This window comes from Streptomyces sp. NPDC014801, from assembly GCF_043082085.1.
Lineage (GTDB): Bacteria > Actinomycetota > Actinomycetes > Streptomycetales > Streptomycetaceae > Streptomyces.
Map to the genome: position 1 here is coordinate 1 of NZ_JBIBXG010000008.1, position 57,064 is coordinate 57,064.

At 72.3% G+C, this 57,064-nt stretch carries 48 protein-coding genes (1 of these 48 cut by a window edge); 34 read left to right on the forward strand and 14 right to left on the reverse strand.

The window, feature by feature from the left end:
- From ACF1AL_RS19890 to ACF1AL_RS19900, 3 genes are all read right to left on the reverse strand, one after another.
- Positions 1–1,364 (reverse strand): FUSC family protein (locus tag ACF1AL_RS19890; protein WP_391826992.1); only part of this gene is annotated, 1,364 nt, incomplete at its 3' end.
- Positions 1,365–1,675: 311 nt separating this feature from the next.
- Positions 1,676–2,851 (reverse strand): glutathione-independent formaldehyde dehydrogenase, encoded by a 1,176-nt coding sequence (locus tag ACF1AL_RS19895; RefSeq protein ID WP_391826706.1) that lies wholly within the window; start codon positions 2,849–2,851, stop codon positions 1,676–1,678.
- A gap of 309 nt (positions 2,852–3,160) precedes the next feature.
- Positions 3,161–4,282 carry a hypothetical protein gene (locus ACF1AL_RS19900; protein WP_391826708.1) on the reverse strand — a complete coding sequence of 374 codons (1,122 nt, stop codon included), beginning with the start codon at positions 4,280–4,282 and terminating at the stop codon, positions 3,161–3,163.
- 178 nt (positions 4,283–4,460) lie between these two features.
- Here ACF1AL_RS19900 and uvrA point away from each other — a divergent pair, with 178 nt between their 5' ends.
- Complete coding sequence (gene uvrA / locus ACF1AL_RS19905; RefSeq protein ID WP_391659720.1) at positions 4,461–6,929, forward strand: excinuclease ABC subunit UvrA; 2,469 nt, start codon at positions 4,461–4,463, stop codon at positions 6,927–6,929.
- Positions 6,930–7,106: 177 nt separating this feature from the next.
- Complete coding sequence (locus ACF1AL_RS19910) at positions 7,107–7,769, forward strand: SDR family oxidoreductase (protein ID WP_391659721.1); 663 nt, start codon at positions 7,107–7,109, stop codon at positions 7,767–7,769.
- Between the two features lie 459 nt (positions 7,770–8,228).
- Here the strand turns inward: ACF1AL_RS19910 and ACF1AL_RS19915 are convergent, their stop codons facing one another.
- The gene (locus ACF1AL_RS19915; RefSeq protein WP_391826710.1) at positions 8,229–8,591 is read right to left on the reverse strand and encodes a hypothetical protein; all 363 of its coding nucleotides are present in this window, start codon (positions 8,589–8,591) and stop codon (positions 8,229–8,231) included.
- A 302-nt stretch (positions 8,592–8,893) separates the two neighbouring features.
- Here ACF1AL_RS19915 and ACF1AL_RS19920 point away from each other — a divergent pair, with 302 nt between their 5' ends.
- From ACF1AL_RS19920 to ACF1AL_RS19935, 4 genes are all read left to right on the forward strand, one after another.
- On the forward strand, positions 8,894–10,678 hold the full coding sequence (locus tag ACF1AL_RS19920) for a PucR family transcriptional regulator (protein WP_391826712.1): 1,785 nt from the start codon (positions 8,894–8,896) through the stop codon (positions 10,676–10,678).
- A 230-nt stretch (positions 10,679–10,908) separates the two neighbouring features.
- A complete protein-coding gene (locus ACF1AL_RS19925) occupies positions 10,909–11,229 on the forward strand; it encodes a DUF2795 domain-containing protein (protein WP_391659724.1) in 321 nt (106 codons plus the stop codon).
- Between the two features lie 898 nt (positions 11,230–12,127).
- Complete coding sequence (locus ACF1AL_RS19930; RefSeq protein ID WP_391659725.1) at positions 12,128–13,543, forward strand: cytochrome ubiquinol oxidase subunit I; 1,416 nt, start codon at positions 12,128–12,130, stop codon at positions 13,541–13,543.
- Positions 13,540–14,529, forward strand: coding sequence for a cytochrome d ubiquinol oxidase subunit II (locus ACF1AL_RS19935; RefSeq protein ID WP_391699774.1), 990 nt, complete (start codon positions 13,540–13,542; stop codon positions 14,527–14,529). Before ACF1AL_RS19930 ends, ACF1AL_RS19935 begins: the two co-directional genes overlap by 4 nt.
- Positions 14,530–14,586: 57 nt before the next feature.
- On the opposite strand, the gene ACF1AL_RS19940 is transcribed toward ACF1AL_RS19935, so the two are convergent.
- Positions 14,587–16,011, reverse strand: coding sequence for an NAD-dependent succinate-semialdehyde dehydrogenase (locus ACF1AL_RS19940; RefSeq protein ID WP_391699776.1), 1,425 nt, complete (start codon positions 16,009–16,011; stop codon positions 14,587–14,589).
- Positions 16,012–16,209: 198 nt separating this feature from the next.
- On the opposite strand from ACF1AL_RS19940, the gene ACF1AL_RS19945 reads away from it, so the two are divergent.
- Complete coding sequence (locus tag ACF1AL_RS19945; RefSeq protein ID WP_391699778.1) at positions 16,210–16,590, forward strand: DUF2267 domain-containing protein; 381 nt, start codon at positions 16,210–16,212, stop codon at positions 16,588–16,590.
- 63 nt (positions 16,591–16,653) lie between these two features.
- On the opposite strand, the gene ACF1AL_RS19950 is transcribed toward ACF1AL_RS19945, so the two are convergent.
- On the reverse strand, positions 16,654–17,544 hold the full coding sequence (locus tag ACF1AL_RS19950) for a LysR family transcriptional regulator (protein ID WP_391699780.1): 891 nt from the start codon (positions 17,542–17,544) through the stop codon (positions 16,654–16,656).
- A 266-nt stretch (positions 17,545–17,810) separates the two neighbouring features.
- Here ACF1AL_RS19950 and ACF1AL_RS19955 point away from each other — a divergent pair, with 266 nt between their 5' ends.
- Both ACF1AL_RS19955 and ACF1AL_RS19960 read left to right on the forward strand, forming a co-directional pair.
- On the forward strand, positions 17,811–18,998 hold the full coding sequence (locus ACF1AL_RS19955; RefSeq protein WP_391826714.1) for an MFS transporter: 1,188 nt from the start codon (positions 17,811–17,813) through the stop codon (positions 18,996–18,998).
- 103 nt (positions 18,999–19,101) lie between these two features.
- A complete protein-coding gene (locus ACF1AL_RS19960; protein ID WP_391659730.1) occupies positions 19,102–19,947 on the forward strand; it encodes an aldo/keto reductase in 846 nt (281 codons plus the stop codon).
- Positions 19,948–20,174: 227 nt separating this feature from the next.
- Here ACF1AL_RS19960 and ACF1AL_RS19965 read toward each other — a convergent pair whose 3' ends face one another.
- Complete coding sequence (locus tag ACF1AL_RS19965; protein ID WP_391699786.1) at positions 20,175–20,552, reverse strand: DUF2267 domain-containing protein; 378 nt, start codon at positions 20,550–20,552, stop codon at positions 20,175–20,177.
- Between the two features lie 581 nt (positions 20,553–21,133).
- Here ACF1AL_RS19965 and ACF1AL_RS19970 point away from each other — a divergent pair.
- From ACF1AL_RS19970 to ACF1AL_RS20035, 14 genes are all read left to right on the forward strand, one after another.
- Positions 21,134–21,583 (forward strand): DUF1931 family protein, encoded by a 450-nt coding sequence (locus ACF1AL_RS19970; RefSeq protein ID WP_391699788.1) that lies wholly within the window; start codon positions 21,134–21,136, stop codon positions 21,581–21,583.
- Positions 21,584–21,873: 290 nt separating this feature from the next.
- Positions 21,874–22,440: a type 1 glutamine amidotransferase domain-containing protein gene (locus tag ACF1AL_RS19975; protein ID WP_391659733.1), complete on the forward strand. Its 567-nt coding sequence runs from the start codon at positions 21,874–21,876 to the stop codon at positions 22,438–22,440.
- A gap of 808 nt (positions 22,441–23,248) precedes the next feature.
- Positions 23,249–25,153, forward strand: coding sequence for a molecular chaperone DnaK (dnaK, locus tag ACF1AL_RS19980; RefSeq protein WP_391659734.1), 1,905 nt, complete (start codon positions 23,249–23,251; stop codon positions 25,151–25,153).
- Positions 25,154–25,163: 10 nt separating this feature from the next.
- Positions 25,164–25,748, forward strand: coding sequence for a nucleotide exchange factor GrpE (locus tag ACF1AL_RS19985; RefSeq protein WP_391659735.1), 585 nt, complete (start codon positions 25,164–25,166; stop codon positions 25,746–25,748).
- A 6-nt stretch (positions 25,749–25,754) separates the two neighbouring features.
- Positions 25,755–26,693 carry a DnaJ C-terminal domain-containing protein gene (locus tag ACF1AL_RS19990; RefSeq protein WP_391826716.1) on the forward strand — a complete coding sequence of 313 codons (939 nt, stop codon included), beginning with the start codon at positions 25,755–25,757 and terminating at the stop codon, positions 26,691–26,693.
- A complete protein-coding gene (locus tag ACF1AL_RS19995) occupies positions 26,690–27,064 on the forward strand; it encodes a chaperone modulator CbpM (RefSeq protein WP_391659737.1) in 375 nt (124 codons plus the stop codon). Before ACF1AL_RS19990 ends, ACF1AL_RS19995 begins: the two co-directional genes overlap by 4 nt.
- A complete protein-coding gene (gene clpB, locus ACF1AL_RS20000) occupies positions 27,055–29,694 on the forward strand; it encodes an ATP-dependent chaperone ClpB (protein ID WP_391659738.1) in 2,640 nt (879 codons plus the stop codon). Before ACF1AL_RS19995 ends, clpB begins: the two co-directional genes overlap by 10 nt.
- Positions 29,691–30,137, forward strand: coding sequence for a thioredoxin (gene trxA, locus ACF1AL_RS20005; protein WP_391826718.1), 447 nt, complete (start codon positions 29,691–29,693; stop codon positions 30,135–30,137). The genes clpB and trxA overlap by 4 nt, the downstream gene beginning before the upstream one ends.
- 5 nt (positions 30,138–30,142) lie before the next feature.
- Complete coding sequence (locus ACF1AL_RS20010; protein WP_391659740.1) at positions 30,143–30,406, forward strand: UBP-type zinc finger domain-containing protein; 264 nt, start codon at positions 30,143–30,145, stop codon at positions 30,404–30,406.
- Positions 30,406–32,220, forward strand: a complete 1,815-nt coding sequence (locus tag ACF1AL_RS20015) for an FAD-dependent oxidoreductase (protein WP_391659741.1) — start codon at positions 30,406–30,408, stop codon at positions 32,218–32,220. The genes ACF1AL_RS20010 and ACF1AL_RS20015 overlap by 1 nt, the downstream gene beginning before the upstream one ends.
- A 26-nt stretch (positions 32,221–32,246) precedes the next feature.
- A complete protein-coding gene (locus ACF1AL_RS20020; RefSeq protein WP_384207467.1) occupies positions 32,247–32,639 on the forward strand; it encodes a DUF2267 domain-containing protein in 393 nt (130 codons plus the stop codon).
- Positions 32,640–32,766: 127 nt separating this feature from the next.
- Entirely contained in the window at positions 32,767–33,186 is a 420-nt protein-coding gene (panD, locus tag ACF1AL_RS20025; protein ID WP_366834998.1) for an aspartate 1-decarboxylase, read from the forward strand.
- 63 nt (positions 33,187–33,249) lie between these two features.
- Complete coding sequence (locus ACF1AL_RS20030; protein ID WP_391777444.1) at positions 33,250–33,594, forward strand: GNAT family N-acetyltransferase; 345 nt, start codon at positions 33,250–33,252, stop codon at positions 33,592–33,594.
- Between the two features lie 111 nt (positions 33,595–33,705).
- Positions 33,706–34,176: a carboxymuconolactone decarboxylase family protein gene (locus tag ACF1AL_RS20035; RefSeq protein ID WP_384207472.1), complete on the forward strand. Its 471-nt coding sequence runs from the start codon at positions 33,706–33,708 to the stop codon at positions 34,174–34,176.
- 940 nt (positions 34,177–35,116) lie between these two features.
- Here ACF1AL_RS20035 and gndA read toward each other — a convergent pair.
- Positions 35,117–36,556: an NADP-dependent phosphogluconate dehydrogenase gene (gndA, locus tag ACF1AL_RS20040; protein WP_391826720.1), complete on the reverse strand. Its 1,440-nt coding sequence runs from the start codon at positions 36,554–36,556 to the stop codon at positions 35,117–35,119.
- Between the two features lie 325 nt (positions 36,557–36,881).
- Here gndA and ACF1AL_RS20045 point away from each other — a divergent pair, with 325 nt between their 5' ends.
- Complete coding sequence (locus tag ACF1AL_RS20045) at positions 36,882–38,132, forward strand: transglycosylase family protein (protein ID WP_391826722.1); 1,251 nt, start codon at positions 36,882–36,884, stop codon at positions 38,130–38,132.
- Here the strand turns inward: ACF1AL_RS20045 and ACF1AL_RS20050 are convergent.
- Entirely contained in the window at positions 38,122–39,351 is a 1,230-nt protein-coding gene (locus ACF1AL_RS20050; RefSeq protein ID WP_391818362.1) for a DMT family transporter, read from the reverse strand. The genes ACF1AL_RS20045 and ACF1AL_RS20050 overlap by 11 nt on opposite strands.
- Positions 39,352–39,560: 209 nt before the next feature.
- On the opposite strand from ACF1AL_RS20050, the gene ACF1AL_RS20055 reads away from it, so the two are divergent.
- From ACF1AL_RS20055 to ACF1AL_RS20080, 6 genes are all read left to right on the forward strand, one after another.
- Entirely contained in the window at positions 39,561–40,307 is a 747-nt protein-coding gene (locus ACF1AL_RS20055) for a (2Fe-2S)-binding protein (protein WP_391818360.1), read from the forward strand.
- A 41-nt stretch (positions 40,308–40,348) separates the two neighbouring features.
- Positions 40,349–41,521: a glycogen synthase gene (gene glgA / locus ACF1AL_RS20060; protein ID WP_391818358.1), complete on the forward strand. Its 1,173-nt coding sequence runs from the start codon at positions 40,349–40,351 to the stop codon at positions 41,519–41,521.
- A 50-nt stretch (positions 41,522–41,571) separates the two neighbouring features.
- Positions 41,572–42,792 (forward strand): glucose-1-phosphate adenylyltransferase, encoded by a 1,221-nt coding sequence (gene glgC / locus ACF1AL_RS20065; protein WP_366835007.1) that lies wholly within the window; start codon positions 41,572–41,574, stop codon positions 42,790–42,792.
- Positions 42,793–43,154: 362 nt separating this feature from the next.
- Positions 43,155–45,776, forward strand: coding sequence for a PA14 domain-containing protein (locus ACF1AL_RS20070; protein WP_391818356.1), 2,622 nt, complete (start codon positions 43,155–43,157; stop codon positions 45,774–45,776).
- A 316-nt stretch (positions 45,777–46,092) separates the two neighbouring features.
- Entirely contained in the window at positions 46,093–47,442 is a 1,350-nt protein-coding gene (locus ACF1AL_RS20075; RefSeq protein ID WP_384207489.1) for a wax ester/triacylglycerol synthase family O-acyltransferase, read from the forward strand.
- Positions 47,443–47,545: 103 nt separating this feature from the next.
- The gene (locus ACF1AL_RS20080) at positions 47,546–49,039 is read left to right on the forward strand and encodes an SDR family NAD(P)-dependent oxidoreductase (RefSeq protein ID WP_391826724.1); all 1,494 of its coding nucleotides are present in this window, start codon (positions 47,546–47,548) and stop codon (positions 49,037–49,039) included.
- A 183-nt stretch (positions 49,040–49,222) separates the two neighbouring features.
- Here the strand turns inward: ACF1AL_RS20080 and ACF1AL_RS20085 are convergent, their stop codons facing one another.
- Positions 49,223–49,678: a hypothetical protein gene (locus ACF1AL_RS20085; RefSeq protein ID WP_391826726.1), complete on the reverse strand. Its 456-nt coding sequence runs from the start codon at positions 49,676–49,678 to the stop codon at positions 49,223–49,225.
- A gap of 456 nt (positions 49,679–50,134) precedes the next feature.
- Between ACF1AL_RS20085 and ACF1AL_RS20090 the strand changes: the two genes are divergently transcribed.
- Both ACF1AL_RS20090 and ACF1AL_RS20095 read left to right on the forward strand, forming a co-directional pair.
- Entirely contained in the window at positions 50,135–50,308 is a 174-nt protein-coding gene (locus ACF1AL_RS20090) for a hypothetical protein (RefSeq protein WP_107082809.1), read from the forward strand.
- A 59-nt stretch (positions 50,309–50,367) separates the two neighbouring features.
- A complete protein-coding gene (locus tag ACF1AL_RS20095; protein WP_391826728.1) occupies positions 50,368–50,853 on the forward strand; it encodes a GNAT family N-acetyltransferase in 486 nt (161 codons plus the stop codon).
- Positions 50,854–50,933: 80 nt separating this feature from the next.
- Here ACF1AL_RS20095 and ACF1AL_RS20100 read toward each other — a convergent pair whose 3' ends face one another.
- On the reverse strand, positions 50,934–52,220 hold the full coding sequence (locus tag ACF1AL_RS20100) for an MFS transporter (protein WP_384207494.1): 1,287 nt from the start codon (positions 52,218–52,220) through the stop codon (positions 50,934–50,936).
- Between the two features lie 57 nt (positions 52,221–52,277).
- Between ACF1AL_RS20100 and ACF1AL_RS20105 the strand changes: the two genes are divergently transcribed.
- Positions 52,278–53,264: a helix-turn-helix domain-containing protein gene (locus ACF1AL_RS20105; protein WP_391818354.1), complete on the forward strand. Its 987-nt coding sequence runs from the start codon at positions 52,278–52,280 to the stop codon at positions 53,262–53,264.
- A gap of 176 nt (positions 53,265–53,440) precedes the next feature.
- Here ACF1AL_RS20105 and ACF1AL_RS20110 read toward each other — a convergent pair whose 3' ends face one another.
- A complete protein-coding gene (locus tag ACF1AL_RS20110) occupies positions 53,441–54,232 on the reverse strand; it encodes a response regulator transcription factor (RefSeq protein ID WP_386584518.1) in 792 nt (263 codons plus the stop codon).
- Between the two features lie 60 nt (positions 54,233–54,292).
- Between ACF1AL_RS20110 and ACF1AL_RS20115 the strand changes: the two genes are divergently transcribed.
- Positions 54,293–55,366, forward strand: a complete 1,074-nt coding sequence (locus ACF1AL_RS20115; RefSeq protein ID WP_391826730.1) for an ArsR/SmtB family transcription factor — start codon at positions 54,293–54,295, stop codon at positions 55,364–55,366.
- Between the two features lie 55 nt (positions 55,367–55,421).
- On the opposite strand, the gene ACF1AL_RS20120 is transcribed toward ACF1AL_RS20115, so the two are convergent.
- Together ACF1AL_RS20120 and ACF1AL_RS20125 are read right to left on the reverse strand one after the other, a co-directional pair.
- Positions 55,422–56,513: a hypothetical protein gene (locus tag ACF1AL_RS20120; RefSeq protein ID WP_391826732.1), complete on the reverse strand. Its 1,092-nt coding sequence runs from the start codon at positions 56,511–56,513 to the stop codon at positions 55,422–55,424.
- A gap of 414 nt (positions 56,514–56,927) precedes the next feature.
- Positions 56,928–57,064, reverse strand: partial view of a winged helix-turn-helix transcriptional regulator gene (locus ACF1AL_RS20125; protein WP_391699887.1) — the end only. Its footprint extends 148 nt past the window's final position; the window shows 137 of its 285 coding nt (coding positions 149–285); its start codon lies off the right edge, out of view — the gene reads right to left on this strand; it ends in the stop codon at positions 56,928–56,930.

Genomic DNA, 57,064 nt, shown 5'->3' on the forward strand with positions numbered 1-57,064 from the left:
GAGACCACCGCCAGCGCGCCGAACACATGGGCGTCCGGGCCCAGGGCCCGCACCATCGCGGTGGCGAGCGCGACCCCCGCCAGGGTCCCGGCGAGACGGGCCACCGCACGCGCGTACGTCCGGTGGAAGTCCGGCCGCATCACCATCACCGAGGCGATGGGCACCCAGTAGCCGTGGCCCAGGGGCAGCCGGGCGGCGATCAGATAGCCGAGCGTGGCCACCGCCGCCAAGCGAACGGCGTGCCGGAACACGGGCGAGTCCCGGCGGAGCTCACGGCGGACCGCCCGGACGACGACCGGGACCAGCCGGAACATTGTCGGGCGCACCAGGAACTGGGCGCCGGCGAGGCCGGGTGGCGTGGGTGTCTTCCCGCGGGCGCAGCCGCTCTGGGCGATCTCCAACGCCTCGCCGAGCAGTTCCACGAGCCGCTCGGCGGCTTGCCGCGCGGGGCCCTCCAGCACCTCGTGCTCCTCGTCGACGCGCAGGACGTCCGTGCTCTCGGGCCGCACCTCGGCGGGAGTGCCGCGGCGGATCGAACGGGCGGCCGCGTCCAGGACGACGGCGGCGGCGTCGAGCAACTCCCGCGCGCGGTCCCGCCCGGGTCCCTCCGCCGGGGCGCCCACGTCCGGGTCGGCGAGCGCCGCGACCACCGGCCGAATGCGCTCGGCGAGGCCCCGGGGGCCGTGCAGGACGGGGGGACGGGTGCGGGCCTGCGACGGCGTCACGGCCGCCGCGTCCCGGGCCGTCATCAACGGCTCCGGGTCGAACGGGGCGGTCGGGTCGTGCCGCAACCGGCGGGCGTAGTCCGCCACGGCGGCCAGGGCGTCGGCGAGCGCGTCACGGTGCGCCCCCCAACGCCGGATCGGAAACAGCAGGATCAGCACGGCCTGCGTCAGGCCCCCGAGCGCGATGACCCCGGAGTGCTCCAGGGCGCGCCCGAGGCTCGTGGGCAAGGTGATGGTCACCAGCATGCTGCCCACGGTCGTCGCTGCCACGATCCCAGCGGTCGATCCGACAGCCCACGCCATCCCCGCGGCAAAGGCCCAAACGGCAAGCAGCGGCAGGAACGTCACGAGTCGCCCCGCCGCCAGGTAGCCCACGAAGGTGCTGAGCGCCAGGCCCGCGCCCGCGCCGAGCGCGACCACCTTGCGTGGACGCCAGCTGCGCTGGAAGGTGGCCCCACCCGCCGAGTAGGCGCCGAGGGCGGCGGACGCCGCATACGCGGGGGAGACCAGCCACAGCGTCGGCCCGATGACGATCGCCACCCCAGCGGCCGTGCGCAGCGCGAGCAGGGGCTCCAGCCGCGTCTCCTCGATTTTGAGCCCGGATCGCACGACCTCCCCGAAGGCCCGCAGCCACGTCAAGGATGGCCGCGTGGCCGGGATGCCCTGCCGGTTCGCGTCGGCCTGGTTGAGGGTGCGGCAGCCGTCGGGCAAGGAAGCCTCCCACACGGCCCGCTGACTGGCCGACGGCCGCAGCCGCTGGACGGGGCGCTGCCACTGCGGACACTGCTGAGCGTCCGCCAGTGCGTCCTCCGGGCCGGAGCGCGGGCAATCGCTGTTGGTTCAGGCCGGCCGGAGCGCGGCGATGGGCCCCAGCCCCGGCCGGAGGGCCGGCAGCGCCACCCGTCCCCCGGACCGGTCCGGGGGACGGGTGGCACGGCGACCAGAGTCTCTTACCCCTTGTGGCCGTTGCCGTGGCCGTCGGGGTGCAGGACGACCTTGGTCCAGCCCTCGTCACGGGCGTCGAAGTGCTCGTAGGCGGTGGGGGCCTCGTCGAGGCCGAGTTCGTGGGAGACGACGAAGCTCGGCTTCGCTTTCCCGCCGGCGATCAGGTCCCGCAGCGCCCGGTTGTACTTCTTCACCGGAGCCTGCCCGGTCCCCATCTGCTGGCCCTTGAACCACATCATCCCGAAGTCGATCGGAACCTTGCCCTGGGCCTCCAGCTCCCCCTGGGCGTCCGCGCCGCCGGGGTCCTGGGGCATGAAAACGCCCACCACGCCGATGTGGCCCGTGAACCTGACCGAGTCGATCAGTCCGTTGAGCGTGAGGCTGGCGTCCTCGTGTCCCTGGGGGTCGTGCGCCTGGTAGCCGACGCACTCACAGCCGTTGTCGGCACCCAGACCAAGGGTGGCCTCCTTGACGACCTCCGCCGGGTTCTGCTCGGCGGTATTGATCGGGATGGCCCCGATCTCCTCCGCCTTGCGCAGCCGGTCCGGCTGGTGGTCGGCCACCCAGACGCGGCCGGCGCCCTTGAGGAGGGCGGAGTACGTCGCCATCAGCCCGACGGGACCGGCCCCGAAGACGATGGTCTGGTCGCCCGGTTTGACGTGGGCCATCTCGGTGGCGTGGTAGCCGGTGGGGAAGATGTCGGCGAGCATGACGTAGTCGGTCTGCCGCTCGGCGGCGTCCTCGCCCAGGCGCAGCGCGTTGAAGTCGCCGTAGGGCACGCGCAGCAGTTCGGCCTGTCCGCCCTGGTAGGGGCCCATCTCGGCGAATCCGTAGGCCGCTCCGGCGAGGGACGGCTCCGGCTGCATGGTCAGGCAGTAGTTGGTCAGGCCCTGCTCGCACTGCTTGCAGAAGCCGCAGGCGATGTTGAAGGGCAGGACCACGTACTCGCCGACCTGGACCTTGCGGACGGCCGAGCCGACCTCGACCACCTGGCCCATGTTCTCGTGTCCCAGGGTGCGGCCGGACTCGAAGGAGGTGCGGCCCTCGTACATGTGCAGGTCCGAACCACAGATGTTGGTGGAGGTGATCTTGACGATGATGTCGCAGGGATGCTCGATCTTCGCGTCCGGTACGTCCTTCACTGTGACCGTTCGCGGTCCTTCGTATACCGCTGCTTTCATGATGGCTTCCCTCGGTGTCACGGCATGACCGCGGCACAGCGATGATGAGACGGCGCAGAGAGCCTGACTTCCGAAAGTGCTGCGACGGAGTCCGTGGCTCCGGCAGGCCTCTGCGGGCCGTTCACCCGGATGAGGTGGAACGGTGGTTTGGGCCGTCGGCCCACCAGGCGGAGCTTCGGCGCTCCGGCGGCGTGCGGTGCGGGTCCCCGTCGGCCCCGACACGAAACAACCACGCACCGACCGATCAGGTGAATATGCGGACCCGGACCACCACCGAACCGACGGCACGTCTCCGACCGAGGTCACCCGCTAGTCACCGTGGACCTCCTGCAGCACGCTGCGACGCTCCTGTTCGCGCTTGGAGTAGGCGGCTGCCCGGATCGCCTCGTCGCTCTCCAGGCCCGATCCCAGCGCGCCACCCACCGTGGCGACCGAAGCGACGAACCAGGACAAGGTCCAGTACTCCGTGGCGTGCAGCGGGGTTCGTGTCGTGGAAGCGAACACCTGGTCGTTGAGGATGAACAGCGCCCACACCAGGTTGACGACCATCAAACCCGCGTAGCAGACGATCACCCCGATACCCACGGTCACCACCGTCGAGGCGTTGTAGAGAGCCGCCCTTTTCCTCGCCTCCGGTGAGACCTCATCCGTTCGATGCCACAGGTTCGCGTCCACGATCAGCCAGCCGACCATGAGCGCGACGGACCCGACCGTGGCGATCACCAGCCGTGGCGTGCTCAGGGAGGTCGCGAGGGTCCAGATGGTGGAGTTCACGGTGGCGACCGCTCCCGTGGCGAGTGCGGCCGCCAGGGCTTTCGACAAGCCCGGCACCAAGCGCCACGGCCGGTTGGCGCGGACCATACCTCCGAGCACCCTCAGATAACCGCGCGGCCCACTGACGACGTACCGCAGATCGGCGATCTCCTCCTCACCGACCTGGCCCGGATGGACGGGCGCGAGAAGACCGGTGAAGGGCCCCCGCAGCGGCCGGCTTCCCGGAGGCCCCTCAGGCCCAGTGGCCTGCGGGCCCGCCAGGCTGAGCACGGCTTCTTCCACGGCCTGCCGGGCCCTGGTCTGCAGCCGGAAGCCGCCCAGCGTGGGAAGAGACAGCAGCGCCAAGCCGTGTTCGTGACTCAGATCCACCATGAGCTTGCGCCCACGTGAGTGCAGCGGAAGGTCGGTGAGGGCCACGACGATGTCCCAGTTCCCCTCACTTCCGCGGTCCATGATCCGGCGCGTCAATGTGGGCAGGTCCTCGGTCCCCGCTGTGAAGGGCTCACTGACCACCTCGACGTCGAACCGTCGGTCCTCGCCCGACCTGTCGGCGAGCCGACCAGGAAGCACCCGGGCCATGCGCTGCGCGATGTCTGTCGGCGCATCCGGATCCGCCAGAAGAGCCACGACCGTGACGTCCTGCGACGACTCCCGCATGGCGGGCCCCTTCCAGTCGGCCTACCCGGCGCTCACCAGTGCCCAGGATGTCCCCGATCCAACGCCGACACGGCGTGACACGCTGGCCCTTGCGAACACCATCGGGCCTTACCCGGGAGCGGGGCCCGGTGACGGCGCCTGTCGCGCGGTTCGCGGCCCGATCAGGTAGTCAGGAACGGTGAACAAGGACGCGACCGACTCCTTCGTGCGTGTACGGGGCGCCGGTGAGAACAACCTGCGGAACATCGATGTCGACGTTCCGCGGGACGCGATGGTCGCCTTCACCGGCGTCTCCGGTTCGGGCAAGTCCTCGCTGGCGTTCGGCACGCTCTACGCGGAGGCCCAGCGGCGCTACTTCGAGTCCGTGGCACCGTACGCCCGACGGCTGTTGCAGCAGGTCGGCGCACCGCACGTCCAGGAGATCACCGGACTGCCACCGGCCGTGGCCCTGCAGCAGCGACGCGGGGCGCCCAGCTCGCGCTCGACGGTCGGCACCCTCACCACGCTGTCCAATCTGCTGCGCATGCTGTACTCCCGCGCCGGCACCTATCCGCCCGGGGCCGTACGGCTGGAAGCCGAGTCGTTCTCACCCAACACCGCGGCCGGCGCCTGCCCGGAGTGCCACGGACTGGGCGTCGTGCACGACATCGCCGAGGATCTGGTCGTCCCGGATCCCTCGCTGAGCATCCGCGAGGGGGCGATCGCCGCCTGGCCGGGCGCCTGGCAGGGCGCCAACCTGCGCAGTGTCGTGAGCGGCCTGGGGATCGACATCGACCGGCCGTGGCGCCGGCTCAGGAAGAAGGACCGGGACTGGCTGCTGTACACGGACGAACAGCCCTCCGTGTACATCGAGCCGGAGGAGGGCCGCGTCGACTACGGCTACCAGGGCAGGTTCTGGAGCGCCCGCAAGCACGTCATGCACGTCCTCGCCGACTCCAAGAGCGAGAAGATGCGCGAACGGGCGCTCCGGTTCGTCCGGAGTGTGCCCTGCCCCGCCTGTCACGGCAGCGGACTGAGGCCCGAGGCGCTCGCCGTTACCTTCGCCGGACGTTCCATCGCCGAGATCAACGCGATGCCGCTCACCGAGGTCGCGGCGCTGCTGCGGCCCGTAGCGGGGCGGTCCGAGGCCGAGGCCACCACGTCGACCGCCCGATCCGGGGAGACGACCGAGGTCGCGGTCCGGATCTGCGGCGATGTGGTCGCGCGGATCGACGTACTGCTCGACCTGGGCCTGGGATATCTCAGCCTCGGGCGCCGTTCGACGACCCTGTCGCCGGGCGAGGCGCAGCGCCTGCGGATCGCCACCCAGCTGCGCTCGGGGCTGTTCGGGGTCGTCTACGTCCTCGACGAACCCTCCGCGGGCCTGCACCCGGCTGACGCGGAACCGCTGCTGGACGTGCTGGACCGCCTCAAGGCGGCGGGCAACTCGCTGTTCGTCGTGGAGCACGACATGGACGTCGTACGGCGGGCGGACTGGGTGGTCGACATCGGCCCCGCTGCGGGCGAGGGCGGCGGACGCGTGCTGTACAGCGGCCCGGTCGACGGCCTCGAGCGGGTCGGTGAGTCGGCCACGAGCCAGTACCTGTTCGGGCGCGCCCGGCCGCTCGATCACCGCCCGCGCACCCCGCACGGGTGGCTGCACCTGCGCGGCGTCTCCCGCCACAATCTGCACGACGTGTCCGTCGACGTGCCGCTCTGCGTCCTGACGGCGGTGACGGGCGTGTCCGGTTCGGGGAAGTCCACGCTGGTGACGCAGGTGCTCGCCGAGGTCGTCCGCGGCCACCTCGGACTGGTGCCCGACGAGCCCGAGGAGGCGCGACTGGAGGTCGACGTCCAGGACGCGTCGGGGGTCGAGTCGTTCGACCGGCTGGTCCTGGTCGACCAACGGCCCATCGGCCGCACTCCCCGGTCCAACCTGGCCACGTACACTGGGATGTTCGACGCGGTGCGCAAGCTGTACGCGGCGACGGACGAAGCCACGGCGCGCGGCTACTCGGCCGGGCGGTTCTCCTTCAACGTGCCCGAAGGGCGGTGCGAGACCTGCCAGGGCGAAGGGTTCGTCGCGGTGGAACTGCTGTTCCTGCCCGGCACCTACGCGCCGTGCCCGACCTGCGGCGGCGCCCGGTACAATGCCGAAACGCTGGAAGTCACCTACCGAGGCAGGAACATCGCGGACGTACTGGCGCTGTCCGTCGACGCCGCCGCCGAGTTCCTGTCCGCCGTCCCGGCCGCCTCCCGCAGTCTGGAGACGTTGCGCGAGGTGGGACTGGGGTACCTGCGGCTGGGCCAGCCCGCGACGGAACTCAGCGGCGGTGAGGCCCAACGCATCAAACTGGCCACCGAACTGCAGCGAGCCCGCCGCGGGCACGCGCTCTACCTGCTCGACGAGCCGACGGCGGGGCTGCACCCCTCGGACATCGCGCTGCTGCTGCGACAGCTGCACCGGCTCGTCGACGCCGGCAACACGGTCGTTCTCGTCGAGCACGACCTGGACACGGTCGCCACCGCCGACTGGGTCATCGATCTCGGTCCGGGCGGCGGCGACGCGGGCGGGCGGGTCGTCGCGGCGGGCTCACCGGCCAAGGTGGCGAGGGCCCGCCGCAGCGCCACCGCGCCCTATCTCGCGGCCCGGCTCGCGCGCTCCTGACGCCAGAACCGCGCTCGCGAATCCCCGAGCACCTGCGGCGCGACCCGATTGGCCGGGTGGTCTCGCGCACCGGCGCGGTGGCGCGAGTACGCCGACTCCGCGGCAAGCGGGGGACCCGACCTGCCGCGGCAGTCCCGCCGCCCGGCGTGAGCGGTCGCCTGTGGCAAGAATGACCCCATGCACATGGTGATCGCGGGTGGACACGGAAAGATCGCGCGCCGGCTGACCCGGCTGCTCTCGGCGCGCGGCGACAACGTCACAGGGCTGATCCGCAACCCGGACCACGCCGACGACCTGCGCGCGGACGGCGCGGAACCGGTGGTGTGCGACCTGGAGCAGGCCTCGGTGGACGAGGTGGCCGGCCACCTCGGCGGCGCCGACGCGGCACTGTTCGCCGCGGGCGCCGGACCGGGCAGCGGCGCGGCCCGCAAGCAGACGGTGGACCGGAACGCGGCCATCCTCCTCGCCGACGCGGCCGAGCGCGCCGGGGTGCGCCGATTCCTGGTGATCTCCGCGATGGGCGTGGACAGCCCGCCGCCGCCCGGCACCGACCCGGTGTTCGCCGCCTACCTGAAGGCCAAGGGCGAGGCGGACGCCGACATCGCCTCCCGTCCGGCACTGGACTGGACGATTCTGCGCCCGGGAATGCTGACCGACGACCCCGGTAGCGGCCGCGTCACGCTCGCCGAGCACACCGACCGCGGCCAGGTGCCGCGCGACGACGTGGCTGCGGTGCTCGCCGCCCTGCTCCACGAGCCCAGGACCGCCGGGCGCATCCTCGAGCTGATCAGCGGGTCCACCCCGGTCGAGGAGGCGGTGCGCGCCGTGGCCGGCGACTGACGCCGCACTCCGCCCTCGCCCGGGTGCGGGTAATGACTCGTGTGAGGGACCAGCGCCGGACAGCGTCGGCGCGGACGACCTGGCGACGGCCGACGGTGGGGGAGCTGACCGGTCGCGGATGGCCTCTCTGGACGCCGCGGATCACCGTTCGCACGGTGAGGCCGCAGGTGTTGCACCACGGCCTGAGAGGGGAGGATGGACCTGAGCGACGAAGGAGGCCCGTCATGAAATCCGGAGCCCCTGATTACGACGCCTGGTACTCGCGCACACCCTCGCAGGCCGAGGGCGAGCGGGACGAAACGGGCAGCCGAAACGGGCAGCCGTACCGCAACGGAACAGCACCCGGACGTCCCCCGGAGCGAGCCGTCCCAGGCGGAGGGCGAGCGGGGCGACGACGCCTAGCGCCACTGGACGCCCCGTCGCCGGGGGCCGGGTGAGGGTGCACCTTTGTCGGCGCTGTCACCGGTTCCCGGCCCGCCTGCCGTCCAGCAGGTCGTGAAGGTGCGCGGCGGCGTTCTTGATGTCCGCGTATTTCTGCTGTCCGGCGCGTACCCCGGCAGAGAGCACACCGCAGCGGTGGACGCGCTCGAAATCACCGTAGGGGAACTTGTACCGGCCCTTCGTCTCCTCTCCCATCTCGTCGTCGACGCCCAGGTACCACCTGGCGTACTCGTCGAATCCGTGTTTTTCGAGGTAGGCGTTCTCGTCCGCTGCCGAAGGCCGGTGCTCGCTCCACTCGTCCCGGTCGTCCAGGACGATCCGGCCCTCTTCGGTCAGTCGCTCTGCGTGGTGGAACGCCATCGCGTTCAGTTTCACCGTCATGCCGTTCACCGCCCCATCGACAGTCGTGTTCCCATGTGGGCTGCCGAGGACACGGGACCGACCGCGCGGCAGGGGCCGCACCGGGTGGCTCACGCCGGGTTCCCACCGGTGCCCACGGAGAGTCTCGAGCACTCCCCCGGATGGCGAACCGGGTGGCTCCACGCCTGCGTCTGGCGAGTCAGGAATGCACAGGTCCGCTCGCCCCACGAGTACGAGAGCACACATTCCGGGTGAGCCGGCCCGCGAGCGGGTACGCGACTGCCGCTCGGTTCTCCGAAGGCTTCGACGGACGGAGTGGTCCCATGGCCGGCAGGCGGGCGCACAGCGTGTACCACCGCTACTCCCGGCGGAAGGGCGGCGGCCTTCCGCGGGGCAGCGTCGGGTGGCATCCCACCATCGCGCACGGAGGGTCCCGCCCGCCCGCTCGGACCCCCGCCGACCATGCCCTCCACGAAGTGGTCGCGCTCTCCCGCGCCCTGTTCGGCACTCCGGACGAAGTCGAGATCCTGCGTCTGGCCATGGACCACATAGCCGCCGCGGGGCCATACAGTGCCGAGGCCGGATACCTCAATACGGGCGGCGACCTGGTCCCCAGTCCGAGGGACGGGCGGATGCCTGCCCTGGCCGTGAGCCGGAGGGTGCGGGAGCTGGCCGGGCAGGACGGCAACGTGGCCGTACCCGGCAGGCCCTGGGGCCGGGCCCTGGGGCTGCGAGGACTCGAGGGACTCCACGGCTACCTCGTGGTGACGTCCCGCTCCCGGCCCACCCAGGCCGAGCGATCTCTGCTCGCCACGCTCGTCCGGCACACCGCTGCTGCACTGTCTGTCGCTTTCGCACTTCGCCGCCGACGCGAGGACGCGCTGGAGCTGCACCGACTGAGGGACGAACGTGCAGCCCTCCAGCAGCAGCTGATCTCTGTGGTGGCCGAGCTGGGCTTCGAGCGAGCCGTTCGCGCCTTCATGGCCGGCGTCGCCGCCTCGGGTGGCGGCGAGGAAGCCGTCACCCGCGCACTGCACGGGCTCACCGGACTTCCCGCGCTGGTCGAGGACCGCTTCGGTCGGCTGAGGTCCTGGACCGGCCCCAGCCGCCCCGTCCCCTATCCCGAACCGGACCCCGTGCGCCAGGAGGAAATGCTGCACGCCGTCGCCCGTCAGGCGGGGCCGGTGCGGATAAGGGACCGGCTGATCACCCTGATCCGCCCGCACGGCGAGATCCTGGGCGTGCTGGCCCTGGTCGATGCCCGGGGCGAGGCCGACGAGCGCACCGTGCTCGCGCTGGAACACGCTGCCGCGTCACTGGCCCCCGAGCTGACGCACCTGCGCGATCTGGCCGAAGTGGAGCTGAGGCTGCACCGCGAGCTGGTGGACGACCTCCTGGCAGGGACGGACGAGGCGAGCGCCTACGCCCGGTCCGAGGCAGTCGGATACGACCTGCACCGCAGCCACTACGTCGTCGTGGTGCAGTGGTCGAACCGGACCACCGACGATTCCTTCGCACAGACCGTGGGGCGGGCGGCCTCGGCCGTGGGCATGCGCTCGCTGCTGACCCGACGCTCCGACCACGTCGTCCTGGTCGCAGACGACAGGCCGCACGCCCGCGCGCTGTACGAGGCGCTCGCCCGGGAGACCGGGACGCGGTCCGGGACGATCGGGGTGAGCGCCCCTTCCGACTCCCTGAACGACATCCCCCACCGCTACCAGGAGGCGCAGCGCGCCATGGACGTGCGCCGCCACTCCCGCGAGCCCTACGGCACGACGTTCTTCGACGAGCTCGGCCTCTACCGCATTCTGGGACCCGGCAACGATTACCGGGAACTGGAGACGTTCGTACAGGAGTGGCTCGGGCAGCTCATCGACTACGACTCCCGGCACAACGCGACCTTGGTGGAGACCCTGTCCCGGTACTTCGACTGCGGCGGCAACTACGACGAGACCGCGGAATCCCTCGCCATCCACCGCAGCACGCTGCGCTATCGGCTGCAACGCATCCGCGACATCAGCGGCAACGACCTCGCGAACGTCGAGGACCGGCTGAACCTCCAGGTGGCGACCCGCGTGTGGAAGATCGTGCTGGGCGGGCCCGGCTGACGCCTCGCCGGAAGCCCTGTGGGGGTGGTGTCAGCAGCGCTCAGGGGGGGGCGCGGGCCGGGCGGCGGAGGTGCGTCTGGGCCGCCCCTGCCGGGCAGGGTCCTGTCGGCCTGCCGGCCCGGGGCCGGCAAACCGGTGGAAATCCGGTGGGTGAAAGAGGTGAGTGAGCGGTCCCCGCCGGTTACCCGGGTCGCCCCAGAAATCCGGATTCCGAAGAGGGAGAGGGAGCCATGACTCACAGTACGAGCGCCCGGGACGTGGTGGAGGCCATCAAGGATGTCGACTTCCCCGCCGGCAAGGACACGCTGATCGAAGCGGCGAGCCGGTCGGGCGCCGCGCCGGATGTCGTCAAGGCGCTGCGTGGCATCCCGGCCGAGCAGTACACCAACCGCGAGGAGGTGGCCCGGTCGGTCCGTGTTGACCCCGACTCCGACCTGGGGCTGAGCCCGGCTCAAAGGGCCGAGCAGGCACGGCTGGGCGGCAGGCCGGGACAGTCCCAGCATCTGCGCGAGGTGCCGAAACCGCCGGTCGAGGAGGAGCTGGACAGCTGACGCCGTAACTGTGCAGCCCCGCGACGGTGCGGCCGCTGGGGTGGCGGCAGGCCCTGACGGAGGAATCACCCAGCCGGCAGCTACGACGACGGGCTGGGCGGCCGCCGGGACGCCGAGGAGCGCCGCGACGACCTCCGGCACCGCGTAGCCGAACGGCTCGGCGGACCCGGCGGGACCCTCGTCCGGCTCGGCGGACCCGGCGGGACCCTCGTCCCCGAAGACACCGGCTTCCTCGAGAAGGGCACCACCCCAGCCGGTGCGCAGCGCCCGTTGCTCCGGCACCGCCGGCCGCGGCGAGACCATGCCGGGGTGCTCGCCCCGGTCCGCTGACCGGCGCCGACGAGACGGCCCTGGAGAAGGAACCGGTGAAACCGCCATCCGCCGGGGTGCGGGCGTGACGCGGAACGGCCGTTTAGCATCGAGCGCGGAAGGCAAGGCATTCTCGGAATTACCCCGTCATCATTTCCCCCGTCGTCGATCGACCCCGGCCGCGCGGGAGGCTCTTTCTTCAGGCCGGTTCGAAGCGTCGAAAGTAAAGGCCGTGCACGATTCGAACGACACGGGAGGGATGGAAAAGGTGGCGGAGAACGCGGGGGAACGCGGCCCGCGGGCGCACGGCGACTACCACGATCCGGCGGTGCCGCGTGCCGCCGGGCTTGCGTGTCCCGGGGCCCGTCCGCGCGCTCGCCCGCGCACTCCCGCTCGCAACGCCGGGTCCACCTCCGTGCTCCGCACCCGGCGGATACGCCGTACCGGCCGTCTCTGACCTCGTCGGCGGCCGCGCCCTCGGACACGCTCCGCCGGGCGTGAGTCTCCGGCACGCGCGGGCACCGGCACCAGCAGCCTGTCCCCACGGCATGAGTATCGTCCGCCACCGTCGGAGCCAGAAAGAGAATTGATGGTGCTGTCTGCCCTGCTAACAGCCGCCGACCCGCCCCAACTCCTCCCCGCGCGTGAGCAGATGGCCTTCACACTGGGCTTCCACATCATCCTGGTGCCCTTCGGCCTCGCCTTCACCTTCATGATGTTGGTCTGCCACTACCGGGCGCTGCGCCGCGGCGACCGGCAGGCACTGGTCCTGGCCCAGCGATGGTCCAAGGTGGCCGCCGTGCTGTTCGCGGTGGGAGCCGTGTCCGGCACCGTGCTGACGTTCGAGCTGGGGCTGCTCTGGCCCGGGCTCATGGGCAAGTACGGGCCGGCCTTCGGGTTTCCGTTCGCCGTCGAGGGTCTTTTCTTCTTCCTCGAAGCAATCTTCGTGGCCATCTACATCTACGGCTGGAAGAGGCTGCCCCCGTGGCCGCACTTCTTCACCGGCGTCGTTGTCACCCTGGCGGGCGTCGGCGGCACGGCCTCCGTCATCGCGGCCAACAGCTGGATGAACCAACCCGCCGGAATCGCGGTGCGGAACGGGCGCGTGGTGGGCGTCGTCCCGTCCGAGGTCTTCTTCAACGGCGCCTTCTGGTGGGAGATGGTGCACATGCTCCTCGCGGCGTACATCGTCGCGGGGTTCATGGTCGCGGGCGTGTACGCGTGGGGCCTGCTCAAGGGGCGCCGGGACCACTACCACCGGCTGGGGTTCGCCGTACCGTTCACGGTCGCCGCGATCGCCATGCCGCTGCAGTTCCTCGTCGGGGACACGATCGCCCGCCAGGTGTACGACAGGGAGCCGGCGAAGTTCGCCGCCATCGAACTCCTGCCGACCACCGGTGACCACGTCCCGGAGACCCTCGGCGGCATCTTTGCCGACGGCAAGGTCCGCTACGGCCTCGAGCTTCCCGACGTGGCCTCGATCCTCGCCGGTTTCACGCCGTCCACGACGATCAAGGGCTTCGACGCGATCCCCGCATCGGTGCGCCCCACGGACTCGGTCGTCAGCATCGTGCATCTCGCCTTCGACGTCATGGTCGCAACCGCGTCGCTCCTGCTCCTGCTGGCACTCTGGTTCGCCTGGCTGTGGTGGCGGCGGCGCGAGGTGCCGACCAACCGCTGGTTCCTGCGATGCTCCGCGGTGTCCGGGCTGGTCGCGCTCGTCTCCCTGGAGAGCGGCTGGGTGGTGACCGAGGTCGGCCGCCAGCCCTGGACGGTCGTGGGACTCCTGCTGACGGAGAACGCCGTCACCACGCAGGGGAACCTGTGGCCCCTGTTCGCCACGGTCCTCGTGATCTACGCGTGCGTCGCCGTCGGCGCCTTGTACGTCCTGCGAACCTTGCGCCGCCGCTGGTCGGAGGAGGGCACGGAGGCCGTCGTGGTCCCGTACGGCCCCCAGCCTGCGCGGGCGACGAACGGGCACCCCCTCGGAGGAGATGAGGCATGAGCGATTTCATCGCCGTGGTCCTGTTCATCGGAGTCATCGCCTACGCCCTCTTCGGCGGCGCCGACTACGGGGCCGGCTTCTGGGATCTGGCAGCCGGCGGCGCCGCGCGGGGACGTCCCGTACGGGAGCTGATCAACGTCTCCATCAGCCCGGTGTGGGAGGCCAACCACACATGGCTGATCTTCTGCTTCGTCACGATCTGGACAGCCTTCCCCCAGGCATTCACCGCCATGACGACCACTCTGTACATCCCCCTGGGCCTGGCGGCGCTGGGGATCGTGGCCAGGGGCTCGGGCTTCGCCTTCCGGCACGCGCTGGCACACGGGCGGGGAGAGCTGATCAGCGGTGTCGCCTTCGCCTGTTCGTCGGTGCTGACGCCGTTCTTCTTCGGCACCGTCGCGGGCGGGATCGCCTCCGGTCGCGTCCCCTCGGCAGGGCACGGCGACGCGCTGTCCAGCTGGCTCAATCCGACCTCCGTTCTCGGTGGCGTCCTCGCGGTCACCGTCTGCGCCTACCTCGCCGCCGTGTTCCTCACCGGACAGGCCCAGGGCCGAGCGGACACCCCCCTGGAAAAGGCGTTCACCCACCGGGCCTTCGGGGCGGGCATCGTCGCGGGACTGGTGGCGCTCGTGGGCGTGTTCGTACTGCGTGCGGACTCCCCGCGCCTGTTCCACCGGCTGAGCACGGTCGGGGCACCGCTCCTGGTCGTCTCGGGCCTGTGCGGCCTGGCCGCGCTGCTCCTGCTGCGCAAGGGCGGCACTCCTGTCGTGCGCACCCTGGCGGCCGTCGCGATCACCACCGTCGTCGGGGGATGGGGAGTGGCCCAGTACCCCTACCTCCTGGGCACCCACCTGACGATTCAACAGGCGGCGGCTCCGACGGCCACGTTGTGGGTGCTGATCGTGGTGTCCTTCGTCGCGGTCGTCCTGATCGTGCCCTCGCTCCTGCTGCTGTACAGCCTGCAACTGCGACGCAAGCTCGGCTGACCGGGCTCCCGCCACCGCAACGCCGCGCGCGGCGTCATCGGTCGACCGGCTCGTAGGTCAGCCCAGCACTTCTTCGATCGGGGCGTCGGCGTCCACGTAGCGAACGAGCTTGCGGTTCGCGAATTCCACGATGCCCACGTCGCCGAGTTCGCGCCCGTAGCCGGAGCGCTTGATGCCGCCGAAGGGCAGCTCCGGTCGGGACGCGGTCGGGTGGTTGATCCACACCATGCCCGCCGCCAGCCGGTCCGCGACCCCGCGAGCACGTTCCGGGTCGGCGGCGAAGACCGCGCCTCCCAGGCCGTAGGGGGAGGTGTTGGCCAGTGCCACGGCCTCGTCCTCGTCGGCGACCCGGTAGACCGTGGCGACGGGGCCGAAGAGCTCTTCCCGGTAGGCCCGCATGTCCGGTGTGACGTCGGTGAGAAGGGTCGGCTCGACGAAGGCGCCCGGCAGGTCGGGCCGCCCGCCGCCCAGCACCACCGTGGCTCCCTTGTCCACCGCGTCACGAACCTGCTCCACCAGGAGTTCGGCCGCGGACTCGGAGGACAGCGGGCCGAGCGTGGTGGCGGGGTCGGCCGGATCCCCCGGTCGCACCTCGCTCATCCGGTCACGCAGCCCGCTGACGAAGGCGTCGTAGACGTCGGCAACGGCGATGAAGCGCTTGGCCGCCACGCAGCACTGCCCGGTGTTGCCCATCCGGCCGAGGAACGCGGCGTACACGGTGCGCTCGAGGTTGTGACCGTCCAGCACGACGAAGGGATCACTGCCCCCCAGTTCGAGGACGGACTTCTTGACATTGCGGCCGGCGATCTCCCCCAGGCTCACGCCCGCCCGCTCGCTTCCGGTCAGCGACGCTCCCTGTACTCGGGAGTCGTCGATGATCTTCCCGACGTCTTTGCCCCGCACGAAGAGGTTGGTGTAGACCCCGGTCGGCACACCCGCATCCGTGAACAGCCGCTCGAGTGCCAGGGCGGACTGAGGGCAACTGCTCGCGTGCTTGAGCAGGATCGTGTTGCCGAGGACGAGGTTCGGAGCAGCGAACCGGACGACCTGGTACAGCGGGAAGTTCCACGGCATCACACCGAGAAGGACGCCGAGCGGCTCGTTCACCAGCACGGCCGTGCCCCGGGGCACCGGCAGGGGTCGCTCTTGCAGAAGCTCGGGGCCGTGCTCGCCGTAATAGGTGAGGATGTCGGACGCGAGGTCGACCTCCGCACGGCTCGAGTTGATCAGCTTGCCGACCTCGAGGGTCAGGAGGTGTGCCAGTTCCTCCTTGCGCTCCCTCATGAGCCGGCCGGCGCGTTGCACGAGGGCCCCCCGGTCGGCCGCCGACCGGGCACGCCAGGCCGGAAAGCCGGAGTGCGCCGCGTCGATCGCGCGCCCTACGTCCTCCTCGCTCAGCGCCGGGAACTCACGGACCCTTTCACCGGTGTACGGGTTGACCGTGGCGATGGGGCTTCCCTGGGCCGTGACATGGGCGTCCATGACGCCTCCCTGGGGTCGGGGTACCTCGGGTTTCCACGCCCGGACGCACTCACACGTGCCGATCCGGTCCCAGGTCACGGCAGCCTGTGGGCAGTCGTGGTCACCGCCGTCCGCGGGCGGGCGCGGGCCGGGCCGGCGTGGCAGGCTTGCAGGGGTCCGCGCGGTTCGTCGCAACACAGCAACGCAGGAGGACGACCCATGGATGAGCAGGAATTCGTCCGTACCGTCGCCGAGCGCACCGGACTGGGCCGGGAGGAGGCGGGAGACCTCACCTGGGCCACACTCGAGACGCTCGCCCACAGGCTGAGCCCGGGGGAGGCAAGGGACCTGGTCACCGAGCTCCCCGAGGGCCTCGCTGAGGCGGTGCGCCGGGGAACCACGGATCGCATCGAGCGCTTCGGCCACAAGGACAGCGTGCAGCGCGTGGCCGAACGCACCATGCTCAGGGAGGAGGAGGCCGACCGGGGTGTGCGAACCGTACTGGCCGTGCTCCGCGAGGCGATCAGCGAAAAGGAGTTCAACGACCTGATGTCGCAGCTCGGCACGGATTTCTCCCAGGCCATGAAGCCCGCCGGGTGACAGCAGCGGATCGCCGGTCCCTCGCGCCCGTCATGGTGCGAGGCGTACACGAAGACCCGGGCGTCACAGGGCGATGACGTGGAGGTCGACCAGGTCGAGCAGCGCTCGCAGAGCCGAGCTGGGCCGCCGGGTCGACGACGTGCCGAGATGCATGCTCCAGCGGAGCGTGGTGTCCAGGACGTCCAGGACGTGCAGACCGGGGGTGCGGGCAACGGCGAACGCGGGCAGGAAGGCGATGCCCAGACCGTGCCGGACCAGTGCCGCCCCCATGTCGATGTCGGGCACTTCCAGTGCCACCCGGCGTACGACGCCCGCCACTGCGAACGCCCGGTCGACCACCTCACGGTTGCCGTAGCCCGGGGGGAAGTCCACGAAGGGCTCGCCCGCGAGGTCCGCAAGTGCCACCTTTCCCCGCTGCGCGAGGGGATGGGCGGCGCTCACCACCGGGACGAGCGGCACGGTGGCCAGCTCCCGTGCGTCGATCCCGGCGGGCTTGCGTTCGGGCAGCGACAGGAACGCCACGTCGAGGTCCCCGCTGAGCAACGCCTGCGCCAGTCCAGCCGATCCGGCCGTCGCCAGCCGCAGCCGGACGTCGATCGCCGGATGTCGCGCGTGCAGCTGCCCGAGGAGCGCGGGCAGGTCCACCACTTCGACCGAGGCCATTGCGCCCACGTTCACCGTGCCGCGCAGCGAGTCCTGCGCGGCGCGCACGGCGTCCTGGGCGGCCTGGGCGGCGTTCAGGGTGGCCCGGGCCTCCGGCAGCAGCGCGGCGCCCGCCCCGGTGAGCCGGACCTGCTGCGACGTGCGCTCGAACAGCGCGCAGCCGAGCTCGCGCTCCAGGGAGCGGATCGCGGCGGACACCCCGGACTGCACCACGTGCAGCCGACGGGCGGCGCGCGTGAAACTCAGCTCCTCGGCGACCGCGATGAAGTGCTCCAGGTGACGTAGCTCCACACGAGAAGTATCACTCGTACTGCTGGAGCCCAGCAAAAACATTCGTTGGCACTGATTCTGGCTGGTGAGGAGGATGGAAGGCGCCATCCGTCTCCATCCGAGGAGGGGTACCCCTGCCTGCCGTCCCGACGCCGCTGAGCCGTCCCGCAGCCGACGCTCCCGGCGACCCGACCCACCGGATCCCAGCACCCGCTCCCGCCGACCTGCCACCCCGCGCCCCCGCCCGACGCCGCGCCTCGCACACGACCGGCTTCTGGTTCGTGGCGGTGGCCTTCACCGTCCTCATGGCCTTCGGCACCGCGCCGACCCCGCTGTGGCCGCTGTACGAGGCCCGGGACCACTTCGGCGCGACCACGGTCACGGTGGCGTACGCCTCGATGGTCGTGGGCGCGGCGGCCGCCTTCCTGGGGCTGGGACACCTGTCGGACCGGCTCGGCCGGCGGCGCATCATCGTCCCGGCGCTGCTCGTCGGCATCGTCGCGTCGGTCGTGCTGATCGTGTGGCGGGACCTTCCGGGGCTGATAGCAGGCAGGATCCTGAACGGTGTCGGACTGGGGCTGATGGCCTCGACCGCGACGACGTACCTGCACGACCTCCACCATGAGGCACGTCCGGAACGAGCCGGCTCCGTGCTGCCCGGCATCGTGGCCACCGCCGCCAACCTCGGCGGCCTGGCCTCAGGGCCCCTGGTCGCCGGAGCCGCCGCCGAGTGGCTTCCCACACCCCTGATCACCGCCCAGGCGATCTTCACGCTCGCCATGGCAGTGTGCCTGGCGCTGGTGCTGTGCACCCCGGAGACGGTGGACCTGGAGTTGCCCGCGGCCGGACCGCCCAGCAGGTTCGTCCTGCGCCCCGGCGGTCGGCGGGCGTTCGGCGCGGCCGGTGCGCTGGGCGCCTTCGCCTTCGCGATCCTCGGCCTGATCTCCTCCCTCGGGGCGAGCGTGCTCCACGGCACCCTGCACACCGACTCGCACCTCATGGTCGGACTCGCGGCGTTCCTCATGTTCGGTTCCGCGGCGGCCGCCCAGCTGGTGCTGGGCCGCCTCCCACTGCCCCGGGTCCTGACCGTGGGGGCAGTGGTCTTTCCGGTCGGGCTGGTCCTGTGCGCCGCCGCCCTCTACCATCCGGCGCTCTGGCTCTACCTGGTCGCCGTCTCCCTGTCCGGAGCCGGCTCCGGGCTGCTGTTCAAGGGGGGCGTCGAACGTGCCGTTTCAGCGGCCGAGACCGCCTCGCGCGCGGGGGTCCTCGCCGTGTTCTTCGTCGTCGCATACCTGGGCATGGGGCTGCCCTCCGTCCTGTTCAGCATCGCCCTGAGGCACTTCGCCGTGCAGACCGCGATGATCGGCTTCGCGGCGGTCCTCTCCTGCGGCGCCGTCGTGTCAGTGGTCGTCGCGTTGCGGGATCGCGCACCCGGTTCCGGCGAGCTCTCGGCGCAGTCCGCTCGCCCCTCCTGACCTCACACTCCGGCGCATCGACACCGGTTGTCTGGCAGGTGCGGACCTGGGCACCCGGTGCGGGCGCGCGTGACGCGGATCCGCGGCGGACGGGAGGCCCGAGATGTCTGCGGAATCGGCCAGGACGATCGCGCTGCCCTCCGGTGAGGAGATCGCGGCGCTCGGGCAGGGCACCTGGTACCTGGGCGAGGCCCCGGCCCGGCGTGACCAGGAGGTCGCCGCGCTGCGACTGGGCGTGGATCTGGGCATGACCGTCGTCGACACGGCGGAGATGTACGGCGACGGCGCAGCCGAGGAGCTCGTCGGGGAGGCCCTCCGGGGACGCCGGGAGGAGGTCTTCCTCGTCAGCAAGGTGCTGCCCGGCCACGCCGACCGGAAGGGCACCGTCGCCGCCTGCGAGGGCAGCCTGCGAAGGCTCCGTACGGAACGGCTGGACCTGTACCTGCTGCACTGGCGGGGACGGTGGCCACTCGACGAGACCCTTGCGGGATTCACCGACTTGATGGAGGCGGGGAAGATCCGTTACTGGGGCGTGAGCAACCTGGACGTGGCCGACCTGGTCGAGCTGACCACCCTCCCCGGTGGCGACGCGGCGGCGGTCGACCAGGTGCTGTACAACCTCTCCCGGCGCGGCATCGAGTGGGACGTTCTCCCCTGGTGCCGCGAGGCCGGGGTGACGGTCATGGCCTACTCCCCGATCGAGCAGGGGCGGCTCCTCAAGGTCGAGGCACTGGATGCCTTGGCCCGGACCCTCGGAGCCACGCCGACCCAGGTGGCACTCGCCTGGGTGCTGGAACAGGGGGTGGCCGCGATCCCGCGTTCCGGATCACCCGACCACGTTCGGGAGAACCGCGGCGCGCTGGACCTCCACCTTCCCCCCGAGGCGCTCGACGCCCTCGACGAGGCGTTCCCGCCACCCGACGGGCCCACGCCCCTGGAGATGCTCTGAAGGAGTTGACAGGATGACGCGCCCGCTCGTCTGGGAAGGGGAGGTTCGCTGCGCACCCGATCCCTTTACGGGCGTGATGGCGTCCCAGGTCATCCTGCCGCCGGGATACGCCCTGGCCATGGCCGCGTGCTCGGAGAACGGTCGTTGCGCCCGGCTTTGACATCCGCGTGTGCGCCGGCTGAAGGAACTGGGAGACGCGGAACGGCCGCCCCTCGACCGGGCTCCTTCTAGCCCGCAGCGCCGACGACAGCCTCGAAGTCCCGGGGCAACTGGGACATCACCTGGCGGAACTCGCCGTCACTGACCGCGTCCCTCAGGGTGCTCAGCTCCGCCCGTACGCCCTCGCGGGCCTCGTCCGGGCTCACCCCTGCTCGCCTGCTCACCCGATTGACGAACTCGTCGAGTCCGAAGGGCTCGGCCTCCGGAGTGGGAGAGACCAGCGGTTCCTTCAGCGGCTCGGGCAGTTCGGACGCGAGGTCCTCCGCCTCACCCCTGGTGAGCCGCTCGGCCAGGGTCTCCAGGGTGGCACGGGTGAGGGGCTCCGCCTTGTCCGTGGGGACAGGTGCGCGCCGGGCGATGGTGTCGAGGAAGGTGTCGTAGTCCATGGGCCGTTGCCTTTCGGGTGCGTCGTGCGTGTGGGGGTGGCGGGCCGATGCGCGTCATGGTGCATGCGCCTCAGCGGAGGCCCCTTCCATGCTCGGGACGTGGGCCGCGCCCTGCCTGCTCCCCGCGGGCGGAAAAACGGCGGGCTCCGTGGACCTCCGAGCACAAGTGCAGTGCGTCAGGGTGCCGTGCCCGTGGGGCGCGGTCGGCTTTCCCGCCGTCGCGTTTCCGGCCGGCCCGTTCGGCTCGTTCGGCGTCGAGAGCGTTCGACGGCGCGAGCTGTCGGACGACGTCCATCAGCCACACTGCGAGGCCGACGGACCATGGGGGCACCCGGCGCGGCCCTCACCCGCGCGAGGCGCTGCAACGCCGCGCAGCTTGCTGCGGCGGGACGGCCGTACGGCTGGCCGGGGGTCCCCGCGCATCCCATGCTGATCTGCCAGGGTAGGTGGGGGTGTTCTTTTTCGGCCTGGAGTGCGGAGGCGCTCAGCGGGCGGGCTCTGCGAATCTCGACCGGTAACAGCCGATGGCGGCGCCGGCGGGAGCGAACGACGCCGTCCATCCCGGTGAGGAGGCGAGAGGCATGACCGTGATGGGTGTGTCGAAGTTCGAGAGGTTCTTCCGCGCCGCCGCAGGCCTCGACGTGGACAAGAACGACCTGAAGCGGTACGGCGACTTCGTCGACGCCAAGCTCTACGACCTCCTGGTCGTCGGCCAGGCGTCGGCCAAGGCCAACGGCCGGGATGTCGTCGAACCGTGGGACCTACCGATCACCAAAGGCCTTCAGGAGAGCATCCACCGGTTCCGGCGGCTCGACGAGGAGGTCGAGCTGAAGCCGATCCTGGAACAGCTCGCCGCGCACCCACCCCTGGACAGGACACCCACCCAGGAGACCGAAGAGCGCTACCCCGAGATCATCGGCGGTCTCAGCGTCGCCCTCGCCGAGACGTTCAAAGTCGTGTACCCGGATGTCAAGAACCCGCAGACCAGCCATTGGGACGACGTGACCAAGGTGTTCGACCGGCTGCTGTAGCAGTCGCGTCCCGGTGCATGTCACCGATGCGAACGGGCATGCCGAGGTCCTCGGCGCGCGTCCTACCGAACGAGGCAGCAGACGGACACCAGCACGTCGACGCCCGCGGCGACGGCTGGGCTCGGACCGAAGCCGCCCTCCACCCGGACGGCAGCCCCGGCCGATACGTGCTCGGGGCCCTCGGCCGCGGCTTGCGGTCCCCGGTCCGGAAAAGGAACCCGGGACGGGCCCTGCCGGGTGTCCCTGCCGCTCGCGTCGTACGACCAGCGACTCGTGAAGGGAGCCGTACCATGGCACAGGAACTGCAAGGGATGCGGGTGGCGATTCTGGCCACCGACGGCGTCGAGCGTGTGGAGCTCGACCAGCCGCGCGGTGCGCTGCAGGGCGCAGGGGCGAAGACCGAGATCGTCTCGCTCCATCCCGGCGAGATCCAGGCCCGCCAGTTCGACCTCAACGCGGCGGGGACCTTCCCCGTGGACCGCTTGGTCGCCGACGCCTCCGTCGACGACTACGACGCGCTGCTCCTGCCCGGCGGCACCATGAACCCCGACCAACTGCGCATGGACCGCGACGCGGTGCAGTTCGTCAGGGACTTCATGGCGGGCGGGAAACCGGTCGCATCGATCTGCCACGGCCCGTGGACCCTGGCGGAAGCCGACGCCGTGCGCGGCCGCCGCCTGACGTCCTGGCCCAGCATCCGCACCGACCTGCGCAATGCCGGCGCGGAGGTCGTGTCCGACCAGGAGGTGGTCGTCGACGGGCAGTTGGTCACCAGCCGCGGCCCCTCCGACCTGCCTGCCTTCTGCGCCGCCGTCGTGGAGCAGTTCGCCCGGGCGCACCATCCCATGCCCGGCTGAACCGACGGCCGGCTCGCCGCAGAGAGAGCAGGCGGTGCACGGTGGCCGTGGGCTCGCACTCCACCCCACGGGTGGGTCGTCCGCGGCGGTCGCCTCCGTACCGGCCCCCGGTCCGTGGCGTCGCGCGGCCGCGTCGAATGCCGCCACGCCCAGGCACAGGATCGCCGCGGTGCGCCGTACCAGCCTGGAGAGAGAGGGAGTCCTGCGCCCGGCGGGAACCAGGACGACACCGCCCGGCGCAGACGCCCCGGTGGATCTCCGGCGCGGTACGGCCCGAGGGCAGCGACCTGCGCAGGGCAGGACCGGGGATCTCTCGCTCGTGCGCGCCACCTCATGCCGGGCTGAGCCCTGTGGTACCCCGCCGCGAGCCGCGAGCCGCGAGCCGCGAGCCGCGAATCGCCGTCCCGCCTCCTGTCCTCGCAGACCGACCGGTGGCGCCACTTTTCGACCCGCTGGGCGCAGGCGGGGTGACCGGGTGAACAGCCACTCTGGGGCCTGTCGGGACCGCTCGGCGGTCCGCCGGAGGAAGGAGTGGCCGCGACCGAGCGGACCCGCAGACTTCGCCTCGGTCCGCTCGATGGAGGCCAGCCGCTACGACCTCGTGGTGGACGAGGACGTCACCGATGAGGCCGTCCGGCTGATCGCCGGGCCGGGCAGCAGGGCCGGCGCGAACACGGAGAGCGCCTCCTCCAGGGGCGGCCGCCCACGCAGCGGTCCCGCCAGCCGAACGAGTTTCGAAGCCGGGCGGACAGGGCCCGGAGGATGAACGGTCGCCGACGGACGTCGGCCACCGCGGAAGGAGTTCCTCATGGCCAAGGCAGTGGGCATCGACCTGGGCACCACCAACTCGGTGATCGCCGTGTGGGAGGGCGGCGAGCCGTCCGTCGTGCCCAACAGCGAGGGCAACCGCACGACACCCTCCGTGGTGGCCTTCACCGACACGGGAGAACGGCTGGTGGGCCAACTCGCCCGCCGCCAGGCGATCCTCAACCCCAAGGGCACCATCTACTCGGCCAAGCGGTTCGTCGGCCGGCACTTCGACGAGATCCCCGACGAGGCCAAGGCCGTCGCCTACGACGTCGTCCCGGGAGACAACGGCGAGGCCCGCTTCAAGGTGCGCGACAAGCTGTACGCGCCCGAGGAGATCAGCGCCCTGGTGCTGCGCAAGCTCGCGGACGACGCCTCCAAGCAGCTGGGGGAGCGGGTCACGGAGGCGGTCATCACGGTGCCCGCCTACTTCAACGACGCCCAGCGCACGGCGACCCGTGACGCGGGACGGATCGCGGGACTGGAAGTGCTGCGGATCATCAACGAGCCGACGGCGGCCGCCCTCGCGTACGGCATGGACAAGAAGCAGCACGAGACGGTGCTCGTCTTCGACCTGGGCGGCGGCACCTTCGACGTGAGCATCCTCGATGTCGGCGACGGCGTGGTGGAGGTGCGTTCCACGGCGGGTGACAGCCATCTGGGCGGCGACGACTTCGACCGGCGTCTGGTCGACTACCTCGCGGACGACTTCCAGAAGGAGAACGGCATCGACCTGCGCAAGGACCCGCAGGCGCTGCAACGCCTGTTCGAGGCGGCGGAGAAGGCCAAGACCGAGCTCAGCTCCGTCACCCAGACCCAGGTCAGCCTGCCGTTCATCACCGCCGACGCCTCCGGGCCCAAGCATCTCACCGACTCGATCATGCGGTCCACGTTCGAGCAGATCACCGGCGACCTGGTGGAGCGCTGCCTCGGTCCGGTCCAGCAGGCCATGACCGACGCCAAGGTCGGCGAGAGCGACATCGACGAGGTCATCCTCGTCGGCGGTTCCACCCGCATCCCCGCCGTGCAGGCACTGGTGCGCCGACTGACCGGCGGCAAGGACCCCAACATGAGCGTGAACCCCGACGAGGTCGTGGCCCTGGGCGCCGCGATCCAGGCCGGGGTGCTCAAGGGCGAGGTCAAGGACGTCCTGCTGCTCGACGTCACCCCCCTGTCGCTGGGCGTGGAGACGCGCGGCGGAGTGATGACGAAGATCATCGAGCGGAACACCACCATCCCGGTGCGCCGCAGCGAGACCTTCTCCACCGCCGAGGACAACCAGCCGGCGGTCGACATCGTCGTCCTGCAGGGCGAGCGCGAACGGGCCGCCGACAACCGGGTCCTCGGCCGCTTCCAGCTCACCGACATCCGGCCGGCGCCGCGGGGCGAACCGCAGATCGAGGTCACCTTCGACATCGACGCCAACGGCATCCTCAACGTCAGCGCGCGCGACAAGGACACCGGCAAGGAACAGGGCATCACCATCAGCGAGAGCTCCAACCTGGACCGGAGCGAGGTCGAACGCATGGTCCAGGAGGCCGAGAGCAACCGGGGCCAGGACCAGGCCCTGCGCGAGGCCGTCGACGCCCGCAACGAACTCGACGCCATCGCCTACCAGGTCGAGAAGCGTCTGAACGAACTGGCCGACGCCGCGCCCGCACACGAGAAGGCCCGCGCCGAGATGCTGGTGGCCGAGGCCCGCGACGCGGTCAAGAACGAGGCCGGAGTGGACAAGACCAGGCCGCTGATCTCCGAACTCCAGCAGGTTTACGCCGGGCTCGCCGCCCACCAGGCCGAAGCCACGGCGGCGAGCGGTCCGTCGGACACCACCGGGGCGGACGCCTCCGGGCAGGGCGGAACCGGCGCCGACGAAGACGTGATCGACGCCGAGTTCGACAAGGGCTGAGGTACCCGCCATGCCGATCCCTCCCCAGGACCGATCGTCCGACCTACCGCCCGAAGGCGCCGCACAACCGCCGCAGGGCCACCTGCCCGAGCCCGCACCGCCGACCACCGAGGCCGGACCGGGGCCCGACGCGGCCACCGGTCCGGCCGGAGCGGAGGACGAGTACACGGCCGCGCTGAAAGAGGTCGAGGACCGCTGGCGGCGTGCCCTCGCCGACCTGGACAACCTGCGCAAGCGACACGCCAGGGAACTGGGCCGGGAGCGGGCGCTCGAACGCGCCCGCACGGCCGCGGCCTTCCTTCCCGTGGTCGACAACCTCGAACTGGCCCTGAACCACGCGGGATCCGACCCCGGAGCGATCGTCGAGGGGGTTCGCGCCGTGCGCGACCAGGCCGTGTCCATCCTTGAACGCCTGGGCTACGAGCGTCACGCCGAGACCGGCGTCCCGTTCGACCCCTCCCGGCACGAGGTCGTCGGCGTGGTCCAGGACCCCGACGCCGAACCGAACACCGTGGCGCAGGTGCTGCGCCCCGGCTACGGCGAGGCCGAGCGGCAGCTGAGGCCGGCCGCCGTGACCGTCGCCAAGCGGGAGTGAGCGGCCATGGCACGCGACTTCTACGAGGTTCTCGGGGTCCCGCGAGACGCCGACAAGGACGAGATCCAGCGGGCGTATCGCAGTCTGGCCCGCAAGTACCACCCGGACGTCAACAAGGACCCCGCGGCGGAGGAGCGGTTCAAGGAGATCAACGCGGCCTTCAGCGTCCTGTCCGACCCCGACCAGCGGGCCCGTTACGACCGCTTCGGCGAGGACTTCCGGAAGGTCCCCGATGACTGGGAGGAGCGGGTCGGTGCCGGCGCGGGACCCGGTGGCGGCTTCCGCTGGTCCACCGGGGGCGGCCCCCGGGTCCGGTACGCCACCAGCGGCTTCGGCGCGGAGGGTGTCGACGTCGACGACCTGTTCGGCTCGTTCTTCGGGGGCGCCGGACGGGTGCGTGTCCCCGGAGCCGACCAGGAGGCCGAACTGCCGCTCACCGTCGAGGAGGCCTACCGCGGAGGTCATCGCACCGTCACGCTCGCCGGTCCCACCGGGCAGCCGCGGCGGTACGAGGTCGACGTGCCGGCGGGTGTCATCGACGGGCAGCGCATCCGGCTGGCGGGCGAGGGCGGCCGGGGCAACGGTGACGCCCCTGCGGGGGACCTGTACCTGCGGGTGCGGATCCAGCCGCACCCCCAGTTCCGCCTCGACGGCCGGGACGTGCATGTGCAGCTTCCGGTCACACCCTGGGAGGCCGCGCTGGGCGCGACGGTTCCGGTGCCCACGCCGAGCGGGGCGACGGCGAAGGTCAGCGTGCCAGCGGGCTCGTCCAGCGGCCGGCGGCTGCGGCTGCGCGGTGAGGGCATGCCGAACCCGCGCGGCACGAACGGCGATCTCTACGCCGAGCTCCGGATCATGGTGCCGTCCAGGCTCAGCGACCGGGAGCGCGCACTCTTCGAGGAGCTCGCCGCCGTTTCCTCGTTCGACCCCAGGAGGACACGATGAGTGACCCACGCGCCGGGGCGCGCCAGGCGTCTCGGCCGACAGCTCCCGCGCCGGCACGCGTCCGGTACGCGATCGTGCCGGTGCCCAGGCTCTCCCTGCAGACCGTGGCCCGCCGCTCCGGGGTCCATCCCGACCTCGTCCGCCGGTTTGTCGCCCTCGGCCTGGTCGACGCGGAACGCGACTCCGCGGGGCGACTGGTGTTCGATCCCACGGCGCCGGCGGTGCTCGCCCGTATCCAGCGGCTGCGCACCGGACTCTGCCTCAACTACGCATCCATCGGCCTGGTGCTCGACCTGCTCGACCGCATCAGCCTGCTCGAAGCCGCCCTGCGCGGCCGCGGCACGAGGAGTGAAACACCCCCATGGACATGAACCGTCTCACCCAGAAGTCCCAGGAAGCCCTCCAGGAGGCCCAGAGCGCGGCCGTCGGCATGGGGCAGACCGAGGTCGACGGGGAACACCTGCTGCTCGCGCTTGTCGATCAGGAGGACGGGCTGATCCCACGGTTGCTGCAACAGGCCGGCGCCGACCCGAAGGAGCTGCGCGCGGCCGTGCGCGAGGAACTCTCCCGCCGCCCGAAGGTCACCGGTCCCGGCGCGGCACCCGGCCAGGTCTTCGTCACCCAGCGCCTGTCCCGCCTGCTCGACGCCGCCGAGCGGGAGGCCAAACGCCTCAAGGACGAGTACGTGTCCGTGGAGCACCTCCTGCTCGCCCTGGCCGAGGAGGGCTCGGCGACCGCCGCCGGACGCCTGCTCAAGGAGCACGGCGTGACCCGGGATTCGTTCCTGAGCGCGCTCACCCAGGTCCGCGGCAACCAGCGCGTCACCTCCGCCAACCCCGAAGTGGCCTACGAGGCTCTGGAGAAGTACGGCCGCGATCTCGTCCTCGAGGCGCGGTCCGGGCGGCTGGACCCGGTCATCGGCCGTGACGCGGAGATCCGGCGCGTCACCCAGATCCTCAGCCGCAAGACCAAGAACAACCCCGTCCTGATCGGAGATCCCGGCGTCGGCAAGACGGCCATCGTCGAGGGCCTGGCCCAGCGCATCGTGCGCGGCGACGTCCCCGAGGGCCTGCGCGACAAGACGGTGTTCGCTCTCGACATGGGCTCCCTGGTCGCCGGCGCCAAGTACCGCGGCGAGTTCGAGGAACGCCTCAAGGCCGTGCTGTCCGAGGTGAAGGCCGCCCAGGGACGCATCCTGCTCTTCGTCGACGAACTCCACACCGTCGTCGGCGCGGGCGCCGCCGAAGGGGCCATGGACGCGGGCAACATGCTCAAGCCGATGCTCGCCCGCGGCGAACTCCACATGATCGGCGCCACCACGCTCGACGAGTACCGCAAGCACATCGAGAAGGACGCCGCCCTCGAACGCCGCTTCCAGCAGGTCCTGGTCGACGAGCCGAGCGTGGAGGACACCATCTCCATCCTGCGCGGACTGCGCGAACGCCTCGAGGTCTTCCACGGCGTGAAGATCCAGGACACCGCACTGGTCTCCGCGGCCACCCTCAGCCACCGCTACATCACCGACCGGTTCCTGCCCGACAAGGCCATCGACCTCGTCGACGAGGCGTGCGCCCGGCTGCGCACCGAGATCGACTCGATGCCCGCCGAACTCGACGAGATCACCCGCCGCGTCACCCGCCTGGAGATCGAGGAGGCGGCCCTGTCCAAGGAGACCGACGCCGCCAGCAAGGCCCGCCTGGAGGAACTGCGCAAGGAACTGGCCGACCTGCGCGGCGAGGCCGACGCCAAACGCGCCCAGTGGGAGGCCGAACGGCAGGCCATCCGCCGCGTGCAGGAACTGCGCCAGGAACTGGAGCAGGTCCGCCAGGAGGCGGAGGAGGCCGAACGCGCCTATGACCTCAACCGCGCCGCGGAACTCCGCTACGGCCGTCTCCAGGACCTGGAGCGCCGGCTGAAGGCCGAGGAGGAGCAACTGGCCGCCAAACAAGGGCAGAACCGGTTGCTGCGCGAGGTCGTCACCGAGGAGGAGATCGCCGAGATCGTCGCCGCCTGGACCGGTATCCCCGTCGCGCGTCTCCAGGAGGGGGAGCGAGAGAAGCTGCTGCGCCTCGACGAGATCCTGCGCGAGCGCGTCATCGGCCAGGACGAGGCCGTCAAACTCGTCGCCGACGCCATCATCCGCGCCCGCTCCGGCATCCGCGACCCGCGCCGCCCCATCGGCTCGTTCATCTTCCTCGGCCCCACCGGCGTCGGGAAGACCGAACTGGCCAAGACCCTCGCGGCGGCCCTGTTCGACTCCGAGGAGAACATGGTCCGCCTCGACATGAGTGAGTACCAGGAGCGGCACACCGTCAGCCGGCTCATGGGCGCACCGCCCGGATACGTCGGCTACGAGGAAGGCGGCCAGCTCACCGAGGCCGTACGCCGCAAGCCGTACTCGGTCGTGCTGTTCGACGAGATCGAGAAGGCGCACACCGATGTCTTCAACACCCTGCTGCAGGTCCTCGACGACGGCCGCATCACCGACTCCCAGGGCCGCACCGTCGACTTCCGCAACACCGTGATCATCATGACGTCGAACATCGGCTCCGAGCACCTCCTCGACGGCGTTACCGCCGAGGGCGAGATCAAGCCGGACGCCCGCGCCCGGGTGATGGGCGAGCTGCGCGGGCACTTCCGCCCGGAATTCCTCAACCGCGTCGACGACATCGTGCTGTTCAAGCCGCTCGGCGAGCGGCAGATCGAGCGGATCGTGGAGCTGCAGTTCGACGAGCTGCGCCGTCGGCTCGCCGAACGCCGCATCACTGTGGAACTCACCAAGGCCGCCCGGGAGTTGATCGCCCACCAGGGCTACGACCCGGTGTACGGCGCCAGGCCGCTGCGCCGCTACATCTCCCACGAGGTCGAGACGATGGTCGGGCGCGCTCTGCTGCGCGGTGACGTCCAGGACGGCGCGACGGTCCGCGTCGACGCCGAACACGGAGAGCTGGTGGTCACCTACGACCAGCCCGAGGACGTGAAGGGAGCGCGGGCGGCATGAGCACGATGCAGGCGACGACCGTCAGGTGTCCCAACTGCGGGCGCACCAACCGGGTGCCCGTGGCCGCGGAGGGCCGCCCCAAGTGCGGCCACTGCAAGCAGCCCCTACCGTGGATGGTGGACGCGGGCGACGACGACTTCACCGAGGTCGCCGAGCGGGCCGACGTCCCCGTCGTGGTCGACCTGTGGGCCACCTGGTGCGGCCCCTGCCGCATGGTCAGCCCGGCACTGGAGAAGGTCGCCACCGATCTCGCCGGCCGCATCAAACTCGTCAAGGTCGACGTCGACAAGAACCCGCGGCTGTCGCAGCGTTTCGAGGTCCAGGCCGTACCGACACTGCTGATCCTCGACCGGGGCGAGACGGTCGCCCGGCAGGCGGGGGCGGCGCCCGCCCCCGCTCTGCGCCGGTGGGTGGAACAGTCGATCACCACCCGGAAAGGGTGATCCGGATGACCCTGCACGCAGACCCCCACCTCGCGCTCGTCCGGCCGGTCCAGCCGCTGACCCCACAAGGGTGTCAGGAGTGTCTGATGCTCGGCTCCCCGTGGGTCCACCTGAGGCTCTGCCTGACCTGCGGGCACGTCGGCTGCTGCGACTCCTCGCCGAACAAGCACGCGCGCAAGCACGCGGCTGCCGTCGCCCATCCGATCGTGCAGTCGTACCAGCCCGGCGAGGAATGGCGCTGGTGCTACGTTCACGAGGCGTTCGTCTGATGTCCGGCGACCAGCCGCTGCCGGGCGAAGAACCGGTGCCGGAGAAGGCGGACGAGGCCGCCTTCTGGGAGACCCCGGACATCTACGGCGCGTATCCGCGCCTCACGGATGACCAGACAGCACGTCTGGAGGAGCACGGGCAACGCCGGACCATGGCTCCGAACGACGTGCTGATCCGGGAGGGGGAGCGCTGCGAGACGTTCTTCGTCGTCCTCAGCGGCACCGTCGCCGTCGTCGAGGGCCACGGCACTCCCGAGGAGCACGTGCTGCGCGTGCACGGCCCCGGCCGCTTCATCGGCGAACTCGGCCTGCTGTACGGACAGGTGGCCTTCTACACCGCTGTCGCCAGGGAGCCCGGCGAGGTCCTCGTCGTCTCCTTGGACCAGTTGCGCCACCTGGTGTCCCAGGACTCCACCATCGGCGACACCGTGCTGCGCGCCTGCCTGTGCCGTCGCGCCCTGCTCGTCGGACAGGGCGCCGGCTTCCGCATCATCGGCTCGCGCTACTCGCCCGACACCAGACGGCTGCGCGAGTTCGCCGTCCGCAACCGGCTGCCGCACCGCTGGATCGACCTGGAGACCGACGAGGAGGCCGAGGAACTGCTGCGCCGCTTCGGCGTCGGCCCGGAGGAGACACCGCTCGTCATCTGGCGGGACACCACCCTGTTGCGCAACCCCAGCAACGCGGAACTGGCCCGGCTCATCGGCCTGCCGTCACTGCCCGCCGGAAACCGTCACGGCGACCTCCTCATCGTGGGCTCCGGACCCGCCGGCCTCGCTGCCGCGGTGTACGCCGCCTCCGAGGGACTGAGCACCACGGTGGTGGAGGCGATGGCCACCGGCGGCCAGGCCGGCACGTCGTCCCGCATCGAGAATCTGCTCGGCTTCCCGTCCGGCATCTCCGGCGCCGAACTCACCGAACGCGCAGTGCTCCAGGCGGAGAAATTCGGCGCCGGGATCAGCCTTCCCCTGGAGGCGACCGGTCTCCATCCCAAGGACGACGACCACTATGTCGTGACGTTCGCCGACGGCAGCGAGATCGCCGCCCGCGCCGTCGTCCTGGCCATGGGCGCCCGCTACCGCCGGCTCCAGGTGCCCGGCATCGAACGCCTGGAGGGAACGAGCGTGCACTACTCGGCGACCGTCTACGAGGCCCAGCAGTGCCGCACCGACCCGGTGGCCGTCGTCGGCGGAGGCAACTCGGCGGGCCAGGCGGTGCTGTTCCTCGCCGGGTACGCGCCGAAGGTGCACCTGCTGGTCCGTGGAGCGAGCCTCGAGGCCCACATGTCCCGCTACCTGGTCGACCAGGTCGAGCGCCATCCGCGGGTGGAGGTCAGCCTGCACACCGAGGTCACCGAGGTCATCGGCCGGGAAGCGCTGGAGGAGCTCGACGTGGTCGACAACCGCACGGGCGGGCACCGTCGGCTCGCGGTACGAAGCCTGTTCGTCTTCACCGGCGCCGAACCTCACACCGAGTGGCTCGCCGGCACTGTCGCCCTCGACTCCCGCGGCTTCGTCCTCACCGGGCCGGAGGCCCAGGAAGCCTGCGCCCACCCCGAGGTGTGGCACGGCCGTGGGCGCCCGTGCATGACCCTGGAGGCCAGCCTGCCCGGGGTCTTCGCGGTGGGGGACGTCCGTAGCGGCTCGGTGAAGCGGGTGGCCTCCGCGGCCGGTGAGGGCGCGATGGCCATCCACTTCGTGCACCGGCACCTGGGGCACTCGGCCGTACCCGGCACCACGGGCACGTCAGCTGTCGCGGGCCACTCGGACGTCCCCCCGAGCCTGCGTCACAAGGAGTCCGCATGGCTTGCATGACGAAACAAGGCGGAAGGAAGTCAGCTGTGAAATACGACGGATTCCTTGCCCGTGTGCGCGAGCGAGGCGAATACAACGACCAGGACGAAGCCGCCGACGTCACCAACGCCGTGCTGGAAGTGCTGGCCCAACGGATCAGCCCGGGAGAGGTCAAGGACCTCGCATCCCAGCTGCCCGGCCCGCTGGGACAAGTACTGGACCGTGCCGCGCCGCAGCAGGCGCGAAGCTTCGGGATCGAAGAGTTCTACCGCCAGGTCGCCGAGCGCACCCATGCCCGACCTCGCACGGCGCAGTGGGACGCCAGCGCGGTCCTGACCACCGTCGCCGACGCGGTCTCCGGCGGGGAGCTGAATCAGATCATCAGCCAGCTCCCCTCCGGTTACGCGGTTCTGTTCGGCAAGGCCGACCTCGCGGACTGAGCCCGCGAGGCGCGTTGGCTGAAGCGATGTTCCTCACAATCTTCGAGTCGGGCGCGCGCCAGTTGTACAGTGATAGCGCCCTTGACCTGCAGAAAGCAGGCAGGGAGCCGTCTTCCGGGAGTTCAACATGCTGCGCACCATGTTCAAGTCCAAGATCCACCGTGCCACCGTCACCCAGGCCGACCTGCACTACGTGGGATCCGTGACCATCGACGCCGATCTGCTCGACGCGGCCGATCTCCTGCCCGGTGAGCTGGTGCACATCGTCGACATCACCAACGGGGCGCGGCTCGAGACGTACGTCATCGAGGGGGAGCGCGGGTCCGGGGTGATCGGGATCAACGGGGCCGCCGCCCACCTCGTGCACCCCGGCGATCTGGTGATCATCATCAGCTACGCTCAGGTCACCGACGCCGAGGCGCGGGCGCTGACGCCGCGGGTGGTGCACGTGGACGAGGGCAACCGGATCGTGGCCCTCGGTGCCGACCCGTCGGAGCCGGTGCCGGGCTCGGACCAGGAGCGCAGCCCTCAGGCCGTCACGGCCTGACCGCCGACCCGCAGGCCGTCACGGCCTGAGCCCGGGCGAGGACCGACGACCAGGAGCGTGCCCATGAGCGACATCGAGATCCGCGACGACCGGGCCGCCGGGCGGCTGGAGGCTCTCGGCGACGGCGAGGTCGTCGGGCACATCGAGTACTTCGCGCTCGACGCCCCGCGCACGGCCCTGGTCCCGGTCCACACGATCGTCGAGCCCGCGCACGAGGGCCAGGGCATCGCCTCCTCCCTCGCGCGCGAGCTGTACGCCCTCGCCGAGCGCGAGGGCGTCCCGGTCGCCCCGCTGTGCCCCTACGTCGTGAAGTGGGCCGCCAAGCACCCCGAGGTCGCGCCGGCCGCCGACCCCGCGCTGCTCGCCGCGGCGAAGGAGTGGCTGGCCGCGCACCCCGGGCGGTTCTGAGCGCGCCCCTGCGTCTGCAGTGACGCACGTCACTTTCCGGTGCTGTCACATTCGGGCGGGCCTTCGTGTCCTGTGTGTGTCATCAACCGCAGACGCACAGGGAGCACCCCCATGGACGCCCGTCTGAACCTCTTCGAGAGCCCGCTCGCGGCCAAGCTCATCCGGCACCTCAACGCGGCCGGGCAGGTCCTGAAGGACTCGTCCCTGCCCGCCACCACGCAGGAACTGGTGAAGATCCGCGCCAGCCAGATCAACGGCTGCGGTTTCTGCGTCGACATGCACACCAAGGACGCGGCCGCCGACGGTGAGACCGCGGTACGCCTCAACCTGGTCGCCGTCTGGCGGGAGGCGACGGTGTTCACCGACGCCGAGCGGGCCGCGCTCGCGCTCGCCGAGGAGGGCACCCGCATCGCCGACGGCGGCGGCGTCTCCGACGAGGTGTGGGCGAACGCCGCCCGGCACTACGACGCGGACCAACTCGCCGCGCTGGTCGGCAGCATCGCCCTGATCAACGCCTACAACCGCGCCAACGTCATCGTCCGCCAGCCGGCGGGCGACTACGAGCCGGGCATGTTCGGCTGACGGGGCGTCGGGGACGGCGGCACGGCCGGAGGCGGGTGCGCCCGCATCGCCTCCGCCGTGCCGCCGTTGGGCCATGCGGCGGGTGCGGCGCGGCTCCGCCGGGTGACTGGCCGCACGCGCGCCGGGTACGCGGGGGAGTAGTCCAGAGCCACCGTCGACCGACTGGCCGGAGGACGCCATGACCTATCCGTACCCCGACCCGGTGCAGCCGGGCCCGACTCCCGGCCCGGATCCGCAGCACCGCCAGCCGTACCCGGACCCGGCACCGCCGCCGGACCCGGTGCCCACGCCGCAACCCCCGGACCCGGTGCCCACGCCGCAGCCGCCCGGCCCGGGTCCCGAGCCGACGCCTCAGCCTCCGGGGCCGGGTCCTCAGCCAACTCCCCAGCCGCCGGGGCCGGGTCCGGAGCCGACGCCGCAACCGCCGGGCCCGGGCCCGCAGCCCACTCCGCCCCCTCCGGGGCCCGGACCGACGCCGCCTCCCGGTCCCGGTCCGAACCCGCAGCCACCGGGACCGAACCCGCTCCCGGAGCCGGACCCGTCACCGATCCCACCGGGCCCCGAACCGGTGCCGAGCCCCGAACCGGGCCCACCGCTGACCTGACCCGGCGCCGGCTCCAGGCACTGGTCCCCCTGGTCTCGGATGCGTCCCGGCCCCTGTCCCGACCCGGACAGCGGGCCGGGCCGGATCGTGAGGCGTGGTCCGGGCCTGACACCTGGCCCGGACCCGACATCCAGTCCGGGCCTGACATCCTGTCCGGGCCGGCGCCCGCCCCTGGCAAGAGTCCCGCTCGGGGCCCGAGCCCCGGACGGACCCATCCGCGCCGCACCCGTACCGATCAGCGCCCCCCGAGCGACCCCCGCGGACCGAGCCCTGTCCCGGACCGAGCCCCGTCCCGGACCGAGCCCCGCCCCCGAGCGAACCGCTCCCGGCCCGCTCCTAGGCCGACACCTCCGACCGGTCCCCGCCCCACAGCGTGTGGAACGCGCCGTCGCGGTCCACCCGCCGGTAGGTGTGCGCGCCGAAGAAGTCGCGCTGGCCCTGGGTGAGGGCGGCCGGGAGGCGTTCGGCGCGCAGGGCGTCGTAGTAGGCGAGGGCCGCCGAGAAGCCGGGGGTCGGCACGCCCTGGAGGGTCGCGGCGACCAGCACCTCGCGCCAGCTGTCCTGGGCCTCCGCGATCTCCCGCGCGAACGTCTCGTCGCTCAGCAGGCTCGGCAGGTCCGGGCGGGCGTCGTACGCGGCGCGGATGCGGTCGAGGAACGCGGCCCGGATGATGCAGCCACCGCGCCAGATCGAGGACACCGCGCCGAGGTCGATGTCCCAGCCGTACTCCTCGCTGCCCGCGGCGATCTCGTGGAAGCCCTGCGTGTACGACACGATCTTCGACGCGTACAGCGCCTGCTCCACCCGGTCCGCGAAGGTCGCCGCGTCCGCCTTGGTCAGCGGCGACGCCTTCGGGCCCTTCAGGTCACGGGAGGCGGCCCGCAGCGCGGCGTGGCCGGACAGGGAGCGCGCGAAGACCGCCTCGGCGATGCCGGACACCGGAACGCCCAGGTCGAGCGCGATCTGGACCGTCCAGCGGCCGGTGCCCTTCTGCTCGGCCTGGTCCACCACCACGTCCACGAACGGCTTGCCGGTGGCCGAGTCGACGTGCGCCAGCACCTCCGCCGTGATCTCGATCAGGTACGAGTCGAGCCGGCCGGTGTTCCAGGTGCGGAAGATGTCCGCGATCTCGGCGGGCGTGTACCCGGCGACGTCGCGCAGCAGCTGGTAGGCCTCGCCGATGAGCTGCATGTCGGCGTACTCGATGCCGTTGTGCACCATCTTCACGAAGTGCCCGGCGCCGTCCGGGCCGACGTGCGTCACGCACGGCGCCCCGTCGGCGGCCTTCGCGGAGATCTTCTCCAGCATCGGCCCGAGGGAGTCGTACGACTCCGCCGAGCCGCCCGGCATGATGCTCGGCCCGTTCAGCGCGCCCTCCTCGCCGCCGGAGATGCCCGTGCCGACGAAGTGGATGCCCCGCTCGCGCAGTTCGCGCTCCCGGCGCCGGGTGTCCGCGAAGTGCGCGTTGCCGCCGTCGATGATCATGTCACCGGGTTCGAGGAGCGGGGCGAACTCCTGGATCACCGCGTCCGTCGGCTCACCGGCCTTCACCATGATCACCAGGCGGCGCGGCCGCTCCAGCGCGTCCACGAACTCCTTCGCGGTCTCGGCCGCGACGAAGTCGCCCTCGTGCCCGAACTCCTTCACCAGCGCGTGCGTGCGCGAGGCGGTCCGGTTGTGCAGCGCCACCGTGTAGCCGTTGCGCGCGAAGTTGCGGGCGAGGTTGCGGCCCATCACCGCGAGGCCCGTGACACCGATCTGGGCTGAAGTGCTCATACCGCCTGCTCCCGAAGACATAGAGGACACAAGAAGACATACGGGTGGAAGATCGTGCCGTTCCTGCCCGCCAGTATCGCCCCTCGACCATGCTGACGTGCCGGTACGCCGGCCGCACCTTCGGCCGTGCCGTCCATCAGTACGCGCGCCGGGCCCCCACCGGCTCAGCTCACGGTCGACGACGGCTCGACGCAATCGGCAACCAGGGGCGCTTCCCGGCCACTTGACGCCGGCGTACGGCCGATTTGCCGTCTTGTCATGGCCGTTTCCCGGCGCATACTTTTGCCCCTCCTGACACCGACCTGTGTCGAGGGGGGCTCCCAGCATGGCCGTACGCGGCCGGCACCGCCGGTACCAGCCGAACAGGATCAACCGCGCCTCACTCACCGTCACCGCGGGCGGCGCGGGCATCGCCCTCCCGCTCATCGGCACCGGTGCCGCGCACGCCGCCGACCCGGCCACCTGGAACAAGGTCGCCGCCTGCGAGTCCAGCGGCAACTGGAGCGTCAACACCGGCAACGGCTTCTACGGCGGGCTGCAGTTCACCCAGTCCACCTGGGCGGCCTTCGGTGGCACGAAGTACGCCCCGCGCGCCGACCTCGCCACCCGGGGCGAGCAGATCGCCGTCGCGGAGAAGGTGCTGGACGGGCAGGGCCCCGGCGCCTGGCCGGAGTGCTCGGTGCGCGCCGGACTGACCCGGGACGCCGGACCGGCCCGCGGCGCCGGCGCGCCGGACGTCCACCCGGACACCGCCTCCGTGCGGTCCGTGCGCGACGTCCAGCCGCACACCACGCCCCAGTCACGCGCCGGGCGCACCGAGATGTACACGGTGGTGCACGGCGACACCCTCTCCGGCATCGCCGAGTCCCGCCGTGTGCGCGGCGGTTGGCAGCGGCTGTACGAGGCGAACCGCGCCACCGTGGGCGCCGACCCGGACCTGATCGTGCCGGGCCAGCGGCTGCGCGTCGACGGCGGCACCCCGAAGGCCGCGCCGCAGCGCCACGGCCACCCCGGCACGGCCGCCCAGCCGAAAAAGCCGGAACAGTCGAAACCGTCGCCCCAGCACAGGCAGCCCAAGCAGTCCAAGCAGCCGCAGCAGCCGAGGAAGCAGCCGAAGAGCACCCGGCACACCGCCGGGACCACCGCGCACGAGGCCCGCAAGAGCGGCACCCACGCCCTGGTCGCCCCCGTCGCCGGCGGCATCGGCACGCCGTACCATGTGGCCGGCTCCCACTGGTCGAAGGGCTACCACACCGGCGTCGACTTCCCCGTGCCGACCGGGACCTCCGTGCGGGCCGTGGCGTCCGGCAAGGTCGTCGACGCGGGGTGGGGCGGATCGTTCGGCTACCAGGTGGTGATCCGGCACGCCGACGGCCGCTACACCCAGTACGCGCACCTGTCGGCGATCTCCGTGCGGGCCGGGCAGACGGTGGGCGGCGGTCAGCGCATCGGCCGGACGGGCACCACCGGCAACAGCACGGGCCCCCACCTGCATTTCGAGGTGCGCACCGGACCCGGTTTCGGATCGGACGTGGACCCGCTGGTCTACCTGCGAGCGGGCGGCGTCACGATCTGACCCGCGTGCGGTGCCGGTCGGGCACGAGCAGCGGTACGCCCGGCAGCAGCACCGGCATGCAGGGGCTGACGTAGAACGGCGCGCAGACGTAGGGCGCACCGTCCCCCGCCTCCTGGCCGTACGGCGGTGACGGCTGCCCGGCGTCGCTGCCGTCGTACGCAACCGGCTGCCCGGCGTCGCCGGCGTCGTACGCCACCGCCGCCGGCACCACGTCCCGCGCGGACACGGCCGTCGCGGCCGGCACCTCGGCCGGTGCCTCCGCAGGCGCTCCGGCCCGCACCGGTACCTCGGCAGGCATCTCCACCGGCACGTCCGCCGGCGCCCCGACCTGGACGGGTACCCGCACCGGCTCGTGCGCCGCTTCCGCGTTCCCCGCCGGGACACCGCCCGTGCCCGTCAGCCGCTCCGTCGTGAGGAGGATCAGCCCGCCCGCCGCGAGGACGCCGCAGCCCAGCGCGAGCACGGTCCCCGTCGTGCCGTAGCGGAAGGTCTCGCCGAACATCGTAATGCCCACGGCGGCCGCGACCACCGGGTTGACCACGGTCAGCGTGGCCAGCGGTGCGGCCAGGCCGGCGCCCCGGTAGGAGGCCTGCGACAGCATGACGCCCGCGACGGCGAACACGCCGATGACCGCGAGCGAGGGGGCGTCGGAGAGCGCCGGGCCGCCGGTGAAGTCCACGGCGACGGTCTTGGTGAACACCGAGGACATGCCGAACGCGACCCCCGAGGCGGTCGCCAGCAGCATGCCCCGGACCGCCGGATGCCGGTGCGCGGCCCGGCCCGCCGCCATCAGCGCGGCCACCGCGCCGCCCGCGGCCAGCGCCGACGCCACCCGCTGCGGGGTGTCCAGCGACTGCGCCGCGGACGCCCCCACCAGCGCCAGCAGGCCCGCGAGGCCCACCGTCGCCATGGTCGCGCCCCGCCAGGCGGCCGCCCCGGCCCGGCGGCCGACGAACAGCGCCGCCATCGGCAGCGCCAGCACGATCGTGAGGGCACCCAGCGGCTGCACCAGGCTGAGCGGGCCACAGGCGAGGGCCACCACGTGCAGCAGACCGCCGAGGCCGTTCAGCGCCAGCGCCCCCCACCAGGCGGGGCGGCGCAGCGGGGCGTAGCTCTCGTCCGGGCCGGTCGCGGCGACCCGCTCCTGCACGATCGCCCCGGCCGCGTAGGCGACGGCCGAGACGAGCGAGAGCAGGACGGACAGCGCGAGGGCGCTCATGAGCACTTCCTTCGCGGCAGGCGGGGGCGCCGGCCCCGGCGCGACGAACGGTCGGCTTGCATGAGCAACACGATGCCCCTTCACGCTGTTCCCGTCGTCGTCCCTGAGCACGCAATGCTTCCTACTGCCGATGGAGTACTGCTCGAGGACCGTCATCCCCGAGGGGGGTGACACGGACGGCGACCCGCTGATCACACCGCCGCACGGACTTGGTACTACTGCTGTTCGTGGACCTCGACGCCGAACTCGCCGCGCTGCGCCCGCTCGGCGGCTTCTTCCTCCTGCGCACGGCCGGACGGCCGCCCCGCCCGCTGCCCGCGCTCGCGGACGCCTACGGCGAGACGCAGCCGGAGGTCCACCCGGATCCGCTGATGCTGCGTGTCCGCAAGGTCGCCGACGGCATCCGCGCTCCCGAGGCGCGGGTCGCCGCCTCCATCGCCCACCAGGGCCTGGCGGCCCGGCTGTGGTCCGTCGCGCTCGGCTGCGCCGCGCTGTACGGCACGGTCCCCGACCTCGATCCGCGGCTGGTGCGCTGGGACCCGGAGGCCACCGCCCCGGACGACCTGTGGCTGACCGAGGTGCGGCCCGGCACGGATCTCGCCGCCGGGGTCCTCGTGGGCCATCTGCGCCCCCTCGGGGCGGCTCTGCGCGCCCGCTACCCTCTCGCGCCGGGCCTGCTGCGCGGCAACGCCGCCTCCGCCCTCGCGGGTGCCGCCCGGCAGCTGGAGCGCTGGGCGGCGGCCCACGACCGCCCCGAGGCCGCGGCCCGCGCCCGGGCCCTGACCGCCGGGCTGCTCGCCCACCCGGACCTCGCCGGGGCGGGCCGGTTCCTGCCGTCCGGGGGCTTCCGGCGCCGCAGCTGCTGCCTGTACTACCGGGTCCCGGCCGGGGGCGTGTGCGGGGACTGCTGTTTCCCGAGTCCTCCGCGCTCTTCCCCACGCGCCCCGTCTGGGTGACCATGAAGGGGCAACGGCAGCCGAGTCACAGGGGGTTCCGGGTGCGTGTGGGACTGCTGACCCGGGAGTATCCCCCGGACGTGTACGGCGGTGCGGGCGTCCATGTGGAGTTCCTGGCCCGCGAGCTGGCACCCCTGGTCGACCTCGACGTGCACTGCTGGGGCGAGGGCTCCTCGGCGGACAAGGCGGCCGGCATCCTGCGGCACCGCCCCTGGTCGCGCCTGGACGACGCCAACGACGCGCTGCGCACCTTCTCCGTCGACCTGTCCATGGCCGCCGCCCTCCAGGGCCGCGACCTGGTCCACTCGCACACCTGGTACGCCAACCTCGGCGGCCACCTCGCCAAGCTGCTGTACGGCGTGCCGCACGTGGTGACCGCGCACTCGCTGGAGCCGCTGCGCCCGTGGAAGGCCGAACAGCTGGGCGGCGGCTACGCGCTGTCCGGCTGGGCCGAGCGCACCGCCATCGAGGCCGCCGACGCGGTGATCGCCGTCTCCGGCGCGATGCGCGAGGACATCCTCGCCTGCTACCCGGCGCTCGATCCGGCCCGGGTGCACGTCGTCCACAACGGCATCGACACCACCCTGTACCGGCCCGACCCCGGCACCGGCGCCCTGGAGCGGGCCGGCGTCGACCCGGACCGCCCGTACGTGCTGTTCGTCGGCCGCATCACCCGGCAGAAGGGCGTCCCGCACCTGCTGCGGGCCGTGCGGGACATCGACCCCGCCGCGCAGGTCGTGCTGTGCGCGGGCGCCCCGGACACACCGGAGATCGACGCCGAGTTCCGCACGCTGTACGAGGAGCTGAGCGGCGTACGCGACGGGGTGCACTGGATCCCGCGCATGCTGCCGCGCCCGGAGGTGATCCAGCTGCTCACGCACGCGGCGGCCTTCGTCTGCCCGTCGGTGTACGAACCGCTCGGCATCGTGAACCTGGAGGCGATGGCCTGCGGCACGCCCGTCGTCGCCTCCCGCGTCGGCGGCATCCCCGAGGTCGTCGAGGACGGCGTCACCGGGGTACTCGTCGACGTGGACGACCACTTCGAGGACGGTCTCGCCCGGGCGCTGGACCGTGTCCTGGGCGATCCCGCCTCCGCCCGGCGGATGGGCGAGGCGGGACGGGAGCGCGCGGTCACCCGGTTCGGCTGGGACGCGGTCGCGCGGCGCACGGTACGGCTCTACGAGGAGATCCTCGGCAACGTGAAACAGGATTGAGCGCCCGGGCCAGGGGCAGTCATGGGTCAACCAGCGTGAGGGGAGCGGCCATGCGTCGTGGTGGTCCTTCGGTGCTCGGCATCGTGCTCGCGGGCGGAGAGGGCAAGCGCCTGATGCCCCTGACCGCCGACCGCGCCAAACCAGCGGTCACCTTCGGCGGGACGTACCGGCTCGTCGACTTCGTGCTGTCCAACCTCGTCAACGGCGACATCCTGCGCATCTGCGTGCTCACGCAGTACAAGTCGCACTCGCTGGACCGGCACATCACCACGACGTGGCGGATGTCCAGTCTGCTCGGCAACTACGTCACGCCCGTCCCCGCCCAGCAGCGCCTCGGGCCGCGCTGGTACCTGGGCAGCGCGGACGCGATCCTGCAGTCCCTGAACCTGATCCACGACGAGCAGCCGGAGTACGTCGCCGTCTTCGGCGCCGACCACGTCTACCGCATGGACCCGCGGCAGATGCTGGCGCAGCACATCGACAGCGGCGCCGGCGTCACCGTGGCCGGCATCCGGGTGCCGCGCAGCGAGTCCTCGTCGTTCGGCGTGATCACGCCCGGCTCGGACGGGCAGACCGTCGACCGCTTCCTGGAGAAGCCGGCCGACCCGCCCGGCCTCGCGGACGACCCCGCGTGCGTCTTCGCGTCGATGGGCAACTACATCTTCACCACCAAGGCCCTGATCGAGGCCCTGCAGCGGGACGCCGAGGACGAGCGTTCCGTGCACGACATGGGCGGCTCGATCCTGCCCCAGCTCACCGAGCGCGGAGAGGCGCAGCTGTACGACTTCAGCGCCAACCACGTCCCCGGCGAGACCAGCCGCGACCAGGGCTACTGGCGGGACGTGGGCACCCTGGACGCGTACTACGAGGCCCACATGGACCTCATCGCGGAGCGTCCCGCGTTCAACCTCTACAACCGCCAGTGGCCGATCTACACGCACTCCACGCAGCTGTCCCCGGCCCGCTTCAACGCCGGCGGCATCGCGGGCGAGTCGATCATCAGCGCCGGCTGCCTCATCCGCGGCCAGGTCACCCGGTCGGTGCTGTCGCCGGGCGTCGTGGTCGACCCGGGGGCGGTCGTGCAGGGCTCGGTGCTGCACGACGGCGTCCACGTCGGCCGGGGCGCGATCGTGCGCGGCGCGATCCTCGACAAGAACGTCGAAGTGCCCCCGGGCGCCACCATCGGCGTCAACCCCAGCCGGGACGCGGAGCTGTACACGGTGTCCAAGGCCGGCGTGATCGCCTTGGGCAAGGGGCAGCGGGTGTCCTAGCGCCCCCGCGGGGGCCGGTGACCGACGACGGCGGGCACGTCCGGGCACAGGGGACGTGCCCGACGGCGGTGCGCCCCGCAGCAGGCCGGTAGGTACATCCGGGCAGGGGACGTGCCCCACGCCCGTGTGCCCCGCAGCAGGCCGGTACCGGAGCCTCGGTACCGGGGCTGCGTGCCCGCGCGCCGCCCCCCCGGCCGCGTGATCGGCGCGATCCCGTCGGGGCCCGCCCCACCCGTTTGTCATGTCCCTGGACGCCCGGCGGAATCCGTGTTGTCATGCCAACGGCCGCGTTTACAACGATGTAATCCCGCGCCCCGTTCCGGCTGACGAACCGTCACCCGCCTTCCCCCGAAGGAGGATCCATGCGCACCGGACGCCTCAGAACGAAACTGGCCCTGCTGCTCGCCGCAGCCCTCGGCCTTGCCGGGCTGACCGCCGCCCCGGCCGGCGCCGAGACCGGCGCCACCGCCGCGGACGCCGTCGAGGTCCACGGCCTCAAGGGCGATTACTACACCCAGTCCGCCCCCGGGGCCTTCGACTTCCACGAGCTCAAGGCCACCGGATTCGACCCGAACCTGGACTACGACAACCTGGAGCCGCGCCTGGCGTTCACCACCGGGCAGTCGGACGACGTCAGTGTCCGCTGGACCGGCAGGCTCGTCCCCGCGAGCAGCGGCGCCCACACCTTCTCGGTCAGCGCCGACAACGGCTTCCGGCTGTGGGTCGGCGGCCGCCTCGTCATCGACCACTGGGTCGACGACTGGGACCGCGAACAGACCTCCGCACCCCTGGAGTTGACCGCCGGGCAGCCCTACGACCTCAAGGTCGAGTACTTCGAGCACTTCGGCGGCTCCAACCTGCACCTGCGCTGGACGCCGCCCGGCGGCGCCAAGGAGGCCGTACCGCAGTCGGCCCTGCGCCTGCCCGACGGCTTCGACTACGACGGCGCCACCGCCGCCACCGTCCTCGCCGACGGCAGCACCCTGAAACTGGACTTCCCCCGCGACCTCGCCGCACCCCCGGCCTCCTTCACGGACCACCTGCGGGCCGTCATCGGCGGCGCCGCCTGGCCGCTGGCCGGCGCCCGCCCCGACCCGGCCGACCCCAAGGCCCTGCTCGTCGCCCTCGCCCAGCCCGTCGTCGGCAACAAGGCCGGCACCGCCCGCGGCACGGCCGACGTCCGCTACGACGGATCCGGCGGCCTCACGACCACCGACGGCAACGTTGTCAAGGCGTTCTGGAGCAGCGGCCCCAACCGGTCCACCCACGAGCTGCGCACCCCCTGGGCCGACCGGGTCGACCCGGACCGGCCCCTGCCGGAGTACCCGCGCCCCCAGCTCACCCGCGACGCCTGGCTGAACCTCAACGGGCGCTGGCAGTTCGCCGCCGCGCGGGCGGGGGAGCAGCCGCCCACCGGGCGCGACCTGCCGGAGCGGATCACCGTGCCGTACCCGGTGGAGTCGCAGCTGTCCGGCCTGGAGCGGCACGAGGACCGCATGTGGTACCGCCGCACCTTCACCGTCCCGCCCGGCTGGCACATCGGTTCGGGCAAGCGGCTGCGGCTGAACTTCGGCGCCGTCGACTGGCAGGCCGAGGTGTACGTCAACGGCACCCAGGTCACCGAACACCGCGGCGGCTACGACCGGTTCAGCGCCGACGTCACCGACGCGCTGAAGCCCGGCCGCACCCAGGAGCTGATCGTCGGCGTGTACGACCCGACGGACGCGGCCGGCGGCGAGAACCCGCCGCTGGGCAAGCAGCGCCTGGACCCCAGCGGCATCTGGTACACGCCGACCTCGGGCATCTGGCAGACGGTGTGGCTGGAGCCGGTCGCCCCCGACCACGTCGACGCGCTCAAGCTCACCCCCGACCTCACGCGTGACACGCTGACCGTCGAACCGCAGGGCGTCCGCGCCGGCGTCCCGGTCACCGCGACGGCGTACGCCCAGGGCCGCCCGGTCGCGACCGCGCGGGGCCGCACCGGCGCCCCGCTGACCCTGACGATCCGCGACCCCCACCTGTGGTCGCCCGACGATCCGTTCCTGTACGACCTGAAGGTGACCGTCGGCCAGGACCGCGTCGGCAGCTACTTCGGCATGCGTTCCGTCGGCGTCCAGAAGATCGACGGGGTGCCCCGCACGATGCTCAACGGCTCGCCGGTCTATCTGATGGCCACCCTCGACCAGGGCTTCTGGCCGGACGGCCTGTACACCGCGCCGACCGACGAGGCCCTCGCCTACGACCTGAAGGTCCACAAGCGGCTCGGCTTCAACTCCGTGCGCAAGCACATCAAGGTCGAACCCGACCGCTGGTTCTACTGGGCCGACCGGCTCGGCCTGCTGGTGTGGCAGGACATGCCCGCGACGACGGCCGGGGTGAACCCCGGCGAGGCGGCCCGCGCCGAGTACGAGCGGGAGATGCGGCAGATCATCGACGAGCACGTCTCCAGCCCCTCGGTGATCATGTGGGTCACCTTCAACGAGGGCTGGGGCCAGTACGACGAGGCCCGCATCGCCGACCAGGCCAAGACCTGGGACCCGACCCGGCTCGTCAACGGCATGTCGGGACTCAACCTGGGGCGCGACGGCGGCACCGGGGACGTCATGGACGAACACGGCTACCCCAGCCCCGCCCTGCCGCCCCACCCCGACGGCGAACGCGCCCTGCTCAGCGGCGAGTACGGCGGCCTCGGCCTCGCGGTGCCCGGTCACGCCTGGCCCGTGCAGCAGTCGTACGTCGACGTGGACCCGGCGACCTACACCGACGACTACCTGGCGAAACTCGCCGAGGTCCGCGCGCTGGCCTGCCGCGGCGGCAACGGCGCCGTCTACACACAGATCGCGGACGTCGAGGGCGAGCTGAACGGCCTGCTCACCTACGACCGCCGGGTGCTCAAGCCGGACGCCGACCGGCTGCGCGCCGCCCACCGGGCGCTGATCCGGGACGCGTCCCGGGCGACCGTCGCGGGCTGCCCGGCGGCCTGAGTCCCCCTTCGGGCGAAGGCAGGGGAGCGAGGGGTGCGCGGCCGGCGGGACGACAACGATGTCCCTGGCCTGCCGGGTTCCTCGCTCCCCCGGGCGGAGCACAGGACGGCCGCCCCGCGCCCCTCCGGATGGGGGATGTCGGCGGGGCGGTGCCGCCTGAGCTGAAGTAACCTCAGATGTCCCATAAGTCCCGCCCTTCACGCGGAGGGTGGGACTTAATCTGCTGTTAACTGTGCGTAGCCTGATCGTACTTGACCGTAATCGGTTGCAAGGGTTTGACTTCAGGCTCATCCGTCCGTCGACGCGAGGCAAGCCCTTGACTCCTGATCTGCTCGCACCTCTCGACCTGGCGTTCTGGAACATCGAGTCCCCCGAGCACCCCATGCACCTGGCCGCGCTCGGGGTCTTCTCCGCCCACTCGCCGACCGCCGGCGCCCACGCGGCCGACCTGCTCGCCGCTCGCGCCGCGGCCGTGCCCGGGCTGCGGATGCGGATCCGCGACGTGTGGCAGCCGCTGGGGGCGCGCTCACCGCTCTCGTTCGGCGGCGCCACGCGGGAGCCGGTGGCGGACTTCGACCCGCTCGACCACATCCGGCTGCACGCCCCCACCGCCGACTTCCACGCCGAGGCCGGCCGGCTCATGGAGCGGCCGCTGGAGCGGGAGCGGCCGCCGTGGGAGGCGCACGTGCTGCCCGGCGCGGACGGGGTGTCCTTCGCGGTGCTGTTCAAGTTCCATCACGCGCTGGCCGACGGGCTGCGGGCGCTCGGTCTCGCCGCCGCCGTCCTCGACCCGGTCGACCTGCCCGCGCGCCGGCCCCGCCCCGAGGAGCCGCCACGCGGTCTCCTGCCCGACGTGCGGCGCCTGCCGGAGCTGGTGCGCGGCGCCGTCTCGGGCGCGCTGTCCGACGTGGGGCGGGCCCTCGACATCGGCGCCTCGGTGGCCGTGTCCACCCTCGGCATGCGCAGCACGCCCGCGCTGACCGCCGAACCCACCGGCACCCGGCGCACCGCCGGCGTGGTCGTCGACCTCGACGACGTGCACCGCGTCCGCAAGGCCGTCGGCGGCACCGTCAACGACGTACTGATCGCGGTCGTCGCCGGCGCCCTGCGTACCTGGCTCGACGAGCGCGGCGACGGCAGCGAGGGCGTCGCGCCGCGCGCCCTGATCCCGGTGTCCAAGCGCCGCCCGCGCACCGCCCACCCACAGGGCAACCGGCTCTCCGGGTACCTGATACGGCTTCCGGTCGGGGAGGGCGACCCGCTCGGGCGGCTCGCCGCGGTCCGGGTGGCGATGGACCGCAACAAGGACGCCGGACCCAACCGGGGCGCCGGCGCGGTCGCGCTGCTCGCCGACCACGTCCCGGCGCTCGGCCACCGGCTCGGCGGGCCGCTGGTCGGCCAGGCCGCCCGGCTCTGGTTCGACATCCTGGTCACCAGCGTGCCGCTGCCCGGGATCGGCCTGCGGCTCGGCGGGAACCCGCTGACCTCGGTCTATCCGCTCGCGCCCCTCGCCCGCGGCCAGGCCCTGGCGGTCGCGATCTCCACCTACCAGGGCCGGGTCCACTACGGGCTGGTCGCCGACGCCGAAGCCGTACCGGATCTCGATCGGTTCGCGCGGGCCGTGACCCGGGAGGTGGAGACACTGCTCACAGCGTGCGCCGACTGAGGCCGCGCGGTTTGGTTCCCGGGTGCGGCGCTCCGTAGAATTCCGCGTTCGAAAGCGGGCGCGGTCGGAGCGCCGCGGGACCAGACCAGGGATCGGCAGCGCGATGACGGTGACGCAGGACGGCTCGGCGACCACGGACGAGGCCGCGTACGGCCCCGGCATCGACCCCGAGCGGCTGGCCGTCTGCCTCGGCGTGCTCGCCGAGCTGGACGATCTCGACGTCGACCACCCGGACGCCGTCGCGGTGCGCCGGGCCACCTCCCACATCTACCGCACGGTCAAGCAGCGCCGCCGGCAGGAGCGCCGCGCCGCCAAGACCGCCCACGATCGCGCGGTCACCGAGGCCACCGCCACCGGCTCCGCCGAGCGCATCGACGACGAGACCGAGGGCATCCTGCCGTCCTCCAAGGTCGAGCCCGGCCGGATCGCGGGGATACTCCAGCGCCCCCGCTCCTGCTACACCTGCAAGAAGCGCTACGTCGAGGTCGACTACTTCTACCACCAGCTGTGCCAGGACTGCGCCGCGCTCAACCGCGCCAAGCGCGACGTCCGCGCCGACCTCACCGGCAAGCGCGCCCTGCTCACCGGCGGCCGCGCCAAGATCGGCATGTACATCGCGCTGCGGCTGCTGCGCGACGGCGCGCACACCACCATCACCACGCGCTTCCCCAAGGACGCCATCCGCCGGTTCAAGGCGATGGAGGACTCCGCGGAGTGGCTGCACCGGCTGGAGGTCGTCGGCATCGACCTGCGCGACCCCGCCCAGGCCGTCGCCCTCGCCGAGCAGGTCGCCGCCGCCGGCCCGCTCGACATCCTGATCAACAACGCGACGCAGACCGTGCGCCGGCTGCCCTCCGCCTACGCCGCCCTGGTCGAGGGGGAGAGCGCCCCGCTGCCCGCCGGGGAACTCCCCGCCCACCACGTGATCGGCGCCTTCAACTCCGGCGCCGTCGACGGCATCGCCGCGCTGCCCGTCGGCGTCAGCGGCCTGGACGCCCAGAAGGTCGCCGACCTCGCCCTCGTCGCGGGCAACGCCAGCGTCGCCCGGCACCTGGACGGCACCGCCATCGACGCCGGCGGGCTCGTGCCCGACGTCGTGGAGACCAACACCTGGGTGCAGACCATCGACCAGATCTCGCCCGTCGAGCTGCTCGAGACCCAGCTGTGCAACTACACGTCGCCGTTCATCCTGATCAGCGCGCTGCGCCCGGCGATGGCGGACGCCGCGAAGAAGGCGGCCAGCGGGCGCGCCTACGTCGTCAACGTCTCCGCGATGGAGGGCGTCTTCAACCGCGGCTACAAGGGTGCCGGGCACCCGAACACCAACGCGGCGAAGGCGGCCATGAACATGGTCACCCGGACCAGCGCGGCCGAGATGTTCGAGTCCGACGGCATCCTGATGACCTCCGTCGACACCGGCTGGATCACCGACGAACGCCCGCACTACGACAAGCTGCGCCTGGCCGAGGCCGGCTTCCACGCGCCCCTCGACCTGGTCGACGGCGCGGCCCGGGTCTACGACCCGATCGTGCGCGGCGAGGCGGGCGAGGACCTGTACGGCGTCTTCCTGAAGGACTACGCCCCGGGCAAGTGGTAAGCGCGCCCGCGGCCTGAGGGCGGCTCCCCGGGCAAGTGGTAAGCGCGCCCGCCACCTGAGGGCGGCCCCCGGGCAAGTGGTGAGCGCGCCCGCGGCCTGGGGGTGGCCCCCCGGGGGCCCGCCGGTGGACCCGCTGGGCGTCCCGCCGGGGTGGTCCTCGGCGGGCGGAGGACGCAGCCTCTCTCAGTCGACCGTGCTGGGGCGGGAGTTGTGGGTGGCGAGCAGTTCCAGCACCGTGCGCCAGTCCTCCAGGACCCCGCCGTCCAGCGCGTCGGTGCGGGCCTCCTCGTCGGCCTGGCGCAGGGCGAGCAGCGCGTCGTCCGGCTCGCCGGTGCCGAGCGGGGCCCCGGCCAGCCGTACGAGACGGTGGACCCGCTCCCCGAGCAGGGACCGGACCGCCTCGGCCGCCCGTTCGGCGCCCGCGGCCGCGTCCCCGGGGCGCAGCAGCCGGCCGACCGCCAGGACCAGCCCCGCCACCTGGAGCTCCTTGTCCGCGGGGCGGCGCCGGCGCAGCAGCGCCGCGGTGCGCAGGGCGTGGTCGTGCAGATCGGCCGGGCGGGCGGAGCGGCCCGGCAGGGCCTGCGCGCCCCGGCAGGCGGAGAGCAGGTCCATCAGCTCGTCGACGCTGCGCAGTTCCATGCGTCAGTCCTCCCGCGAGACAGCCAGGTGCCGGCCCGACAGCAGATCATGGCCGGTTTATCGCACAGCCAACGGCACTTGAACGGCGGCCCGAAGTCGAAGACCCGCGCGGGAACGTAGGCCGATCGAGTGACTGATAAAAGGCGGCAAACCGGTCAAAAGGGTTCAATTCCCTAGCGAGGACATGTGGGTGACTTGCCATGGTTACCCCAAATTTTCAGCCCCATCGAGCGGGGCCCCGCTCATTTGGTTAGTCTGTAGCGGACGGACAGCACAGCGGGTCCCACCCACACCCACCGTCCGTCACGGACAAGCCGGTCCACCACGGCCTGATCCACTGTGAGTTGTCGACGCCACCGCGTCCGAACGCCTTGAGACAGACCCGAGCGGACGTCGAAGCACAGGCCTCAGCATGGCCGGTACGTCCCCGGGTGACCGACACATAAGGAGTGCGCGGTGACACCAGAGAAGACGAATCGCGAGCAGCGCCCCAAGGAACGCACGGAGCGCGCCGGCCGCCGGCCCGGAGAGATCGGCAGCCTCGACGTGTGGGCCCGGTCCGCCCCCATCCGCCTCGCCGGATACGAGGACGACCTCGCCGAGCCCCACATCCTGCCCAGCGTGGACTGACCCTCCCCGGGCAGGACCATCGCGATCGCCGGCCGCATGGGCGTGCCAGACTCACGCCCATGCTGATCAGAGAAGCCGCGGCCGAGGACTGGCCGCAGATCTGGCCGTTCTGGCACCGCATCGTCGCCGCCGCCGAGACCTACGCCTGGGACCCGGACACCACCGAGGAAGCGGCCCGCGAGCTGTGGATGAGCCCGGCCAAGCGGGTGTACGTCGCCGAGGACGAGACCGGCGCCGTCGTCGGCTCCGCCTATCTGACCCCGAACTACGGCGGCCCGGCCGCCCGGATCGCCAACGCGGGTTTCATGGTCGACCCCGGCCGGGGCGGCCGCGGTATCGGCCGCGCCCTCGCCGAGCACATCCTGACCGAGGCCGCGGCCCAGGGGTATCGGGGCATGGTCTTCAACGCCGTGGTCGAGACGAACCCGGCGGTACGCCTCTGGCAGTCCCTCGGCTTCACCGTCCTCGGCACGGTCCCGGACGCCTTCGAACACCCCCGCCACGGCCTGGTCGGCCTGAACGTCATGTACAAGTCACTCCTGTGACGCGCGGCCGAGCCGCGAGGGGACGCGGCCACGGCGCGGCCGTAGTCGTCGAGCCGCCGGCCGGCGACGCGCCCGCCCTCTCACTCCCGCTCACCCCGCCACGCCCCGTCACGGGACGCCCAGCGGGCGGCGGCCGGGACCGTCAGGCCCGCCAGCGCGAAGAGGGCGCCCAGCATCGCCCAGCCCAGGGAGCCGTGGGCGATCGCCGTGACCGTGACCAGGGCCGGGCCCGCCATCATGCCCGCCGACATGCCCGCGCCGAAGACGCCCTGGTAGACGCCGTGGGCGCGGGCGTCGGCGAGTTCGTAGCCGAGGGTCCAGCCGCCGGCCGCCGACAGCACCTCGGCGAACACCTGGACGACCGCGCCGGCCGTCAGCGCCAGCACCGCCCAGAGCGGAGAGAGGCCCGCGGACAGGGCGTACACCGCGCAGGCCACGGCCAGCAGCAGCCCCGACCAGGCCATCGCCCGCACCGCGGCCGGCACCCGTGACGTCCGGCGGGCGACCCGGACCTGCAGCAGCGCCACCAGCGCGCAGTTGACGATCATCAGCAGGGCCGCCGTCCAGCGGGGCGCCTCGGTGCGCTCCACGATCCACAGCGGCAGCCCCACCTCGCTCAGCGAGTACTGCACCACCAGCACCGCGTTCAGCACGGTCACCGCCAGGAACGGCAGGTCGCGCACCGCGCGCCAGCGGTCGAAGGCCGGCGCGCCGGCGTCCTGGGCCGCACGTCGCGCAACGTGCGGGGCCAGCGGCAGCCGCGGCACCAGCAGGGCCGGACCCGCGAACGACAGGGCGTCGAGCAGGATCACCGTCACGTACGCCGGACGCGAGTCCAGTTGCAGCGCGACCGCGCCGAGCGCGCCGCCCAGCCCCATGCCGACGTTCGTCACCATGCGCAGATACGCCCGCGCCTCCACGCGGGTCGCGGCCGGCAGCACGTCGGCGTACAGCGCGCCCTGCACGCCGCGGCTCGCCGTCTGCAGTCCCGTCGCCGCGATCACCGCGACGAGGAAGGCGGCGTAGGAGTGCACGAGCGTGTAGGCGGCGGTCGCCAGGCCCGTGCCGCCCCACAGCAGCGCGCCGACCCGCCGGGCACCCCACCGGTCCGCGGCCCGCCCGGCGGGCACCCCGGCCGCCACGCCGACCAGCCCGGCCACCGTCAGGCCGAGGCCGACCGAGGTCGGGTCCAGGCCGACGACGCGGGTGAAGTACAGGACGCCGAGGGGGAAGTACAGTCCGTTGCCGAGGGAGTTGACGGCCGTCAGGACCGTGGCGAGGCGCAGCGCGGGGTCGGCGGGCAGCAGGCCGCCGGCCCGGGTGGCGCGGCCGGGACGCGGGGCGGGCGGGAGCGGTGTCGTGGTCATGCCCATCAGGCAACCCGGTGGCAGGGGCGCCCCGGCATTGATTTAGCGTGGCGCTCAATGATCGAGTTCCGGTTCGGCATCGGCGACCTCGCCACCACCTCCTTCGCCTACTCCCCGCTGCAGGAGGCGGTGTTCTCGCTGCGCTGCCTGCACGACGCGGCGCGCTATCCGCACCACCGGCCGTGGCTGCGCCGTATCCGGCCCCGGCTGGCGGACCTCGACCACGAGATGCTGACCGCCCTGTCGGCGCCCTGGCTGTGGGTGCCGGACTTCCTCACGCCCCGGCCCTCCCGCGCGCGCCCCGCCTTCGCCGACGAACTCGCCACGCTGCGCCGCACCCCGCCGGAGGTCGTCGCCGCCGACTTCCGCGCCACCTACCGCACGGCGGACGCCCTGCCCCCGGTCGTGGCCCGGGGCCTGACCGATCCGCCGGCCCTGCTGGCCCGGGCCGTGGACGCCCTGGAGAGCTACTGGCACACGTGCCTCGCCGACGACTGGTGGCCCCGCGTGCGGGCCGTACTGGAGGCGGACCTCGCCTACCGGGGACGGGTGCTCGCCGAGCAGGGCGCCGCCGCGATGCTGTCCGGCCTGGACGACCGGCTCACCTGGGACGACGGGCGACTGCGGCTGTCCACCCGGCACTTCACGGTCGCCGCCCCGTGGACCGAGGAAGTGGGCATCGCCGGGCGGGGCATGGTGCTGCTGCCCACGCTGTTCGCCCGGGGCGCCCAGCCCACGATCGACCCGTCCCGCCCGCCGGTGCTGGTCTACCCCGCGCGGGGCCGGGCCCTCGTGTCCGAACAGCCCCCGCCGGCCACCCCCGACGCGCTGGTCCGTCTCCTCGGCCGCCCCCGCGCCCGCCTGCTGCTCCTGCTCGCCGAACCGGCGTCCACCACCGAACTGGCCCGCCGCCTCGACGTCACCCCGGGCGCGGTCAGCCAGCACCTGGCGGTCCTCTACGACGCGGGCCTGCTCAGCCGCACCCGCACGGGCCGCATCGTCCGCTACGCGCGCACCGCGCTCGGCGACGCCCTGTGCCGGTAGCCCACCGATTCGCAGCGGGCTCGGCCGCGACGCACGCCTGAGCGGCGTGTGAACGGAGGCGAGGCAGGCGGCGACGACGAACGCGGTCAGGCGAACGGAAAGAGGAGGAGGACCAGAAGCGCCCACCCCACTGTGGGGGACCAGGGCGGTGAAGAAGCGGGTCGAAGGACCGGGTCTCACCGGTGGGGGAGCCCCGGACGCAGCAGTCCCCACGCCTGCGCCCGCAACGCCGTTTCCATGCGGTCCTTGGTGCCCAGCTTGCGATAGAGGTTCTGCAGGTGTTTGTGGACCGTGCGTACGGAGACGCCCAGCCGCGTCGCGATCGCCTTGGCCGGCAGGGCTTCGCCGAGGAGGGTGAGGACGGCGAGTTCGCGCGGGGTGAGGCCGTACTCCCGCGCCCGGTCGGGTGCGTCCTGGCCTGCCCGTTCACGGACCCGCGCCATCGCCCGCTCGTGCGCGTCGACCGCGGCCAGCAGCGGCTGTGCCCGCCGTACGAACGCGCGGTGGGCCGGCGAGAACCGGGTCCTGCTGTAGACGACGCAGCCCCGCAGCACACCGGCGCGCCCGGAGGGCAGCGCGCAGGGCACACCGAGGACGTGCTCGGCGCCGAAGTGCTCCCGGGCCACCGACCGCGCCGGGCTGTCGCGCCACCCCGCGCTCCCCGTCAGATCCTCGGCGGTGCGCGGCACGGGGTCGCGTGCTTCGCGGTAGTGACCGATGAGGGGATTGCCGCTGCGTATGGACTGCCGCGACAGCTCCCGGACACGCCCCGCACCGACCCCGTCCGGCGCCCAGGCAAGCGGGCGGCCGCGCTCCCGGCCGATCTCCGTCAGCGTCACCGCCTCCGCGCCCAGATGCGCACGCAAGGTCCGTACCAGCGCCGGCCACGACGACGCGGAGCCGTCCTGCTCCAGCGCGTGGACCGAGAGCGCCAGCAGAATCTCGTAGTCGCGGTGATCCAGTCCCACGGTGCCTCCCCCTCTCGGTCCCGAACCTCCTCATCGTAGGAGAAGACGGACTACGCAAAGGTGCGCAGGGCGGACGGCGCCCGCGCCGTGCTCGCCGAAAATGAACAGACGGACACGGACGGCACGGTGACGGAACGGTTGGGCATGCGCGGGCACACGGCACTGCACCTCGGGACGCTCGACGACCTGCGGCTGTCGGTGGCCGGCCACCAGGGGGCGACGGTGCTGTCACTCGTCGCCGACGTCCTCGGCGGTCGCGGCCACGGGGTGCCGCGTCCGTGGCGGCGGATGGTCCTCGAAGCGGTGCCGGCCACGGCCGGTCAGGTCCTGCGCCCCCTCTTCGACCCCGGCTACTCCGTCATCCCAGACTGCGTCACCCCGACCGCGAGCATGCCCCGCGGTGACATCGCCACCCAGTGCGCACAGCTGGGGGACCTGTCCGCCGATGTGCTGCTGGCGGAACTGGAGAGGGAGTTCGGCGGTGCGCTTCCCGCGCAGTGGCGCCCGGTCGTCGACCGCCCCGCCCGGTGGATCCGGGCCTACACCCAGATCATCCAGGCGGTGTGGCAGGCGTTCCGGCCGGTGTGGGACAGGGCCGGGCCGCTGCTGGAACGCGAGTCCGAGCGCGTGGGAAGCGCGGTGGTGCGCGGCTGCGCCGACACCGTGCTGTCCGGACTCAGCAGCCGCTTCCGGCTGACCGGGGACCGGTTGCTGCTGCCCGATCCGCAGAACGACACCTACTCCCTGGACGGTCGCCGACTCGTCCTCGTTCCCGTGGTGTCCGGCCCCAGCACGTCCCTGTTCGCCCTCGACCGGTCCGACCTGGTGTGGATCGGCTACCCGTTGCCGGGCCTGGGGCGGCTGTGGGAGGGCGGCCCCGACCCCCGGCCGGACCCGCGCACGGACGTGCTCACCCTGGTCGTCGGCGACGTACGCGCCCGCATCCTGCGCGCGGCCGGGGCTCCCGCCACCATGGGCGACGTCGCGGCCCGCGTCGGCTGCTCCCCGGCCAATCTGACGCACCACTGCACCCGGCTGGAGCAGAGCGGCCTCATCGTCCGCCGGCGCGAGGGGCAGCACGTACGCCTCCGTCGCACCGCGCGCGGGGACGCCCTCGTCGACCTGCTGACCTGACCGCCGCGCACCGGTCGTGAGGAAGAACGCTGGCCGTCAGCGGCTGGTGGCCGACTCAGCGGTAGAGCGTCAGAAACCGGGCGTGGACGGGGATCCGACGGCGGTTGGCCTCGGGGACCAGCCTGCGCATGAACGCGTCGAACCGTCCCACGTCACCGACCGGCCCACGGTCGGCGCGCACCCGCACCCGGCTGCCGTCGGCACACACGATCACACAGGCTCTGGGGCGTGCCACCGGATTCCTGGTGAACTCGCCCTCGAGCGCCGTGATCTCCTCCCACCCGACCCTGGTGCGGACGCGGCCGTCGACCTCCTGTACGAGGCCCCCCTCGTACAGGTGGGTGCGCACGAGCCTGGCCGGCATGGACCACAGCACCATCCCGGCCAGTCCCGGGCCTGCCAGGACCAGCACGAAGCTGATCAGCAGCAGACCGCCCGCCGCTTTCCCGCCGGGGGTGTCGCCGTCGCCGACCAGCCAGGAGATGCCGCTGAGCAGGGCGAAGGGCGCGACGAACGCGAGGGGCGCCATCAGCAGCCAGAACAGGGGGTTGGGCCCGCGCAGGGTGCGGAGGTGGCGGCCGAGCCCGGCGGCCCGCGCCGCATCCCGCGCACGCCGGGACGGCCGCGCCGGTGTCTTCCGCTTGGTGCGCAGCCAGCCGTCCGGCGTGAATCCCGCCACCAGCGCCGCGGCACCGGCCGCCAGTACGAGGACGGCGGTGCCCCCTCCGCCGAGGAAGAAGGCGACCAGGCCACCGCCCAGGGTGAGCGCGCCGCCGCAGCCCAGCAGGAACAAGAGCGCGGAGACCACCACCCAGGGTGATGCCTCGTCCCCGTCCTCCGCCGTGACGCGGGGTCGTGGCACCGGCGCCCGCTCCGGCTGTCCGTCGCCGCCCGCGGGCCGCGCCGCCAGACCCGAGCCGCGCAGGGCCACCTGGGACGCCAGATGACTGAGCGCGGCGAAGACGGCGGTGACGCCGAGGAGCGCGCAGCCGGTCGGCCAGCCGCGGACGAAGAAGGCGATCAGGCCGCACAGTCCCGCGAGCGGGGTGTACAGCGCCAGCAGCCCACCGATAAGGAAGACGCCGCTCCACTCGGTGTCGCCGGGTTTTCGCGCCGAGCCGGCAAGGTGCCGCGGTTCCCGAGCCATGAGGCCGACCTCCCTCGTCCGCCGCGCTCTCCGTGTCCGTGTGCTTCACGGCCGGCGGGCATGGCCCGACCGGTGGACGTGCTGGAGCAGTCCGACGATGTCGAGGACACCGCCGGCCTCCCTGTGGGGGCCGCCCACTCGCCGATGGCCTCCCTGCCGATCGGCCGCACCAGGTCTCGAAGGGGCACGGTGCTCCCCCGCCCTCGTCTCCGGTGGTACGACGACGTGGCCGCCCCATGAGGAAGGGTCCCGTGCCGCTGCGGAGCCGGGCGGCCGGTTCCGCTCCCCCGTGGGGGAACCGGCCGCCCGTCCGGCTCCGTCTCGCCGCCGAGCCTGCCGTGTCGCGGACGGATCACGCCAGCCTTTCGAAGTCCGTCGAAATGCGCCGTGAACGCCCAGCGGCCGAGGGAGGCTTCAGGGGGCGTGCCGCGCTTCGGCCGGCACCGGGCCCGTGCGGTACAGCTCCACCAGGAGCGGGCGCAGGGCCTGTCCGGTGGCGGTCAGGGTGTAGCGGGTGCCGACCGGGAAGCCGGGCAGCCGCCGTCGCTTGA

Coding starts and splice junctions, on each gene's coding strand:
- ACF1AL_RS19895 (WP_391826706.1), bottom strand. CDS start 2,851: ATGAAAGCAGCGGTATACGAAGGACCGCGAACGGTCACAGTGAAGGAC.
- ACF1AL_RS19900 (WP_391826708.1), bottom strand. CDS start 4,282: ATGCGGGAGTCGTCGCAGGACGTCACGGTCGTGGCTCTTCTGGCGGAT.
- ACF1AL_RS19910 (WP_391659721.1), top strand. CDS start 7,107: ATGCACATGGTGATCGCGGGTGGACACGGAAAGATCGCGCGCCGGCTG.
- ACF1AL_RS19915 (WP_391826710.1), bottom strand. CDS start 8,591: ATGACGGTGAAACTGAACGCGATGGCGTTCCACCACGCAGAGCGACTG.
- ACF1AL_RS19920 (WP_391826712.1), top strand. CDS start 8,894: ATGGCCGGCAGGCGGGCGCACAGCGTGTACCACCGCTACTCCCGGCGG.
- ACF1AL_RS19925 (WP_391659724.1), top strand. CDS start 10,909: ATGACTCACAGTACGAGCGCCCGGGACGTGGTGGAGGCCATCAAGGAT.
- ACF1AL_RS19930 (WP_391659725.1), top strand. CDS start 12,128: ATGGTGCTGTCTGCCCTGCTAACAGCCGCCGACCCGCCCCAACTCCTC.
- ACF1AL_RS19935 (WP_391699774.1), top strand. CDS start 13,540: ATGAGCGATTTCATCGCCGTGGTCCTGTTCATCGGAGTCATCGCCTAC.
- ACF1AL_RS19940 (WP_391699776.1), bottom strand. CDS start 16,011: ATGGACGCCCATGTCACGGCCCAGGGAAGCCCCATCGCCACGGTCAAC.
- ACF1AL_RS19945 (WP_391699778.1), top strand. CDS start 16,210: ATGGATGAGCAGGAATTCGTCCGTACCGTCGCCGAGCGCACCGGACTG.
- ACF1AL_RS19960 (WP_391659730.1), top strand. CDS start 19,102: ATGTCTGCGGAATCGGCCAGGACGATCGCGCTGCCCTCCGGTGAGGAG.
- ACF1AL_RS19965 (WP_391699786.1), bottom strand. CDS start 20,552: ATGGACTACGACACCTTCCTCGACACCATCGCCCGGCGCGCACCTGTC.
- ACF1AL_RS19970 (WP_391699788.1), top strand. CDS start 21,134: ATGACCGTGATGGGTGTGTCGAAGTTCGAGAGGTTCTTCCGCGCCGCC.
- ACF1AL_RS19975 (WP_391659733.1), top strand. CDS start 21,874: ATGGCACAGGAACTGCAAGGGATGCGGGTGGCGATTCTGGCCACCGAC.
- dnaK (WP_391659734.1), top strand. CDS start 23,249: ATGGCCAAGGCAGTGGGCATCGACCTGGGCACCACCAACTCGGTGATC.
- ACF1AL_RS19985 (WP_391659735.1), top strand. CDS start 25,164: ATGCCGATCCCTCCCCAGGACCGATCGTCCGACCTACCGCCCGAAGGC.
- ACF1AL_RS19990 (WP_391826716.1), top strand. CDS start 25,755: ATGGCACGCGACTTCTACGAGGTTCTCGGGGTCCCGCGAGACGCCGAC.
- ACF1AL_RS19995 (WP_391659737.1), top strand. CDS start 26,690: ATGAGTGACCCACGCGCCGGGGCGCGCCAGGCGTCTCGGCCGACAGCT.
- clpB (WP_391659738.1), top strand. CDS start 27,055: ATGGACATGAACCGTCTCACCCAGAAGTCCCAGGAAGCCCTCCAGGAG.
- trxA (WP_391826718.1), top strand. CDS start 29,691: ATGAGCACGATGCAGGCGACGACCGTCAGGTGTCCCAACTGCGGGCGC.
- ACF1AL_RS20010 (WP_391659740.1), top strand. CDS start 30,143: ATGACCCTGCACGCAGACCCCCACCTCGCGCTCGTCCGGCCGGTCCAG.
- ACF1AL_RS20015 (WP_391659741.1), top strand. CDS start 30,406: ATGTCCGGCGACCAGCCGCTGCCGGGCGAAGAACCGGTGCCGGAGAAG.
- panD (WP_366834998.1), top strand. CDS start 32,767: ATGCTGCGCACCATGTTCAAGTCCAAGATCCACCGTGCCACCGTCACC.
- ACF1AL_RS20030 (WP_391777444.1), top strand. CDS start 33,250: ATGAGCGACATCGAGATCCGCGACGACCGGGCCGCCGGGCGGCTGGAG.
- ACF1AL_RS20035 (WP_384207472.1), top strand. CDS start 33,706: ATGGACGCCCGTCTGAACCTCTTCGAGAGCCCGCTCGCGGCCAAGCTC.
- gndA (WP_391826720.1), bottom strand. CDS start 36,556: ATGAGCACTTCAGCCCAGATCGGTGTCACGGGCCTCGCGGTGATGGGC.
- ACF1AL_RS20045 (WP_391826722.1), top strand. CDS start 36,882: ATGGCCGTACGCGGCCGGCACCGCCGGTACCAGCCGAACAGGATCAAC.
- ACF1AL_RS20050 (WP_391818362.1), bottom strand. CDS start 39,351: ATGAGCGCCCTCGCGCTGTCCGTCCTGCTCTCGCTCGTCTCGGCCGTC.
- glgC (WP_366835007.1), top strand. CDS start 41,572: ATGCGTCGTGGTGGTCCTTCGGTGCTCGGCATCGTGCTCGCGGGCGGA.
- ACF1AL_RS20070 (WP_391818356.1), top strand. CDS start 43,155: ATGCGCACCGGACGCCTCAGAACGAAACTGGCCCTGCTGCTCGCCGCA.
- ACF1AL_RS20080 (WP_391826724.1), top strand. CDS start 47,546: ATGACGGTGACGCAGGACGGCTCGGCGACCACGGACGAGGCCGCGTAC.
- ACF1AL_RS20085 (WP_391826726.1), bottom strand. CDS start 49,678: ATGGAACTGCGCAGCGTCGACGAGCTGATGGACCTGCTCTCCGCCTGC.
- ACF1AL_RS20095 (WP_391826728.1), top strand. CDS start 50,368: ATGCTGATCAGAGAAGCCGCGGCCGAGGACTGGCCGCAGATCTGGCCG.
- ACF1AL_RS20100 (WP_384207494.1), bottom strand. CDS start 52,220: ATGACCACGACACCGCTCCCGCCCGCCCCGCGTCCCGGCCGCGCCACC.
- ACF1AL_RS20105 (WP_391818354.1), top strand. CDS start 52,278: ATGATCGAGTTCCGGTTCGGCATCGGCGACCTCGCCACCACCTCCTTC.
- ACF1AL_RS20120 (WP_391826732.1), bottom strand. CDS start 56,513: ATGGCTCGGGAACCGCGGCACCTTGCCGGCTCGGCGCGAAAACCCGGC.